The sequence below is a fragment of the Vibrio sp. Hep-1b-8 genome, from assembly GCF_006124995.1.
Classification (GTDB): Bacteria; Pseudomonadota; Gammaproteobacteria; order Enterobacterales; family Vibrionaceae; genus Vibrio.
The window spans coordinates 57,672-115,342 of sequence record NZ_QEWN01000108.1; the positions used below are offsets into that span (position 1 = coordinate 57,672).

The following is a 57,671-nucleotide window of genomic DNA, read 5'->3' on the forward strand; positions in this document are numbered from 1 at the left end:
TCTAGAAGAGATAGAAAAAGCACTTCACTCTTAGTTGGCGCGCCTTACGTAGTTTAAGTCCCTCATACAAAGGGGCTTTTTTGTTGAAAAAATTTGACTAAACCGCCACACTGTCACTTTATTTGTAACGCAAAAATATTTATGCACCCAGTATCAATTCGTTCTGCAGGCGAAAACGATCTCGAACAGCTTAATGAACTGATGTACCAGCTTCATGATGAGCACCATCGTCAATGCCCTAACTACTTCAAAACAGCAGAAGATATAGAGCAAGAAAAAAGCATTGCTCGCTATCTAGACGATCCTGAATGTCTTGTTTTTGTGGCATGTCAGGCTAACGCCATCATAGGCTTTATCACGGGGCATTTTTGCGAACTCATTTCTACAGTTAGTAAGCCGATCCAAATGGGGAGCATCGATGAGCTATTTATCTGCCCTGAATATCGTGGACAAGGTGTGGCGAATCAACTTTGCCAAAAAATAGAACAACGCTTTGTCGAGTACGGTGTACAGGAAGTTTTTGTTGAAGTGTGGCAATTTAATGCTTCAGCGGTCGAATTCTATCAGCAGTTCGGTTTTGAACATCATATTCATTGGTTACGTAAGTCAGTCGGGAAACACAAGCCAGCATCATGAGTTTTTATTCTAATATAGTTAGTACCTTTATATGTCTGATCTCAGCCTTCTTTTCTCTTTCCTCTGTGGCTGAGTCAGACTCATCAAATTTAAAGGGGGCGGTGTGCGTTATTCGCTCAGGCGAGAAAGTGGTGATGGTCAATGAAATTATTACCAGCAAGCTTTCACTGCCAGCAGGCACCATCGCCAGTGGTGAAGATCCAAAGCTGGCGGCTCAACGTGAAGCGTGGGAAGAGACTGGGCTGGTGGTTTCTGTAGGCAATGAATTAGGTCGGAGTGATAACGCTGCGTTTTATGATTGTGTTGCTGACTCAGATATTGTCGCTTTCCAATACAACAATCTGCTCGATGGTAACGAGTTACCCATTTGGTTTGCTCCACATTATGGTATTGAGATATCGTCTGCAATGTTAGTCGATCCGCAACTGGTGCCTAAGGAAGACTATCGTTTTCCAGAGCAACTTCAGTGGTTGATTGATGCTTTGCCCAATGCCACCGATCAGAGCGTACTTTACGTGGGCAATCTCGTCGAGGCGGCGCCATTTTTCAATCAGTTAGAACTCGGTTGGATGGTGCAACTGCAACACTCTTTGCTCAAGATGCCTGAGTATATTTATACGGTTTTAGACCTAATGTTGCTCGCCGGTAATTATCTTGCCAATCCGCTAATTCTATTGGGGTTATTTCCTCTACTTTATTGGCGATTTGGTAAGGAGTTTTGTTATCGAGCGTTCTTTGCCGTTACCGTAACATCACTACTTAGCCTTGTTGCTCAACAGGGGTTTGCACTTCCGCGGCCGCATGTGTATCTGCCTGCTGTAGAGTTGGCATCAAGTTATGGATTTGGCTTACCGAGTTTACCAATAGCCGTTTGGCTTTGTGTGGGTGTGTTGGTTCTTGATGCACTGAAAAAACTGTATCTTAATCGTTGGTCAATCATGCTTCTGATTGCCGTGAGTTGGCTCGCTATTGCCAAGTTTTACAGTGGTGCTGCTTTCATGATTGACAGTATTAGTGGCGCGTTATTAGGTGCTTTATGTGCATGGCATATCATTAGACTACAAAACCGAACCGAAGTGGATGCGATGGTATTACTCTCATCGAAGCTGGTTTGGGGTATGCTGGTTTTTGCCGCGACACTGCTCACCATCTTTTGGCCAATACCTGTATTTACTTATTGGTTAGCAATAATAGTGACGGTGTTCGGTTTGGTTTCAACCCAGCGTACAGAGCAGAAAAAGGCGAATGGCAAGGATACGGTGATTGCTATGTTTGCTATGGTCATAACCTATTTGCTGGTCAGTTATGCTGCGACCTCTGTGTCCTCAAGCGGCCTCTATTCGCTGATTGTCGAAACACTTAGATACCCGTTATTGCTGATTGTGTTCGCAATACTTATCAGAGCAAAAGCAAAGGCAGCGTAACGCTGCCTTTGTGCATTAGGGCTTATTTGTTCAAAATGAATTGCTCAATAGCTTTTGCAACTCCGTCGTCATTGTTGCTCGACGTAATATAGTTGGCGATGGCTTTGGTCTGTTCCATCGCGTTTTCCATCGCAACCCCAAGCCCAGCATATTCGAGCATGTGGTGATCATTTTCAGCATCACCCATGCAAATCACCTCGTCAGCCTTAATGCCTAGATAATCTGCAATGGCTTTGACACCAACGCCTTTATTACTGTCGAGACTCAGAAACTCTAGGAAAAAAGGCGCACTTTGAACAATGGTAAATTCCTCTCGCACCGATGGTGGGATCTGATCAACCAGTTTGGTCAGGGTTTCTGGCTCGGCAACAATCATGGCCTTGATGATAGCGTGGTTGTCATCAAGTTGTTCAAAGTCCATTTCGGTTACTGGAATTTGGTTAATAGTGGATTCAATTTGAGTGAATTCATTGTGCTTTGGGGTGATAAGCCCTAGCTCTGCACTAAAGGCATGACAGTAAGCACCTAGTTGTAGCGCCAGTGCTGCAACTTGTTTCGCGCGCTTACCATCAATGATGGCAGTGTGAATCAGTTTGTTGGTGCCCAGTTCTTTCACCATTGAGCCATTGAAGTAAACAACGAACTCATTGTCACCTTCAATGTTGAGCTCCGTTAGCTTCGCTTGCATGCCGTCCAGAGGACGACCAGAGGCAAGAACTACCTTTACGCCACGTTGACGTGCTTCGGCAATCGCGCGTTTTGTTCTCTCGCTAATGGTCTTTTCGCTGGTGAGCAAAGTGCCATCCATATCAAGAGCAATCAATTTATACATAACTTACCTTAAAATAGAGCGTAGACGACGCAAAAGAGCCCAGCATAATGGCTGAGATTCGAATGATCAATTTATGAATTAGTTGACCTTCAACTTGGAGTCCTTTAAGGTCTCGTTCCTGCAAACTTTTGATGATGATTTAGGCTGAGTTTAAGTTGTATAAGATTAACGAAATGTTTCAAACCATTCAGGGAGAAGGGGTCTTTACGGGCGTACCTTCGGTATTTGTCAGATTGCAAGAGTGTCCAGTGGGTTGTGCTTGGTGTGATACTAAGCAAACTTGGGATGCGACGCCGCAAGACGAATGCTCGCTTGAAGAAATCCTAACCAAGAAAGAGGACTCTCCGACTTGGTGTAGTGTATCAGCACAAGACATTGTTAATGAGTACAACAAGCAAGGCTACACCGCTCGACATATTGTGATTACTGGCGGTGAACCTTGTATTTACGATCTTCGTCCTCTAACGGCTGCGTTTGAAGCCATGGGTTGCCAATGTCAGATAGAAACCAGCGGAACTTATGACGTTGTAGCTAGCGAAAATACATGGGTGACAGTGTCACCAAAAGTGGCTATGAAAGGCAAGCTGCCAGTGTTAGACAGTGCATTATTGCGAGCGAATGAGATTAAGCACCCAGTAGCAACTGAGAAAGACATCGACCAACTGGATGCTTTGCTAGAACGCGCTCAAGTGCCAAAGTCGACCACCATTGCGCTTCAGCCAATAAGTCAAAAACCCCGTGCAACCGAGCTGTGTATTGATGTCTGTATCGCTAGAAATTGGCGTCTGTCGATCCAAACTCACAAATACCTCAGCATTGCTTAAAGGAAACAATCATGAACAAAGCCGTTGTAGTATTCAGTGGTGGTCAAGACTCTACCACATGTCTTGTCCAAGCGCTTAAACAGTTTGATGAAGTTCACGCGATTACTTTTGATTATGGTCAGCGTCATAAGTTAGAAATCGAAGTGGCACAAAACTTAGCAAAAGAGTTGGGTGTTAAGGCACATAAGGTGATGGATGTCAGTCTATTGAATGAACTGGCAATCAGTTCCCTCACTCGTGATGACATTGCGGTTTCTCATGAACTGCAAGAGAATGGCCTACCAAATTCGTTTGTACCTGGTCGCAATATCCTGTTTTTAACCCTAGCGGGTATCTATGCTTATCAGATTGGTGCGAAAACAGTGATCACTGGTGTATGTGAAACGGATTTTTCTGGCTACCCAGATTGCCGTAATGATTTCGTTAAAGCGATGAACAACGCGTTAGCTCAGGGTATGGACTACCAACTAGAGATTGCGACCCCATTGATGTGGCTGAATAAGGCCGAGACTTGGGCATTGGCGGATCAATATGACGCTCTGCAACTTGTACGTGAGAAAACCCTGACTTGCTACAACGGGATTATTGGTGACGGATGCGGTGATTGCCCATCATGCGAACTGAGAAAAGTCGGTCTAAATGACTATTTGGACAACCGCGAAGCGGTGATAGCAGCCTTAGTGGCCAAGCAATAAGAACAAAAAAGCGTCCCGAGGGACGCTTTTGGTCATTAGTCTAGGTACATCTTCGCGAGATCTGATGGCTCCATCTCTTTACCTTCAAGTTGAGCATTCCAGTTAGTACCAACTAGAACACCATCTTCAGCAAGAGTCAGCAACCAATCTTCAACGAAAATATCCAGTGGGATTTCTAGCACTTCGAAGTCTGCCCACTCTTCAACATTGTGCGCTTGTGCATCTTCTTTATTTGACCAGAATGGCATTACTTCACTGTTTTCAAATTCAGTAGAGTCACAAGACAGCCAGCCTTCTTCATTTCGCATGCCCCAAACTAGCTTAGATTGCTTAGTTTCTGAAACGAATAGCTCAAGGTTTGCTTGAATATCAGAAGTTAATTTGCTCATTGGTTTTATCTCATACGTTTAATTGCTGCTAGGGTAACACTCATCACCCAAAAGCAAAATAAAAAAGGGAGCCGAAGCTCCCTTAATCAAAAACAAATGGTTATTTCTCAATCTTAGTGAAGATTGACCACTCTTCTTTAACATTACCTTTGTGGCCGACAACCGTTGCCACTACCTTGCGGTTTTTCGCATGACTGATTTCGTCTGTGCCTAATGCTTCAAGATCTGTGTCACCGAAACCTATAATGCGGACACGGTCTGAAGCAACACCGTTTTCAAGCAATGCCTTTTCTACTGATTGTGCTCGACGCTCAGATAGAGCCATGTTGTATTCCGCTTTACCTACTTTACTTGCATAGCCACGAAGTTCGATCGACGTTGACGGGTAAGATTCAAGGAAGGCAGACATCTCACGAATCTGAGGTAAGAAAGCGGGTTGAATCTGATCCGAATCGTTAGCAAACAGAATATGCAGGTTTAGCTGTTCTTCTGTTTTGATGTAAGTACCACATCCGTCGTTATCGATATCGGCTTTAGCCGGAGTTTGAGGACATAAATCGCGCGCATTAATCACACCATCCTTATCTTCGTCCAGCAAGTCTGCTAGCTGATTCGGAGTTGGAGTTGCGCGATACTCGTACGTGTCTTCGGCTTTGAGTGGTGCTGCAAAAATGGTTGCAGTGACAAGCGCTGAAAGTACTGTTTTTTTCATCTTAGTATTCTACCTTCTTATTCCACTCTTCAGGTGTATCCACACGTAGTGCCGCCATCAAGTTGCCCGTTGCATTCATAACACGGTACTTAGCGTACTGCTCGTCATACTTAGCATCTAGGTAACCTTTGCGAGCCTCGAACAACTCGTTCTCAGTGTTGAGCAAGTCAAGTAGGGTACGTTTGCCGAGCTTGTACTGCTTTTGGTACGCAATAACGGTGTCAGATGCCGAGTCTACGTGGTCAGCAAGAAACTCTTTTTGCTGAACGGTTAGATCAAGAGCACTCCATGATAGACGCAAACCTTCTTCAACAGTGCGGAATGTACGATCTCGGAAATCTTTCGCTTTATTCAACTGATATGCTGCGCTCTCTGAACGGTCTGCATCAGAGCCACCGTTGTATAGGTTATAGCGCATACGTAGCATTGCAGAGAATTCGTCGCTGCCACCTTCAATGCCGCCGGCATCATCGCGCCAAGTTTGGTTGGCTTCGATTGACAGTGTTGGGTAGTTAACGCCTTTAGTTTGGTCGTATTGGAATCGAGCGGAATCGACGTCAGCTTGAGCTATCTTGATCACTGGATGTGAGTCAAATGCGGTGTCTAAAGCTTCATCCACTGTGAAAGGGATTGCGGTTTGATCGGCACGAGGGAAGATTAACCCTTGTGGAGCTTGACCAACGATACGCTTGAATTGAGTGTGGACATCAAACAGGTTGTTTTGCGCAGCGAGCAAGTTGCCGTGCGCTTTAGCTAAACGTGCTTCTACTTGTGATAAATCCGCTGTTGAACCTATTCCTGAATCAACACGTTTGCTGATGTCACGATAAATCTCTTTGTGTACAGCCAGATTACTTTCAGAAAGAGCTAACACTTCATATGCTTTTGTCGCGTCCAAGTAAATCTTAGTCACTTGAAGAGCGATATCTTGGGCATCGGAAAGAAGTTGGAATCGAACAGACTCGGCGTCTGCAGCAGTTCTATCCATGTCGTTAAGAGTAGCAGAACCATCCCATAACAACTGTGTCAGCGTCAAAGTCGCTTCTTTACGGGTCAATTCATTTTCGGTTCCTGATGCCAAGTCAACCGCTTCATAACCAATACCTGCATCTAAATCCAATTTAGGCATGTAAGCGCCAGTTGATGCTTCTGAGTCATAAAACTTACTCATAAACTCATTGTATGATGCTTTAATTTCAGGATTCGTAGTAATGGTGTAGGCAACTGCTTGCTCTAATGTTTGACTATGTGCTGGAAAGCTAAGTGCAACCGCGCAACTTAGTACTTTCAACTTATTCCAATTCACTCTGACTCTCCTCGAAGTGCTCGTAATTGAGGATAATACTCAACTTTTTTGTCTCGTTTGTGAGATTTATCCATCGATAGCGCCAATAAAATAACACTCTTAGTAGCAGAAAACTAATGAAAAACGCATTTATTGTGTTGCTAAGTTGTTAATTGTCGACAAGGATTAAAAAATTGAGTGCATATTGGTTAAAGAGGCACCATTTAGACTTTATGATGCTAAAAATGTGATCTTAATTCACGGTCTCAATGTTGAGAAATGCAACTTGTGTCGTGTTTGTTGAGGCTTTTATACAAAAAATGTGTTTAGCCGAATAGTTAAAGATGTTAATTTATAACCTGCGTGAATTTTTAACATTGCCAAATTTTTGTCGGCAATGACATAAGCAAGAATTTAGTCAAGGATAAAGGGCTTAAAATATGGGTTTTGGTACTTACGTAGCAGTAGGCAATTTAGCAGCAAACCAAATCATCGTTATTGATGCAAACGGTAATGTTCGAGTTTTGGTAGAGGGAGAGCTTCCAAAACCGGGTGAGGTGATTGTTCAGGGCAATCCTGAGTTTGCTGAAGATCAACAACTACAAGTCAACCTAGTTGGCGACAACGGCGAGAACCAAGATATCTCAGCAGAAATTGCAGATATCTTTGCTGCGTTAGAAGAAGGCCAAGACCCGACTGAGTTAGGTGAAGACTTTGCAACGGCCGCTGGTGGTCAAAGTGGTTCGAGCCTAACTGCTTCCACAACTGTTGCGCGTGATGCTGCCGAGACGATTGCTTCGACTAATTTCGATACTTCAGGTTTTGAATCATTAGGTCTTTCTCAGACACAAAGCCTTGCACTCCTAGAGCAATTCCGTCTATTCAATCCTATTTTCGTTGATCTAAACAATGACCCACTAGGTGATAGTCTGGCTGTTATTACAGACGAAGATACACCTATCAGCGGAACGCTGACTGCTACAGACCAAAATGCCCAAGATATCCTAACTTTCTCCCAATCTTCTGCGCCTGCAAACGGTACGGCTATCGTAAACCCAGACGGCACTTGGACCTATACGCCGAATGAGAATTATAACGGCCCTGATAGCTTCACTGTCATTGTCAATGACGGCAATGGTGGTACAGATACGCTGGTAGTCAATATTGATGTTACTCCTGTGAATGATGCTCCAGTAGCAGAGCCTGAAAATCGCTCGTTATTAGAAGATCAGGTCATCACAGGCAGTATGACTGCGACCGATGTGGACCTCCCAGATGGAGAATCTTTGGTATTTACCACTACTTCAGAAGTCGAAGGTTTGACCCTGAATCCAGATGGTAGTTACACCTTTGATGCATCATCTTATGACCGTTTGGCGGAAGGTGAAGAACTAAAAATAGAAGTGCCAGTTACTGTCACTGATGATTTAGGTGCGACTGATACAACGACACTGACGATTATCGTCACTGGTAAAAACGATATTCCAGAATTAAAAGTCTCTTATAAAGACCAAGGCTCAGTTGAAGAAGATCAAGAACCAAGCATATTGAGCACGTCGGGTACATTTACAGTGTCTGACGTAGATTTGTTGGATACCCATACGTTCAAGTTAGCAGATTCAGGCGCTGTGTCTTCCAACTCAGCAGATTACGCAGCTGATATGAGCAATGCTGAGCTTCTTGCATTGAATGACGCGATTGCTAATGGGTTAACCTTCAATGACTCTGATAAGAGTTGGGACTTCAATCTTGATAATTCCTTGGTTCAGTTCCTTGCAGAAGGTGAGAAACTCACAATCACGTATAAAGTGCAGGCGGTCGACAGCTCTGACGGCAGGTCAGAAGCGCAGGACGTGACGATAACAGTTACAGGTACTAACGATTTACCTAAACTGAGCGTGTCGTATGATGCGAACGGAGCGGTGAAAGAAGATCAGGACTCCTCAGTATTAACAACATCAGGCACGTTTACGGTCGCGGATGTGGATGCGTCGGATACGCATACCTTCAAACTAGCAGATTCAGACGCCGTGTCTTCCAACTCAGCAGATTACGCAGCTGACCTGAGTGGTGCAGAGCTTCTTGCATTGAATGACGCGATTGCTAATGGGTTAACCTTCAATGACTCTGATAAGAGTTGGGATTTCAGCCTGGACAACGCATTAGTTCAGTTCCTGGCGAAAGATGAAACAATCACTATCACTTACAAAGTGCAAGTGGTTGACAGTGCGAACGGAGAGTCCACAACAGAAGACATCTACATTACTGTAACTGGTACAAATGATACTCCAATCGCTCGCAACGACAGCAATGCAATAGGGGAAAATACAACACTCAATGTCACGGAACTCAATGGACTGCTGAAAAATGACAGTGACATTGATGGTGATAAGCTTGAAGTAATTGGTATTCGTACAGGTGCCGAAAACGCCACAAATAGCGAATCTGGAATTGTGGGGTCTGAGCTAGCTGGTAGTTTTGGTACTTTAACCGTCAATGCTGATGGTAGTTACAAGTATGTGGCTGACAATGCAGAAAGTCTAAAGGTTGGTGAAACAGTTTCCGAGACCTTTACCTATACGATTAGCGACGGTCAGGGCGGCACAGATACAGCGACTCTAACGATTACTGTAACCGGAACCAATGACGGCCCTAAAGCAAACGATGACAAGTACGGGGTAGAAACTACAACACTACTCTTCTCTGAATCATTCGAGCATATGGCGAACACTGGAAAATGGACAGTAGTTAGCGGAGATCAACTGGATGATTGGAACGGAACCAACGGTTTAGAAATCCAACGTGATGGGCTAATCGCCAAAGCTACTGATGGTGATTACATCGCAGAGCTTGATGCGCACCAAAACACGGCCATTACCACTTCTATAAACACTGCCGGACAAGACAGTGTTCGTGTTGAATTTGACTACAACCCTCGTCGAGACGGTGATTCATCATCAGATATGAAGTTCACCTTTGGTGCTGAAACTATTACTGTCCATGCTGACGGAACAGTTTCAGGCTCTGACATTTCTAATGTTCAAATTGTTGGCCCTGATTCAGACGGTTGGTATAAAGTTACTGCTGAATTTGATGTTCAAGGTGATAGTACTGATTTGACTTTTGCGGGTGCGGGTAAGTCAGATAGTTATGGCGCGCTGTTAGACAATATCACTGTTACAGGCGTGAATAAGCCGAACCTTACGACACCAGAAGATACGACAATCGAAATTACCTTTGCTGAACTGCTAGCGAACGACACTGATGTCGATGGCGACGTTCTGTCTATTGTTGAAGGATCAATTGTATCTCCTACTCATGGCCAGCTAGAAGTTGATTATGAGAATGAAGTGATCAAGTTCAAACCAGACGCTAATTACAACGGTGATGCGACATTTAAATACCAAATTACAGATCGTAACGGTGGTTATGACGACGCCACGGTTACTCTGAATGTCACGCCAGTTAATGACGCGCCAGAGTTCACGAATGAAAAATACCCTAACGGTGGTTACGAATTCAGTTATGACGAAGGCATCGACGGAACTACAGTCATTGGTACCGTAACAGCAGAAGATATCGATAATACTCAAGATGAACTTTCATTTAGTTTTAAGTCAGGTAATGCACAAGGTTGGTTCGAGATTGATGATCAGGGCCGTATTACGCTAACAGATGCGGGTGTAGATTCACTTGCTAACGATTTTGATGTTACGGCAAATATTCATAACTTAGTTGTTACTGTCAGCGATGGCACCGATAGCGTTGATACGACAGTCAAGTTGACGGAAAACAACTTGAATGATGAAGACACTAAGTTTGATTCGGATAAAGTTAGCTTCAACTACCAAGAAAACTTCAAGCCTGATGTAACCATCGGTACTGTGACCGCTACAGATAAAGATGGCGATAACATCAGTTACTCAATTGCTCTGGGTGACAACGTATATATCGATGGTAAGCCTTTGTATCAGGTAGACGCTAACACTGGTGAGATCAGTCTAACTGCAGACGGAGCGGCTGCCTTTACTAATGACTATGAGGTCACTGGTAACTCTCACGTAATCAAAGTGACGGCTACAGGTACCGACGGTAAGGGGCAACCTACTGTTGGAACTGTACATGTTACTCTCAATGAAACTGACGACGAGACAGACAATAAGCCTCTAGCTAAAGACTTTATTATTTCACTGGATGCACAAGGTAATTCGAATGTCCTGTTTGATTCTAGTGATGCTTCTTCCGATCAAATCAGCGATAAAGAAGACGATAGAGATGGCGAGCCGCTTAGTGTTGTCATCACTGAACGTCCTGATTCTGGTAAGCTTTACTACGTCGAAGGCGATAACAAGACTGAAGTTGTCGTCGGCCAAAAGTATGCTAACCCGAACAATATCGTCTACGAAGATGATCAGGAATCAACGGGCTTCTTCTTAGGTTTAAATGACACATCTAATCTTGAGAAAGGCAAAGAGAGCACAACGGATTTCCATAACTGGGGTGAAAGAGTTAGTGCTACAGAACACGTGCTAGAGTTTGCTGATGGTGACAAAGTCACTATTACTTCTGAGACTCGCGATGGAGCACCGGGTAAGGCGTTAGTTCAAGATAATGCTGACCAAGGTCATATGGGATTTGGGATTTCTGTAGGTAGAGATCAAGGTATCGATACAGATGAAGTCATTCGTATTGATTTTGCGTCTCGCCCAGCAGCCTCAGTAACGCTTGGTTTAAGCGGCTTAGGCGGTTGGTTTGCACCAAATGCCGCTGACAACGTTATCTCTAGAGCAGAGATAACGGTGACTTTTGACTATGGTGACCGTACAGAACAAGAAGCTTTCTTCTATGATGACACTCACAACAATCAGACGGTAACTATCGTTGCTCCAGAAGGTGCCGAGATTGTTTCGGTTGAAGCAAGTACCAAAGGGCCGGGCAACTGGGAGTTAACTTCTCTTGAAGCTAAAGCGTCAGACTCGTTTGATTATAAAGCGGTAGATAGCGACGGTAATGAGAGTGACGTTAAGACTGTTACCATCGCCGAAGGCAACACTGCGCCATTCGCTAACGATGACCCTGATGGTTACAGCATCAATCTGGGTTCTTTGAATAATGATGACTGGTCAGGTTATGAATCGGTTGTTTCAGCGCACTACCAAGGCTCTGATAAAGCAGTAAATATCTCAATGGACGGCGACCTCAAAATGGGGGTTGATTCCGATGCGAATGGTGGCCCAGGCGCACAAATCCAGTATAACCGTGAGACCGGTGTTTCTGAACAGCTAGTATTCGATCTAGCAAAACCTTCGACAGAGTTCTCTTTCACAGTCTCGAACCTGATTAAAAATGAAGGCGGTCGAGGCAACCATGAGCAAGGCAAATGGGTGGCTTACTTTGGTGATACGGCAGTAGCGAGTGGGATGTTTACTGCTAACGAGGCTGGCAATACAGGCAGCTACTCCTTCGATACTAATGGCGAATTTGCTTTTGATCGCGTGGTGTTTGAAGCCGTCGACTTTGTCGAAGTCCCAGCGAGAGGGACAGATTCATCTGACTACTTCGTCACGGGCTTTAGTGCCTCAAGCGATGGTGGTGTCCATGTCATAGAGCAAGACCCTGACGGTACTACTGAGTTTAGAATTCCGGTTTCTGAACTGCTAAGTAACGATGGTGATGTAGACGGTGATGAAATTCGCATCACTTATGTGTTTGGCGAACAAAATGGTGATGCATACATTGATGGTGATGAAGTCGTATTTAACTTAGATCGTGATCACGTAGGTCCAGCTGAGTTTAAATACCAGATTACTGACGATAAAGGCGGTTTTGCCGAAGCAACGGTTAAGGTAATTGTTAACCCTGTTGAACCGAATGATGTCACTGTGAAGTCGATTGAAGGTACGGATGCACAAGAAGGCGATAACTTAGTTTACAAAGTGATTCTAAGCGAAGGTCCTCTGAGCGCCCAGTCTTTCAAACTGACATACGGTGGCGCCAATGATTCTGCTGATAAACAAGCGGATGTTGACTTAACTAAAGTGGTATTCACTAACGGTGTTAAGTTCGAGAACGGACAAATTACTGTACCTGTTGGCGTGAGCAGCTTCTCTATCTTGGTTCCAGCACTTAAAGATGGTACCTACGAGAATCCAGAAACCTTTAGCGTTACGCTAGGTGAAGGTTCAGATGCAGTGAGTGATTCTGCAACGATTAGTAACATTGATGAACTAGAGCTGACTGTCCAGTCCACTAGTGATGTAGCTGAAGGATCTAAAGCGGTATTCTCGGTAAGTCTGTCTAATCCATCTTCAGAAAATATCGATGTATCGCTCGCCATTTCGCTTGATGGTGATGCTACATCTGCAGAACAAGCTGACTTTAAAGATATCAGCGAATTGTTTACTGCCTACTATCTAGAACCTCAGCTGCCTGGTGAACCACTACGTGTTGAACTTGAAATAGTCATCAAGGATGGAAAACCTACTGTTACTATCCCTAACGGTGAGACTGAGATCTTCGTTGAAGTAGCAACAAAAGACGACTCTGTATTTGAAGGCGCGGAAGACTTTACTCTGGTTGTCACTGATGAGTCTGGTTATGTATCGAATGATTCTGCTTCAGATGAAGCGACTATCCTAGATGATGGTACAGACCCAGATGGTCCTCAAGGTCCACAAGTTGGTAATGATGATCGCCCAGTCGTAGAGCGTATCTCAGACATCGAAATCGAAGAAGGTAAATCTGGAACGTTTGTTGTTGAGCTTTCAAATAGCAGTGAATTGAAAACCACCATTGAAATGTCTCTAAATGATGGCTCCGCAGTAAGTGTTGACGGTCAACCAACCGAGGGTGATTTTAATGCATCGAGTGTCATCGTTACCTTTGGTGAGGGTGCCAATAAGCAGAGCGAAACGGTTGAGGTCATCAATGGTAAGTTTGTCGTCAGCGTTCCTGAGGGGCATGAGTCGTTCACTGTTCAAGTAGCGACTAACCAAGATGCACATTCAGACAACAATGAAAAGTTCTCTATTTCAGGCAATGCGACTCATCAGCAAGACGCAGTAACTGGTGTAGCGACCATCGTTGATAATGAAGCGCCAATGGTCGACCTTAATGGTGTACTATATGACATTGAGTATGTGAGTGAAGGTGCTGGATACAGCAATGTCTTTGGTTACTATATCTATGACGAGGAGAGTGATACCCAACAACTTCATGTACTGATTTCTAACAACAACGACCAAAGTCTAAAGCCGGGCACATTGTTAGACTCACCTTTGTCTTCAATCGATAACCTAGAGCTCTTCCTAATTCCAAATGGCTTTAGCAAGATCGCTAGTGAAGACCTCAATAAATTGGAACTAAACGATCAAGGTCAATTGGTTGTAGATGGCGAAGTTAAATCTCGAATCCCTGTTTACAAATCGACCGACGAAGATCATCAGATTTCCACTACAGTAGATGCTGATGGCAATTTGGTTTTGAGTTTTGATGACCAAAAAGGCCAAGGCAACGATGACAATGACTTTAACGACATTGTTATTAAGGTCAGTAAAGTTGATACAGATGGTATCAATTTTGACTCATCGTACGTTGAGGGCGGAGAAGCCGCTATTGCAGATATAGATGCTGATGTCTTTGACGATAAGGACGTTATCCAGTCTATGAATGTTACGCTAACCAATGCCAAAGACGGAGATAACTTAACTTGGGCAGAGAATAGTGGTTTCAATGTCGTAAAAACAGTTACTGGCACTTCAATCGCGCTTGTAATCACCCATCCATCAGGTAGTGTTTCTGCCAATGAGTTCGAAGCGTTTTTGAAGTCTATTCGATTTGTAAATAGTAGCGACACGCCTGATGAAGAAACGCGCTTAGTTGACGTCACTGTATCTGATGGTGTTAATCAATCTGAAACGGCTACAGCATCAATCTCTGTAACTGATACTGATGAATTATCGTTCAACAATGTGGCAGGTTTAGAAGATCGCTTCATTGACCTAAACATTAGTGTGGCAGATGCAGCAACATCTGTAAGCACCATAGAACTGTCTGGTATTCCACAAGGCGCAACTGTAGTTGTTGATGGTGTTGAATCTACAGTCGGTAACAGTGGCCTTATTGTCGTTGGTATTGATGATATTGATTCAGTTAAAGTGAAAGCTCCAGAGCATAGTGACGTCAACTTTGAGATTACGGTGACTGCTAAAGATGGTAACAATGTCGTAGAAACTGGTAGCATTTATGTTGATGTTCATCCTGATGCTGATAAACCTATTTTGAAGATTGGTGACTTTGAAAAAGTTGCAGCAATCGACTTTGAAGATGTGGTGCTAAATAATTCTGGCCACCCGAGTTGGGATAGTGGTATCGCTATTAATGACGTTGCTGGCGCAGGCACGATTGGTGAGTGGAAAACCTCCAACGCTGGCCAGCATGTTGAAGTCGGGACAGAAGGAACATACCTATCGGGTTCTTCTACTAACCAAGTCATGGAAATTGAAGGCGAAGTGGGCGACAAAGTCCTCTATACCGACATGGATCTTGTGGCTGGTCGCTTCTATAACTTCCAATTCGATATTGCTGCGAGAAACGATGTTGATCCTTCGGACTCAGACATGGAGGTATCACTCTACAAACTCGATGACTTCGGCAATCCGATTGCGGATAGTAAGGTAACATTGTATGACTTTATCGCTGAGCGAGTTGGTGATGGTTGGCAAAAAGGAACGTTTACATTACCAGTTGAAGACTCTGGTAAATACCGCCTAGTACTAGAAGCCGATGAGGCTGATTCGACTGGAGCGATAATTGACAATATTCAATTTACTGCGGTTGATAACTATGGCTATGAAGATTCATTTATCAAGCTGAGCGAGATTAGTGCTTCACTAGTTGATGTGGAAGATCGTTCTGAGACATTAACGATTGAGTTGCAAGGTCTTCCTGTTGGTGCTGTATTGATTGATGGTACTGGTCCGAATGCGAACAAGTACATTGTCACTGAAACAAATAAAAACGATAAGATTGATGTTACTGATTGGAACTTGGCGCAACTTCAGGTCAAGGTATTAGACCCTAGTACGTTTGACATTAAGGTTATCGCAACTGCTACAGAGTCGGATACTAACAAAGATGATGATGTTCACGTAGATCACGGTGATCTTGGAGGTAAGCTGACCAACGCGTCTGAAGCAACAATTAATGTTACCGTTCTTGAACGACCTCAAGGGCCTGTTGACACTAATGAGCGCCCAATAGCAAATGACTTTACGGTAACTTCGGACACTAATGTCGCAAATGTTAACTTTGCGCCACATGCAACAGATAGCGAAGATGATGCTAGCACTTCTGACAATAAGCACACTTCAGTTCGTATTGAAGAGTTGCCAGAGCATGGCAAACTTTATGAAGTCAATGATAAAGGTGAGATTGTTGGCGATGCACTAACGGTCGGTAAGGTAGTTTTGGATAGCGCGAAAATTATCTATGTAGCAGACGCAAACAACATAGTTTCAACCGATTTAGCGCTAAGTTCATTAACTCCTACCGAACAAACTGCGTTGGCACATACAGGAAACGGTGTAAGTGAACTAGATCGAAATGGAATTACAATTTCGGGTGGCACGTTCGATGAAGTAAATAAGGTATTTGAAACTGATTCTAATGCCACTATCAAGTACGATGACACTAATGGTCAAGAGGGTTTATTCGTAAGTAGTAAGCATGACTCCGGTAAAGGTTTGGAAACTGGGCGTGGAGAGTATGTTTCAATTTCTTCCAATGAAGGTGATATTTCTTCTGCTACGTTGTCATTCGCTAGTTTACAGGGGCAGTTCAATGGAAATAATCCGCATGCAACACTAGTTGCTTATTTGTTCCATAATGGGCAGTTTGTCGCTGAAGTTGGCCCATTGAAGATCTTAGAGAGCTCCAAGCATGCAGGGTATGCAACGATTAAACCTGATGAGGGTATCTTCGATGAAATTCGTTTAGTAGTTAATAATTCGACACCAAGTAAGGGAGCAGGATTTAACCTAGCTGATGTAGAACTGGACGTTACTGGTGTGGAAGATATCAATGATGAGTTCAAATACTCAGCCATAGATTCAGATGACCAGAGTAGTATCAGTGAACCATTGGTAAATGGAAGCATTGGTACAGTTCAAGTGAGTGCATCTAAAATAATTGGCTCAGATAGTGGTGGTATTGATAATGTTAATGCATCCGGTTCAGTACTGACCTGGCCATCTTCTGCAGCAGTTATAGCTGAAGGAGAGAGCCATACATCTCACCATTATGATAATGTCAATGGCATAGCAATAGATGTAGGCATCGGTGGCGATGTAGTTCAACTCGGTTCTGGCAGTGATACCATTTATCTTGGTGATAGTGCTTCACAAGTGTACCCTAAGGATGATGCATTTGATAACGTTCTCTCCACGTTTGCTCGTGAAAATATAGGAAGTTTAAATGATGCAAATGGTTCTGAAGATAGCGGGTTACTTGTAACTAAAGAAAGTAAAGAAGGGCTTGATATCGCACAAGGTGGTGGTGGTAACGATCACATTTATGGAGAAGGTGGCTCAGATATTATTTTCGGCGGCACGGGGCATGATTACCTAGACGGTGGCATTGGTAATGATGCTGTACGTGGCGGTTCAGGCGACGACATTATCATTGGTGGCGAAGGTAACGATTTCCTTACTGGTGACAGTGGTGAAGACATCTTCCAGTTCATTGATCAAGGTGCAGGTATTCGAGATGGTGAAGTCGACAGAATTACCGACTTTACCAAAGGCGTGGATAAGATAGATATCTCTGATCTGCTTCATACCGATGAGAATGATACGATTGACTCTTTGTTTGCTAACAAAGAAGTTGGTTTAGCTGTCAATGGTAGTGACCTTACTCTAACTTTGTCAGAGAGAGGTGACGATGTTGGTGAACGTAGCCAGAAAGTCGTAATTGAAGGTGGTGCTAACGAATATCGCGACTATATTTCAGGCAGTTCTATTACCGACACTAGCGCAATCCTAAACGACTTACTGAAGGTATACGACACAACTAACCACTAAATCCAAAAGGGCCGCAAGGCCCTTTTTTAATCCTCGTTACTTAGGCTGTCTATCTTTCAGCACCAGTAAAAAGAAAGGGTTGACACCAAATGTCAACCCTTCAGAATTTTCTCGCAACTCGCAACTCGCAACTCGCAACTCGCAACTCGCAACTCGCAACTCGCAACTCGCAACTCGCAACTCGCAACTCGCAACTCGCAACTCGCAACTCGCAACTCGCAACTACAACACCTTACAAGCAAACCCCTTGAGGTAGAAACCTTCAGGATAAGCGCTGTCAGTTGGGTGGTCAGCCGCTTGTTCAAAGCGTTCGACAAACTTGACTTGGCGACCCGAATCGACAGCAGCGTCGGCAATCACTTTCTGGAATAGCTCACCACTCATTAAGCCTGAGCAAGAGTAGGTCAGTAGTGTGCCACCAGGTTTAAGGATCTGCATAGCCAGCATATTGATATCTTTATAGCCGTTAGCACCTGAAGTTAGATTGTTTTTGCTGGACACAAACTTAGGCGGGTCCATGATTACAACATCAAATTTGGTGCCTTGATCGCGATATTCGCGCAACAACTTAAATACGTCGGCATTGAGGAATACCGCGCGTTTTTTAGAGATATCAAACTCGTTGAGTTCAGCGTTGTACTTAGCAGTATCTAGCGCAGGCTGAGAGACATCCGCGTTGATCACACGTTTGGCACCGCCTTTAAGAGCGTACAAGCCAAAGCCACCGGTGTACGAGAAACAGTTAAGCACTTCTTTGTCTTTAACGTATTTCATCGCTTGCTGGCGACTGTCGCGTTGATCGAGGTAGAAGCCGGTTTTGTGGCCTTCGATAATATCCACGCTGATCTTTACACCGTTTTCTTCAATGACTACTGAGCGTGGTGGCTGTTCACCGTGCAATACACCCGTTGTCTCCTCAAGACCTTCTTTCTTACGTACTGCCACGTCTGAGCGCTCGTAGATGTTGCAATCAGGGAACACTTTTAATAGCGCATCAACAAGGGTTTGCTTGTGGTACTCTGCACCAGCGCTCAGCAGTTGGCATACCAAGTAGTTCTGAAACTTATCGATTGTGATACCTGGTAGGCCATCAGATTCAGCCGCAATCAAACGGTATCCGGTTAAACCGTCACGCTCGATGATGTCTTCACGCAGCAGTTGCGCGTCTTGAATGCGTTTAACAAAGAAATCGGTGTTGATGTCTTGTTTGTCAAAACTCCAGACTCGTGCACGAATCTGAGAGTTTGGTGAGTAGGCCGCTTTCGCCAGCCACTTTCCATCGTGAGTGAAGACATCAACCGTTTCACCTAATGTCGGTTCACCCTCAACACGGTGGATACCACGAGAGAATACCCATGGGTGTTTACGGCGGAGTGATTTATCACGGCCTTTGACTAGATAGATAGCTGGAGTCATTGGTTTACTCAATTGTTTGTTTTTCAAGGTGGGGTATTTTCAAGGAACTACTAGGGAAAAGCAAATAAAAGAGCCGCTTAAAAGCGGCTCTTGAGGTTAGGCTTTAAGGTCTGTTAGCAGTGACTCCATCTGGTCACTCTGACTTCAGAGCTGGGTGATGTTAGCATTGGTAATAGTTAAAGCGATCTGAAGAGCTGAATGGTGCGAAATATCCAACACGGTATGATTGCGAATATATCGACCACAGATTCGTATTGGAATGAATTGATTAATTACTTAAAGTCTAACGGTGGGAGGCGTAAATCATGCAGGAGTGCAGTGCGAAGTTTATCGTTTCAGGAATAGTGCAAGGTGTAGGGTTTCGTTACCACACTTCGTATCAGGGGAAAAAGTTAGGCCTCGTTGGCTACGCTAAGAACCTCAACAATGGTGACGTAGAAGTCGTGGTTTGTGGGGCGCAAGAGAAAATTGATGAGATGGCTGACTGGCTGACTCAAGGGCCTAAAACATCAAGTGTTGACCATGTTCAAAGACAGAGCGTTTCCTACAAGCCATACAAAGGATTTCAGATCCTGTAGCGTGGCAACAGGATCACAATCGCATCTTTTTATAAGCACTTGGCAGGCTTAGGCAGACCCGCTAATTTGGTAGCCTGTTTAGCTGGCCCTTGTTTAAATAGCTTAAACAGATATTTGCTGTTGCCTTTCTCCGGGCCGTGGGCTTTTTCCATCGCCTTAACCAGCATTCGAACGGCTGGAGATGTGTTGAATTCTTCATAAAAATCACGCACGAAATGAACCACTTCAAGATGGGCTTCAGTTAGCTTAATGCCTTCTTGTTGAGCCAATATCTCTATCATGCCTTCTTCCCACTGAGTATGGTCTAGTAGGTAGCCTTGAGCGTCAGTTTCGATTTGTTTGTCGTTATACTCAAACATCTTAACGATCCTAAATAGTTTGATATTCAATAGGGTAGCGCAGCATACCGCGATTGGACAATATGGCAAGAAAGAAAAAGCCCGAAAGATAAACTTTCGGGCTTTTTGGTGTTTGATTAAACGTTAATCTTAATCGTCATTCATGATGCCAAGGATGCTTAGCAGGCTGATGAAGATGTTGTAGATTGAAACGTAAAGCGTAATCGTCGCTGAAATGTAATTTGTCTCACCGCCACGGATGATGCCTTGAGTCGTCATCAGGATCGCCATGGTAGAGAACACGATGAACAGGCTGCTTAGTGCCAGATGTAGAATCGTTGACTGGATAAAGAAGCTCGCAATCATACCTACAACCAGTACGACAAACAATGACATCATCAAACCGCCCATCATAGACAGGTCACGGCGTGTCGTTAGAGCATAAGCAGATGCAGCCATGAAGGACAGAGCAGTACCGCCAAGTGCCGTTAGGATCACATCGCCCATTCCTGCGCCAATGTATGCGTTAAGGATTGGACCAAGCGTGTAGCCTAGGAAACCAGTAAACAGGAAGGTAAATACCAAACCCATGCTATTATTACGGTTCTTTTCGGTTAGGAATAGCAGACCGTAGAAGCCAACAAGTGTGATGATGATGCCCGGACGAGGAAGATTCATCGCCATAGAAACACCAGCAACCACTGCAGACCAAAGCAGAGTCATAGAGAGTAGAGCGTAAGTATTACGCAATACTTTGTTTGTTTGCAGAGCACTTTCTTGCGTTGAAGTGCGGGTAAACATAGGACTGTTCATAATCTTCCTCGTAAGGTTTTATGTTTATATCTACATTTATGAGGTTTAATGACCAAAAGATCAAGCCCCAAGTCAGTTAGTAGTAGATAAAATAATAATAGAAATAAAAACTTATGTATTTTGAAAGATGTAACACAATATAACAACTGCAAAGGGCGACCGAAGTCGCCCCTGTGTTATGCCATCTTTAGAAATTAGTGGTGCAGGATCTGAGCAAGGAAATTTTGCGTTCGATCTGACTGTGGGTTTTCGAAGAACTCAATTGGGTTGTTCTCTTCAATAATCTCACCCGCATCCATAAAGATAACACGGTCAGCCACTTCTTTAGCAAAGCCCATTTCGTGTGTTACACACAACATGGTCATGCCTTCTCCGGCTAACTCAACCATAACGTCAAGTACTTCACGAACCATCTCTGGGTCAAGTGCCGACGTTGGTTCATCAAACAGCATCACTTGCGGGCTCATACAAAGTGAGCGAGCAATGGCAACACGCTGCTGCTGACCACCAGATAGTTGGCCTGGATATTTATCGGCTTGATCTGGAATCTTAACGCGTTCTAGATATTTCATCGCAATCGCTTCAGCTTCCTCCTTAGGCATTTTTTTCACCCAAATTGGAGCCAGCGTACAGTTTTCTAAAACAGTTAGGTGAGGGAACAGGTTGAAGTGTTGGAAACACATACCAACTTCGCGACGAACGGCCTCAATGTTTTTCAGATCTTCAGTCAGCTCATTGCCAGAAACGATAATCTGTCCCTTTTGGTGTTCTTCCAAACGGTTAATACAGCGAATCATGGTGGATTTGCCAGAACCAGAAGGGCCACAAATAACGATTTTTTCGCCTTTCTTAACGTTTAGGTTGATGTTTTTCAGTACGTGGAATTCGCCGTACCACTTGTTCATATCCTTTATTTGGATCATGTAATCTTGTTGTTGCGTCATAATACGTCCTTGAGCTCTAATTATCGTTTGTGACCGGTATGAAGTTTGTTTTCTAGCCAGATCGAATATCTCGACATGCCGAAACAAAATACCCAGAACACTAACGCGACAAATACATAACTTTCCGTTGCAAAGCCTAACCACTCAGGGTCAGTGTTTGCAGCTTGTCCGATACCCAGTACGTCAAACATACCGATGATAAGCACCAGACTAGTGTCTTTGAACAATCCGATAAAGGTGTTCACGATAGATGGGATAGTAATCTTCAGTGCTTGTGGAAGAATAATCAGCCCCATTTTTTTCCAATAACTTAGACCTAACGCGTCTGCGGCTTCGTATTGTCCTTTTGGAATAGCTTGAAGACCACCACGAACCACTTCCGCCATGTAGGCAGCACTAAACATCACCACACCAATCAATGCGCGGATAAGTTTGTCTGTTTCTGAACCTTCAGAAAGGAACAGGGGCAGCATAACTGAAGCCATAAACAGAACCGTGATAAGAGGTACACCACGCCATACTTCAATGTAGACAGTACACATACTGCGAATGATCGGCATTTCTGAACGGCGCCCTAGTGCCAGAGCAACGCCGATAGGTAGCGAAACGACAATACCGACAAGTGCGATAATCAGTGTAACCAACAAGCCACCCCATTTGTGCGTCTCGACAACTTCCAGACCAAATACACCGCCATAAAGTAAAGCAGCAATGATAAATGGGTAGACGTTTACTAAGAATAACCAAATCCATAGACGCTTAGGTGTTTTCTCGTAAGCCAGCAATACCGTAAAGATAGCCAGTGTCACGTAGAAAAACTGAGGTCGCCAAAGCTCGTCGGAAGGGTAGAAACCATACATAAATTGGTCCCAGCGAACGCTGATAAATACCCAGCACGCACCCTCACGACTACATGCGTCACGAGTTGTGCCAACCCAGTCTGCATTGAGAATAGCCCAGTTAAACACGTCCCATAGTACCATCGCGGATAAAACGGCGAGGATAATTGTTACGACTGAGTTTATTGGACCATTAAATAGGTTTTTTCTTAGCCAACCTACCAGACCAACCGTATTTGCAGGCGGCGGAAGGCTAGGCTGAAATTGATGTACTTTCATTCTATCTCTCCACCAAAGCCACTTTCTTATTGTACAAGTTCATCAGAGCCGATGTGACTAGGCTGAGTGTTAAGTAAACACCCATCGTCATCGCAATGATTTCAATCGCCTGACCAGTTTGGTTCAGCGTTGTACCAGCAAATACTGAAACCAAGTCGGGGTAACCAATCGCCATCGCAAGCGATGAGTTTTTGGTTAAGTTCAAGTATTGGCTAGTCAGCGGTGGAATAATGATACGCAGTGCTTGAGGGATAACCACCAGCTTTAGCGTACGAGAACGTGGTAGCCCTAGTGACATAGCGGCTTCTGTCTGACCATGGCTAACGGCATTGATACCTGAACGTACAATCTCAGCAATGAACGACGCCGTGTAAACACTCAACGCAAGCAGTAATGCTGCGAGTTCTGGGATGATGCTAATACCACCTTTAAAGTTAAAGCCTTTTAGAACAGGGTATTCGGCAGAGATAGGTGAACCTGCTAAGAAGTAAACGATGACAGGTAGAACAACACAGAGCCCCAGCATGATACGTCCCATAGGCGTTTGCTGACCGGTCAGTTTTTGCTTGTTTTTCGCCCATACACCGATCAAAAGCGTCGCGATAATGCCAATAATCACACTTGCTACAACAAAGGAAGAACCTTCGCCAAAGACTGGGGCAGGGAAGTAGAGGCCACGAACGTTGAGGAAAATGGCTTCACCCAGACTTAAACTTTGGCGAGCTGACGGAAGTGCTTGCAGAACTGCGAAGTACCAGAAGAAAATCTGAAGAAGTAAAGGAATGTTACGGAATGTCTCAATATAAACAGCAGCAAAACGGCTAACTAACCAGTTAGACGAAAGGCGTGCGATACCCATTAGAAAGCCAATCACCGTCGCGAGGATGATACCAAAAAACGAGACTAGCGCCGTGTTGAGTAGCCCGACCATAAAGGTGCGGCCGTAAGAGAAGGTTTCATCGTACTCAATCAGCGTTAAGCCAATCCCAAAGCCGGCTTCTTGAGTTAGAAAGTCAAAACCCGTGGCAATACCACGTGCTTCTAAGTTGGTTAGTGCATTATTGACAATTGTGTAAAAGAAAAAAACGAGTGCTGAAATCGCTATGATCTGGAAAACAACAGCTCTAAAGGTGGGATTGTATAAAAGGTTAGCGTTTGAATTCGGTCCGTTATCCGATTTCGTCGCAAAATTAGTAGGTTTCATACAGCTATAACCTCAAATCCATTTTTATAAAAAGGGCGGCCAAAACCGCCCATTTTCTATTGTAACTATGTAAAAATTAACGGATTGGAGGAGCGTACATGAAGCCACCCGCATTCCACAGTGCGTTTACGCCACGTGAAATTTGTAGTGGTGAACCTTCACCGACTGTGCGCTCGAAGCTCTCGCCGTAGTTACCCACTTGTTTCACAACTTGGTAACCCCAATCGTCACGGATGCCTAGGCCTTTACCTTTAGGACCGTCTACACCAAGAATACGCTTGATGTTTGGATCTTGAGACTTAAGCATTTCGTCTGCATTTTTAGAAGTGATGCCGTATTCTTCAGCGTTCACCATTGCAGCTAGAGTCCACTTAGCGATGTTAAACCATTGATCGTCACCTTGACGAACCACTGGGCCTAGAGGCTCTTTAGAAATGATTTCTGGAAGAACTTGAGCAGATGCAGGATCTTGAAGATTCAAGCGAAGTGCGTAAAGACCTGATTGGTCAGTGGTTAGTACGTCACAACGGCCAGCGTCGAAACCTTTCGAAGTTTGAGCGGCTGTATCAAATACAACTGGCTTGTAAGACATACCACTGTTACGGAAGTAGTCCGCTAGGTTAAGTTCAGTTGTCGTACCAGACTGAACACATACAGAAGCACCATCTAGCTCTTTAGCGCTTGTTAGACCAAGGTCTTTCTTAACCATGAAGCCTTGACCATCGTAGTAGTTAACACCAACGAAGTTTAGACCTAGAGCTGTATCACGGTGAAGCGTCCAAGTTGTGTTACGAGAAAGAACATCGATCTCACCAGATTGAAGTGCAGTGAAACGCTCTTTCGCTGTTAGAGGAACGTATTTAACTTTTGATTTATCGCCAAGTACTGCCGCAGCAAGCGCCTGACAGTATTCAACGTCAATGCCTTCCCATTCACCTTTAGAGTTAGGGTTAGAGAAACCTGGCAAGCCAGTACTTACACCACAAGTTAGGAAACCTTGTTTAGTTACTTTATCTAGCGTGCTATCCGCAGCAGCAGCGCTTGTAGACATCAGTGCAGTAGATGCCGCTACAACTGAAGCAAGAAGTGTTAGTTTATGTGCCATTTGTATCCTTCCTGTATGATCCATGTTAAATCAGGTTCAACCTGATACAACGATTAAATGGTGTTGTGTTTCTTAATTATTAGGTTGTGTATGCCCATATTTGGGCCTTAAACAAATCAACCAGTTATAAGCGTAGGAAAGGATTCGCAATTTCTCAAATGTATAATTTAAAAAGATTTTTGAATGAAATCACAAATCCTGACAGACTTTAGAATGACGAAATGTTGCTTAAATGTAAATAGTGCAAGAGGTCACAAATTTGGTGCGACAGGATGGTGTAATAAATTTATCAATACATATAGGGTTCAAATTGGTATCACTGTTATCAATTAGTTAAAAAAGCTAAAAATAGTTCGAAATTTGGTCATTTATTAGGTGTAATCTGAATTGGGAATGAATCTATTGCTCTATTTTTGGTAGTATCAAGGCTGAAGATGTTTTTAGTAACTCAAGGAATGAAATGCAGTATTTTCCACTGTTTATAGACTTAACTCATAAACCCGTTCTGGTCGTTGGTGGGGGTGAGGTCGCAAGCCGCAAAGTAGATAGCCTAGTTAGGGCGGGAGCGAATGTTACGATCGTCTCACCCAATGTGGAGTCTTACCTCGCCAACTTGATCGAAAAAGGGGACTGCCAATGGATCCAAGGGTTCTATTCTGCCGAGTTACTCGAAAGTTGCTATGTTCAAGTTTGGGCGACAACCGACAATCCAGATTTGAATCACCAAGTCCATCATGACGCTAAGCGGAAAGGGATATTGGTGAATGTCGTGGATGACCTACCATACTGCGACTTTATTACGCCTTCGATGATTAACCGTGGCCGGATACAACTCGCGATATCGAGTGGTGGCTCTTCACCCGTTTTGATTAGGAATGTGAGAGAAAAGCTAGAGGCTGTGTTACCGCAAAACCTAGCGATACAAGCTGACTTCGCGGCCTCTAAGCGTAATGACATTAAAAGTCGTTTTGCTAGCGTTGAGCAACGACGTAAATTTTGGGAAGCTTATTTTTCGCGCTCAGATGTTGAAAGAGCGACCAACAATGGCGATCTAGAGAGAGCCTATCAAGCGCTGCTGCAAGAGGGGGTCGACCAGAGTGGTTCGGTAACTTGGATCGAGTATGGTGAAGATGTCGAGCTTCTTACCTTGAAAGCATTGAGATTGATGCAGCAGGCCGAGATAGTGTTGCATGACCCGAACTGTCCTTTTGCGTTTATTGACCTCGTTCGCCGTGATGCGGAAAGAGTTGAATGCAAGAGTGAGGCGGATTTTAGCAATGAACTGCAGAAAGCTCGAAGTCACGATCAAAGAGTGGTGGTGTTAATGCCACCTAAATCGAAAAGAGTTACCTTCTTACAGGGCAAGGATTTGCTAATAGAGCTGGGAACGGTGAAATAGAAAAGGGCCACTAAGATGTGGCCCTTTTACTTATCAAACAGGCGAATAAAAGATATTAGTCGCGGAAGTTCTCATACTGGAATGGTTGACCTAGATCTGATTCACGGATCAGTGCAATAGCAGCTTGCAGATCATCACGCTTCTTACCAGTTACACGAACCTTGTCGCCTTGAATCGATGCTTGAACTTTCATCTTGTTGTCTTTAATCAGTTTAACGATTTTTTTCGCCATTGGCGTTTCGATGCCTTGCTTAAATACAACGATTTGATGCCAGTTTCTTCCTGATGCTTCTTCTGGTTTGGCTTCCATTGCATTAACATCAACGCCGCGCTTAGTTAAGTTACCGCGTAACATATCGCGTAGTTGCTTAAGCTGAAATTCACCCTCTGCGCTTAGCTTCACCGATTCGTCTTTTTGCATCTCGAATGACGCTTCAACGCCACGAAAATCAAAACGAGTTGTTAGCTCGCGTGACGCATTGTCTACTGCGTTACGTAGTTCAACAGTATCGATTTCAGAAACAATATCAAATGATGGCATGTTGGAGTCCTTATTATTACGAGCGAGCTTTTACGGCATTTGCCAGCATGTCAAGCATAGTGGCTGTATCATCCCAGCCTAAGCAAGGGTCTGTGATCGACTGACCGTAAGTAAGATTACTTAGGTCTTCCATGGATTGATTACCTTCGTTAATGAAGCTTTCAGCCATGATGCCTGCTACTTGATTTTTACCTGACTTGATTTGTTCACAGATGTCTTCAGCGACTTCAAGTTGTTTTCTGTGCTGCTTTTGGCAGTTAGCGTGGCTAAAATCAACCACAAGGCGTTCAGGTAGGCCAAACTCGCCCAGTTGTTTACATGCTGCATCGACGGATGCTGCATCAAAGTTAGGGCCTTTTTCACCGCCACGAAGGATAACGTGACCAAATGGGTTACCGCTAGTGCGATATACGGTCATACGGCCGTTTTTGTCTGGTGAATAAAAATAGTGAGACGCTAGAGATGCACGAATTGCATCGATAGCGATCTTGATGTTCCCGTTGGTACCATTTTTAAAACCAACTGGGCAAGAGAGTGCGGACGCCATTTCACGATGGATTTGTGATTCGGTCGTACGTGCACCAATCGCACCCCATGTAATGAGATCTGCAATGTACTGGCCAGTGATCATATCTAAAAACTCGGTAGCAGTTGCTAAACCAAGCTTATTGATATCGAGCAATAGCTTACGGGCTTTGTTCAAACCTGTTTCTAGCGCATAAGAGCCATCAAGATTTGGGTCAGTAATTAACCCCTTCCAACCTACGACAGTGCGAGGCTTTTCAAAATAGGTGCGCATAACGATGAACAGTTCATCTTTATACTGATCTTGCACAGCGGCTAAACGCTCTGCGTAGTCAAGGGCGGCATCGGTATCGTGCACGGAACATGGGCCGACAATTACCAATAGGCGCTGGTCTTCCCCTGTAAGGATATTTTCAATTTGGCGACGTGACTGTGCGATACGCTCAGCGACCTCATCGGTAATTGGATGGGCGCTTCCTAATTCTGCCGGAGTTGGCATTGGACCCAATGGTTGGGTTCTTAATTCATCGGTTTTTAATGGCATACGACAGCCTGTTCTTTTTATTACGAAGCGGTAAAGATAACGGAAACCAAGATAGGAATAAACCACTTATCGCGATTCTTATTAGCATTAAACTGCAAAGTGCAAATCTATGCACTTTTATTTTCAGCCCTAAACCACCTACTTCAGTAGGTGGTTATCATTCAGTGAGGCTTTGCCTGTAGTTCTACCCATGTTAAATGCTCCCTTGATTTTTAGCGAAGTCAAAGAGGACAAATAACATGAGTAGATACAATCAAGCTTCCCACGTATTTTGGAGATGTCAATATCACATAGTGTGGACGCCAAAATACAGATTTAGGATCTTGAAGAACAATGTAGGCAAAGAAGTTTATCGGTGTATAAATGTTTACTGTAATCAACTTGGATGGGAAGTTGTTGAGCTGAACGTCCAAGTTGACCACGTGCACTTAGTCGTAAAGGTTCCACCCAAGCTATCAATATCCAAGTTGATGGGCGTATTGAAAGGCAAAATAGCCTTAAAGCTCTTCAGTAAGTTTCCATATTTGAGGAAAAATAAGCTTTGGGGTAATCACTTTTGGCAAAGGGGCTATTTTGTCGATAGTGTAGGAATTAATGAAGAAATCATTCGACGTTATGTAAGACATCAGGAGAAGAAAGAGCGCGTGGAACAGCAACAATTAGCGCTGGACTAAACAAAGGCCCCCTTTTAGGGGGCTCACACAAAGCCACCTTCTTTAGAAGGTGGTAATTTACTTACTAAAAATGCTAGCAACCCCTTGTATTATCGACATACGATAGGTATGTTGAGGAATAGAAATACAACGAAAACCTTTGCCTGGAGCAGTAATGAGTTTAACCCGTTCTAGCAGTATGCATCCTGCGCTAAACCTCGGCGATTCACTTCCTCAGCTTGATCAAGCAACCAGTGGTTCGCACCTTTTTGTATCATTGTCAGAAATGATTTTAGAACATGTCTTCTACCATCCCGATCATGCCGCGATTTTGCCATCTCTTGAAGAGAGTGAAGTGGCATCAATTAATGCCATCTTGGGCGAGCAGACGCTAGAGTTGCACTTCGTATCGACACTCACTGAACAGATTTTAGCGGCAGTGAAGCCACAACATCAGTCGGTACGCATCGATCTAGGTGGTGCCGACAGCTACAGTTTCCGAACACTGTTGGGGGGACAGCTTGAGCCAACTGAAGTTAACCCAGCGCTTGGTTTGCGCGGTGTCTCTCGTTTTGCCCATGAGAAATTTGTCCAGTTGTTTACGCTAGAGTGTCAGGTGATTAAGGCATTGCAGCAGCAAGGTTGCGATGTTGAAATTGTCGTACCTTTTGTCAGAGGATTGTCTGATGCCGCCAAAGTAATCGACTTACTCGCAGAACAAGGTTTACCAAGGGGACTCAATGGTTTGAAAGTTCTCTATACCGTTGATGTACCATCGGGCGCGTTGTTATCAGAGCGATTACTTCATTACTTTGATGGCTTGGTGATCAATGTGGAAAACTTAGCTCAATTCACCTTAGGGGTTGATCGCCTTAGTGAGGAGTTGGAGTATCTGTTTGATCCGGAAAGCGAAGCTGTCATGATGCTGATTGAGCAGGCCGTCGACGCGGCGACGAACAGCAATAAGCCGATTGTTCTAGTCAGTAATGGGTTAGTTCAATATGCTCGTTTACAAGAGTACATCGTTGAGCATCCACAGATAGACGTTTTGGTGACGTTGTAACTCAAACTGGTTGTTAAGTCACTGTTTATAACGCCTAATGTTAATGAAATGTTGACATTGGGCGTTGTTCGTTATGAACTAAGATGAATTTCACTGGTCGGACTAGTTCAATGTTGTCAGCTCTCTCAAAAGCAAATCTCTATCTCAATCTGTTCGGATTTTTTAAAGTGCCGTTTATTTGGCTGGCTCGGCCAAAGATATTGGAACTGAATGCCGAGCGTGTTGAAGTCAAAATTCCCCTAAAAAGAAGAACCAAAAATCACCTCAACAGTATGTATTTTGGTGCATTGGCTGTCGGGGCTGATGTCGCAGGAGGTTTTATGGCGATGAGTAAAGCTGAGCAGTGCGGCAAAAGGGTATCACTAGCCTTTAAAGCAGTAGAAGGGCAGTTTCTCAAACGTCCCGAAGCAGATGTTCATTTCGTTTGTGAAGATGGCAAGTTGATCGATGACATGCTAGAGAGGACTTTCGCTACTGGTGAGCGCGTCAATCAAGCAGTGAAAATTACCGCCATTTGCCCAAGTCTGCACGGCGATGAACCTATGGCGGAATTTTTACTTACTCTGTCATTGAAGAGAATGGATGGCTAACGTCATCCACTTCAATTTGTTCAATTGCGACGATCTTGCTTCGGTTGAGAATGATCTTCCAACGATAGTAGCGTGGCTGGCCGTCGTGATTATCTTCTTTGGCAATCAGATTGATAAGATGACGTTTTTCAACCGACTCGCGACTTACCTGCCCGTTATTGTTCATGTAAACCTTATTTGAGCCTTTGTCCATCAAGCGAGTTAATTCACGCATGCTAACCAACAAAGACTCACGCGTTTCTTCATAACCACTCATAAACTTCGATGTCGACATTTCAGTTTTAGAGCTGTAGTGAAGCACTTGTTCTTCACGCTGGACAACGCGTTTCTTGCGGATTGACTGAATTCGGTCAGGCAACTTATCGAGAACCTTATAGTCTAGCCATTCGAGTTTCTGTCCCACCGCTTTCATGGTTGTTGGGTCTAAGTAAAGTTTACGCCATTTTGGGCGGCCTTTGCGAAGCCATCGCCACATCACATCACGCAGGTCATCTTTAAAAATTTCCCTTAATGCGTAAACAAATGACATTAAGACAATGAAAGAGGCGGTGATCTCTCCCCAGTAGTCACGAGCAAGAATGGCTGTGATGGTAACAAACACCATGACAAAGCCAGTTGCACTGCCTTTAACGACTCGCTTCATATTGTTACCCAGCGACTGCGTGCGCTCCTTCAATACCACCGGATGTTCTATCAGGCGGCGCAATAGGCGCATTTTATTACTGAGTCGTATGACGTCATCACGAACACTTTTGGAGTTATAATTGTTGAGCTTTCGGTGCGCTGCTTCTTTTTCTACAATGGCGAGCAAACTCTCTTTAAGGCTCTTATACTCGCTATCACGAGGCATATGTGCGACAAGCGACATCAAACGCTGTCCTGTGTACCAAGAAAGATAGTTGTCTATATTGGCGTAGTAACGCTTTAAGCTCTCTTCGTAAGGAATACTACGGCGCAGTTTCTTGAGAATATCGAGAGAGAGGTTGATGACTTCGTCGACCTCGTCAGTAGTGACAGACTCGGTATTGTGTTTATTGAGTTCGTTGACCGCTTTGTCTAGCGCGATAACATACTGATAGGCGAACAAACTCAAACTGACACGGTATTGAGTTGAAGAGAGCCTACCTCGTTTAGCTAAGCGGCTGTGCACGAGAGGAAGGAGGGTTTTGTCACTGTAGTAAGCGCGTTTTTGAGATATCGACTCATAGTAGAATTCACTCTCTTTAAGGATGTCCGGCGAAAGCCCAAGCTCACCAGGTACGAAAAAATAGAGATCTAAATCCGATTTTTTTGTCGCTGCCATCGCATGAGAAATCTTGAGAGTGATGCCGTCCTGCTTATCAACAGTGATCAATTAACGCTCCTAAAAAAGGTATAAATATCTGGCGCAAGCATAACAGAGATTCGCTATAATCACCGCAAATTTAACAAGAGACAGTTGAAATGATTAAAGTTGGTCAGACGAACCACTTAGAAGTAGTAAAAATAGCCGATTTTGGCGTATTTCTCGATGCCGGAGATTACGGTACGACCTTGCTTCCAAAACGTTTTGTACCTGAAGGTGTGGAAATTGGTAGCGTTATAGATGCATTTTTATACTTTGATTCTGACAGTCAGTTAGTCGCAACAACTGAGACTCCTGTTGCTCAAGTCGGCGAATGGGGGTTGATGAAGATCGAAGGTGTCAACACTACCGGTGCTTTCGCTGATTGGGGTATCAAAGGTAAAGACCTACTGATACCTTTTAGTGAGCAACGTTCACGTTTTGCGGCGGGGCAAACCGTACTTGTTTATGTCTACAGCGATAAAGCTTCTGGACGAATTGTTGGAACAACGAAGTTTAATAAACTGCTGGATAAAACACCAGCAAATTACACTCGCAACCAACAGGTTGATTTAATCATCGCAGAGCGTAGCGAACTTGGTTACAAAGCCATTGTGGAAGGCCAGCACTGGGGAATGATTTTTAAATCAGATGTGTTTGGTAAGTTATTTATTGGTAAGCGACTTAAAGGTTACATCAAGAATATTCGCGAAGATGGCAAAATCGACCTGTCCCTGCAGAAAATCGGGGTTGGCAAGATGGATGAACTGAGCCAGAAGGTGATGGACTTATTGGAGAAGAAGGGTGGATTCTTACCTCTCAATGACAAGTCATCGCCAGAAGCTATCTTTGCCGCTTTCCGTACTAGTAAAGGCACGTTCAAGAAGACGATCGGCGGTCTGTACAAACAGGGTAAAATTGTGATTGAGAAAGAGGGCATTCGCCTGAGTTAACACAATTGGTTTGACTGTTAAGCCGAAAAAAAGGCCCAGAGCTGATCCTGCTTTGGGCCTAGGGGAACGGCTCCTACAGAGCCTGCGCTAACTGTCTGATATATTGTATATATCGATAACCTAATTGTAGTTTATGATCGGCAATGCGCTAGGATTTTGTAGAATTTCATACTATTTAATGACCGCTTAAAACAAGCTTTTGTCTCTGACCAACTCTCTTGGTAGTCCATTCTTGATACGGTTACCCACCCACTTTCCTAATCCAATCACATCGTTAGCGAGTGTTACGATCACTTCACCTTGACCGGATAGGTCAGCAGGGCGAACATCACGTCCCATAAACCACTCACGAGCCTCATCAATAGAAAGTGCTAGGGCTGTTCTCTCTTTACCAGTAGCTAATGCCGTTGCAACTTGATGCTGCCAGCGGTAGCCCTTTTTGTGGGCTTCAGCAATTTTGATCCCCATTCGGGAGAATCTAAGCTCACCAAGCATAGGTTCAAGAGCATCAGGGAACAACCATACGTCGTTGTCTCTCAACCAGATAGAAGATGCTTGAGGTAAATTAATCTCCAGTTGAGTGTGGAGTTGTTTAGCAATGTCCGCTTGTACTTTAGCGCTCGCTTTCTCAAACGGAAATTTGCCCAAACGCTTTTTCACTTGAGGGGCGGAGACTGACGCAAGTTTGCGCATACGTGCAACAAAGAAGCCTTCACAATCATATACCTGAGGGAATATGTGTAGAAAACCGTCTTCGGTAAGAGCTTTATCGGCATCAGGGAAAAGGGAAGCGAGGCTATCGAACTCTACAGCATCACCAAAGGTCGCTTTAAGGTGATGACATACTTGTTGATTCTCTTCAATACTGAGCGTGCAGGTTGAGTAGACCATAACGCCGCCAGGTTTTAACGCATGAAAAGCGCTTTCAATCAGATCTTTTTGTGTGTCAGAAATCGAAAGGACCGACTCTTTACTCCAGTTCTTCATGGCGTCTGCGTCTTTACGTACCGTACCTTCACCTGAACAAGGTGCATCAATCAATACTGCATCAAAGTGCTCGGGCAACCAGCCACCAAACACACGACCATCAAAGTTGCTAAGAGCGGCGTTACGTACTCCACAGCGCTCTATGTTAGCGTGGAGTACTTTTACACGGCTTGCGGAAAACTCGTTGGCAACGAGCACACCTTGGTTGTTCATCTTTGACGCAATCTGAGTGGTTTTCGAGCCTGGTGCAGCCGCCATATCGAGCACACTGGTGAAGTCATCTTGGTCATCCAAGAATAAAGCGGATACGGGCATCATAGAGCTGGCTTCTTGGATATAAAAAAGCCCAGACATGTGTTCTGCCGAGTTACCTAGCGGGACTTCCGATTCGTCTGCGTCAATCCAGAATCCTTCCTCACACCAGGGTACAGGTTGAAGTTGCCATCCTTTGTGTTGTGCTCGTTGAACAAACTCATCGATTGAGATTTTGAGTGTGTTGACCCGAATACTCTTACGCAATGGGCGCTGACATGCGGCGATAAAATCCGCCATGTTCAGTCCTTGGGGTAGGATTGATTGCATTTCAGCGAGAAAGTCGTCTGGTAGGTATACGTTCTGGTGCAAGGTTCTGTCTCTACAAGCGTAAACGGTCGGTGATTATAGCTAATTTCAATAAAAAACGCAGCGAATTCGCTGCGTTTCCCATGGATTAAGGTTTTGGTATCGCTGTACGCCATGTGCGCCAGCTGTCTTCAGCTTTGGTATATAGGTAGAAGGACTGACCTTGACGAGCGATTGGCTCCAATTGTTTTTGTTCTGGCGTCGCAAAAGTTATTCCACCACGAACAATACTATCAATTGTGCCGGCTCTAACATTGGCACCGGTAATACCGATCGATACGTCGACGCCAGATGTGTTCCAGAAAACACTGTTTTGACGAACTAAATAGGCGTATTGAGGCTCAATAGCAATGGTCGATATGACGCGATCAGCAAATTCACCTAACTGAACATTGGTTACTTGACCGACTTCTATCTCACGATAGAGTACCGGTGTACCAACAGTGATAGAGCCGCGAGATTCACTTTGTAGGGTGAAGGTAATGCCGTTTATCGCCGGTTGTTGGTGGTTAAGTTCAAAGGCATATGTCGCTTTGCCGTTACCCGGTAACACGTTGATCGATTGTGCCAGGAGGTTTTGAATGTTCTTCACACCACTAAGACCCACTTGCGCTTTAGGTAACCAGAAGTACGACCCAGCAACCGCAATTGTATTGGTGTATTCAGGTAATATACGCGCCTTGACTTCTACTCTGTTGAGTTTGAAGTCTGGAATAACCAAGGTGACCTCACCAACTTTTACTCCGTTATAGTTGATTGAAGTGCCTTTTGTGATTGTGTTTTCGCCATTGAGTGTCAATGAGATCACTTGGCCATATTTCCTTGCAGTCTTGAAGTCTGAGTAGAGCAACCATTTGCCGTTTTGCTTATTTTCGACTCCAGGCAGAGAATCGAATGCAATGCCTCCCTGGATCAAAGAGGTGAGTGGGGCAGCCTTAACGTTGATGCCTGCAAGGCTTGCATCTATCTCAACGCCTGAGCGGTTCCAGAATACGGTTTGATCAGTGACAAGGTGCTTATATTGATTTTCTATACTCGCGCTGATGATGACACCACCGTCGACCAAATAGAAGTCAGCAACATTACCCACTTGCAGATTTCGATACAACAGAGGACTGCCTTTACTGATCGAAGGTAATTCGTTAGCAAAAAGGGTCAACTTGGTAGAACCTGAGATATTGTACTTAGCGAGTTCTGCAAGTGATTTGTTTTGATAGAGCGTGTATTGCGCCTGTGGCTGAGCTTTTCCTTCACTAACGAAACTAATAGAACCCGTTAGAAGCTGTTTTGCTGGTGGCACGGTAATATTCAAGCCTGATTCAGTCAATTCGGCACTGGCGCTACCTGTCACGAAGAAGCGGTTTTGAGACTTAATAAGGTGCGCATAGTCGCTATCGATTAGCGCATCTAGCTGCACTTTGTCGTTAACTAGGCTCACTTGCGTTACCGAACCTACGCTGATACCACGGTAGAGGATGTTGGCACCCTGATCGAGTCCAAACGAATTGTCTGACACTAATTGAAGTGAGACAGAGTGGGCTTGTTGGCGTTTGAAGTCGTCTTTTCTTACTGCGCTAAAATGTCGTGAACGCTCGCCGTCACCAGGAACCACGGTCAGGAAGTTACCTTTTACGATGTTAGCGATGTTTTCTACTCCCGATAGAGAGACTTTCGCTTCTTCAAGAATGAAGCGGCTACCCGTTGTCAGCATGTCACTAAAAGCAGGCTGGATTGCTGCAGAAGCAACGATGTTCTCTCTACCTTGACTCAACTCTAAATCTGTAATCTGTCCGATCTCGATACCACGGTACATGATTGGTGCGCCAGAAGCGTTGATCTTGTTGTCATCTGGTAAATCAATCTTTATTGCGATACCTCGACCAGCGGTTTTTAAATCTGGATAGAGTTTAAACTGAGAGTTATCTGCAACAGGCTCACCACCATCAGGTGAGTCGACAGCAATAGAGCCTCCAAGCAGAGCACTGAAACTTTCCAGTTTTACATCAACCCCTTCGAATCCTATGTTGGCACCAATACCACTGACGTTCCAGAAGCGGCTATCGTCGGTGATGATGTGGCGATACTCATCGCGTATCGAGGCTTGGATGATGACGTTTTTCGAATCACGGTCAAGCTGATAGCTATACACTTCACCAATCGGTATCTTTCGATAAACGATTTGTGAACCGACCGAGATACCGCCTAAGTCTCTCGATTTTAGTGAAATATTAAGCCCTTGGTTTGCCAGTAAATCGGAGGGAGCACGCTCTAGAGCGGTAAACTTGGTCTCAGGCTCGGAAGGGTTATTACCTGGAGAAATCGCGATATAGTTACCCGAAACAAGTGCATCAAGGCCAGAAATCCCAGACAGACTCGCTGTGGGTTTGACCAACCAGAAACGCGCTTCTTTGGTCAGCAATTTCGTGGCTTGTGGGTAGATGTCCGCATCGACGTAGATACTCTGTAAGTCTGGGGACAAATTGATGTCTTTCACCATGCCCACTTCTAAGCCTTGATAGCGGATGGTGGTTCTTCCTGCGATCAAGCCTTGTGCATCAGAGAAGTAGATCTGGACTCGTTGCCCGGCATCTTGCACGGCTTTGAACACCAGCCATCCTGCCAGTACCATAGTTAAGATTGGTAGCAGCCAAAGTGGTGATATTCCTTTATTACGCTTGATATGCGGGGAATATGAGTTTTGTGTGGGAGAAGGGTTACTCATTTAACGACTCTTTTCTATCAAATTCTTCTGGGTAATTGTCCCAAATTAGTCTCGGATCCATGCTTTCTGCGGCTAACATGGTGAGCACAACTACAATACCAAATGCGACCGCGCCATAGCCTGGTGTAAAGTCGAGAATTTGGCCTCTATCAACTAATGTCATCATGATCGAGATGACAAACAGATCCATCATCGACCAGCGACCAATCCATTTAATGACAAAATAGATGCGCATTCTGTGTTTGTGGTAAATCTTGCGTTTGAACTGTATCGCCATTAACAGGTAAGACAGCCCTAGGATCTTGGCAACGGGAACCACGATACTGGCAACAAAAATGATGATGGCGATGCCAGTCATTCCACTATTTACTAGCGAAGCAACGCCAGAAAAAATGGTATCTTCTAAGCGTTTGCCGTTAGTTAATAAAATTGAAATTGGAATGATGTTAGCAGGAAATATCGCAATACTGGCGGCGATGAGATAAGCCCATGTTTTTTGAATCGAGTACGGTTTGCGATGATGGATAGGGCTTTTACAACGCAAGCATTCCGTCCCTTCAGGTTGAGAAAGGTGACAGTGATGGCAGTGAAGCGTTTTTTCTGACAACGCGTATTGCTCTTCCGCATGAAACACTTCCCAGTATCGGCGCACGTTTACTCGTGTCACCAGTAGTACGGTAGAGACTTGCAGCAGCACTAGACCAATCAAGCCCGGTCCAACGTAGATATCCGAGTAATCTTGGAGTTTGAAACACGAAATGGCGATGCTAACAAGAAAGACATCAATCATTACCCACGCTTTGACATAGTCAATAATTGACAGCGAACTCTTGAGCAAACGAAACGAGCCTTTGCTCAGCGCGATATGCGCCGCGACAACCGAACTACACAACAAAAGGGGCGCTATCGAACTGCAAAAGAAAATAAGCAGTGACAGGAGTACAAAACCTTCTTGAAAAAGTGCCAATACGCCTGAGGGTAAAGTCGCAGGAATCATCACGCCGAAAAGACGAATGCTTATAAACTCGAAAAAGTGCGAAGGAACAAACAGTAAAAGGCAAGTTATTGCAATCGCTAAATTGCCTGACAGAGAAGGATTCCCCCCTCGGTATAGATGACTATTGCATCTAGGGCAGTAGGCGCTTTTGCCTCTCTCCACAGAGACAAGGTCAACGGGTAGTTCACAGCCGTGGCAAAGCCTAATATTGGTTGGCTTGGAGTCATGAGCATGCAAGAGCTGAGGGGCGTTCATCGCAGCCCCTCTATATTTTTGGCATGAGAAAAGGGCCTAAGCGTGACTTTGCACGTTGCCGTATAAGGTTTGATATAAGCCTTGCTGTTCAACCAATTCTCCATGAGTACCTGCTTGAGATACTTGACCGTCTTCAAGTACGTAGATCAAATCTGCCTGTTTAACCGCGGACAATCTATGCGCGACAATTAATGTTGTGCGACCACGTAGAAACTCGGTAAGCGCTTTATGCAATGCGGCTTCTGTTGCAGTATCGAGTGCCGACGTCGCTTCATCCAAAATGACAAACTTAGGATTACTCAATATCATTCTCGCAATCGCTAGGCGCTGACGTTGTCCACCTGACAGCCGAATACCATTGCGGCCTATTTGCGTATCAAGTCCATCACTGAGTTGACTGATGACATCTTGCATCTGCGCAACTTCAAGCGCACGCCATAAAGATAAGTCATCATATTCTGTGCCTAGTGTCAGATTATGCCTTAAAGTGTCATTAAAGAGTATAGGCTGTTGTAATACAACGGCAATTTGCTCTCTAATTATTTCAAAACTGATATCATTTGTCGCTTGACCATTGTAGCGGATATAGCCGGAGTTAGGCTGATACACACCGATAAGCAACTGGATCAATGTTGACTTGCCCCCGCCGCTGGAACCGACCAGCGCCACTTTTTTACCCGCTGGTATGGTGAGGCTCAATTTAGAGAGGACTTGTACTTCATCATTGTAAGAAAAACTCACCTTGTCGATTTCAACATCGACTTCTCGATCATCAGTAAATGGATTCACCTTACTTTGAGGGCGATGTTCTTCTTCTAAATCTAATAGGGCATTGATCCGTTTCAGTGCGGCTTTGGCACTATACCAAGAAAACTGAATGCCAAGCAGTTCTTGAACAGGAGAGAGCATGAACCAAAGGTAGCCAAATACTGCGAAGATTTGACCTATGGTCAGGTCACTAAACAAGACCATTAACATTGCAACTGCACGGAATAACTCAAATCCTAATAAAAATAGAAGGAAAGAGACTCGACCAGCGGCTTCCGATTGCCATGCATACTTATCTGCATCTTGGCGAATGTGGTCTGCATGGGTTTTTAGTTCGTTAAGAAATTCCCGTTCTCGATTTGCCGCTCTTAGTTGATAGATGCCATCTAAGGTCTCGACTAATCGATTCTGAAAACGTTCAAACGATTGATTTTCGCGCTTTTTAAGATGCTTTACTTTACTGCCTAGCTTACGCGAAAAATAGATTACAACCGGATTAACCAAAAGAATAAACAGACCTAAACGCCAGTCTAGCCAGAGAAGAACCCCTGCAGTACCTATGACAGTCAACAGGCTGATAAGAAATTTACTGAGAGTCGAACCAATAAACTGATCGATGGTTTCTATGTCAGTAATCAAGTGAGCATTGATACCTCCAGAGCCACGAGTCTCATACTGCCGAATGCTGATACGGCCGAGTTTATCGATCATTTTGCTACGCATTTGATACGTAATGGTTTTAGATACCAAAGTAAACTGACGGCTCTGTACGATGGAAAGTGCTTGGCTAGCCGTACGCATAAGTACAACTAAGAGCAGGGTCAAAAAGATATAGCCAGTTGCTGTCTGCATCGAATCAGGTAACAGTTGGTTCATCACTTTAAGGCCCGTACCGGGTTGGTTGAGCAACACTTCGTCGACCATAAGTGGCATCAACAATGGAATGGGCACACTGATTAAGGTGGCGATGAAAGCAATGACATTGGCAAATATCAGCTTATTGCGGTGTTGTTTTACTTGTGTTATCAACCAAGAACGGCTAATAGTGTTGGAATTGTTAGTCATTATAATGAGAATGCTTACTATTTGTAGTTTGCGAAATTGTACGCAGATTCATAGTGGAAGTCTCTAGTTTTCAAATGGATGTATAAATGAAAATAGAACATTATCAACGCTTAACCAAACAAGTCATCGCACTTATCGAATCTGAGACCGATTTGATCGCCAATTTGTCAAACATCAGTGCTTTACTCAACATGGAACTTGAAGAGTTAAACTGGGTTGGTTTTTATTTAATGAAAGATGACCAACTGGTGCTTGGCCCGTTTCAAGGCAAACCTGCATGTGTGCGCATTCCGGTAGGGCGTGGAGTCTGTGGAACCGCGGTCGCGACCAATACGGTTCAGCGTGTTCATGATGTGCATGAGTTTGAAGGACATATCGCCTGTGATGCAGCGAGCAACTCAGAGATCGTGATTCCATTTTCGATTGATGGTGAAATGTTTGGTGTGTTGGATATTGATAGTCCGAAAGTGGGGCGATTCAATGAAATCGATGAGCAGGGGCTAACTTTTTTGATGCAGGAAGTCGAAAAGCTGCTTAATTCACACGCTATCAAGGCATAAATTATCTATTGAGTGTGGTTTTTCGCTTGCAGGTCACTATAATACCTCAAATATTTAATCTTAATGCTCGCGGATGAACCGCAATAACCAGGAACCCACATGGAAAACACTGAAAAGTTAAAAAACAGCAAAGAAGTTATCGCATATATTGCTGAATGTTTCCCTAAGTGCTTTACTTTAGAAGGTGAAGCTAAACCACTTAAAATTGGTATCTTTCAAGATCTTGCGGATCGTCTAAGCGATGATCCTAAAGTAAGCAAAACTCAACTTCGTGCAGCGTTAAGACAATACACTTCATCATGGCGTTACCTTCACGGTGTTAAGCCTGGTGCAGTACGTGTAGATTTAGATGGCAACCCAGCAGGCGAGCTTGACGAAGAGCACGTAGAACACGCAAAAACAGCACTAGCTGAAAGCAAAGCTAAAGTGCAAGCTCGTCGTAAAGAGCAAGCGACTAAAACTCGCGAAGAAAGTAAAGAGAAAGCTAAGCCTGCGGCGAAGAAGCCTCAAGGCCGTCGCCCGCAACAAAATAAAGTACAAAAAGCCGCTAAGCCTGTAGAAACGCGTGCTCTGAATGCTGACGAAGTGAAAGTTGGTAATCAAGTAAACGTCAATATGGGTAAAGGAAACATGGCTGCGACTATCGTTGAAATCAATAAGGAAGATGTGCGTGTTCAACTGACTAACGGCCTACAAATGGTTGTAAAAGCGGAGCACTTGCGCGCATAAAGGAGATACTCCTACGCATGAAATGCCGTTCAAAATTGTCGCTGATTGCTGCTAGCTTATTGCTAGCAGCTTCTACTGCTCATGCTTTAGAAGCAAATATCAGTTTAGAGGACCTACCAGTCCTGACTCCAGAAGCTCAGCATGAGACAGCCAGCAAACGTGTCACATCTCGCTTTACACGTTCTCATTACAAACACTTCTCGCTAAACGATCAATTTTCTCAAGCTATTTTCGAACGTTATATCGAAATGCTTGATTACAATCGTAATATCTTTACGCAAGCGGATATCGACTCTTTCAAAAAATGGACATCAGGAATCGATGACCAATTGAAAGCGGGAGATAACCAGATTGCATTTGATGTCTACAATCTGTCAATCAAGCGTCGTTATGAACGTTTTAAGTATGCTTTGTCTATCCTCGATCAGGAGATGAGTTTCGATAATGATGAAACCATTGAGCTTGATCGCAGTGAAGCCGCATGGCCAGCCGATACCGCAGAGCTTGATGAACTTTGGCGTAAGCGAGTCAAGTATGATGCGTTGAACTTAAAGTTAACGGGCAAAGATTGGGATGAGATTAAAGACACGTTAGGCAAGCGTTATAACAACGCGCTCAAGCGTTTAGGTCAAACTCATAACGAAGATGCGTTCCAGCTCTACATGAACGCATTTGCTCGTCAGATTGATCCTCATACTAGCTATCTTTCACCTCGCAGTGCAGACCAATTTCAAACTGATATGAATTTGTCGCTTGAAGGTATTGGTGCGGTACTGCAAATGGAAGACGATTACACTGTTATCCGTTCGTTGGTGGCTGGTGGCCCAGCGTCGAATAGTAAGCTTCTAGCGGAAGGTGATCGAATCATTGGTGTTGGTCAAGATGGTGAAGATATCGTTGATGTCATCGGTTGGCGTCTTGATGATGTTGTTCAGCTAATCAAAGGACCGAAAGGCACCAAGGTTAATCTGCAAATCTTGCCTGAAGGCAAGGAAGCGAAAGCGGATGTTGTTACCATCGTTCGAGACAAAATCCGTCTAGAAGACCGAGCGGTAAAATCTGAAGTGATTGAGAAGGATGGCAAAAAAATTGGTGTCCTAGAAGTACCAAGTTTTTATGTCGGACTTGCAAAAGACACCGATAAACTTATCGAAGAGCTCAAGGGCAAGGGTGTTGATGGCATCATTGTTGATCTTCGTAACAACGGTGGCGGTGCACTCACTGAAGCAACAGCACTTTCCGGTTTGTTTATCATTAGCGGCCCTGTTGTCCAAGTGAGAGACAGTTATGGTCGAGTCAACGTCAATAGTGATACCGACGGTAAGATCAGTTATGACGGTCCATTAACGGTATTGATTAATCGCTATAGTGCTTCCGCTTCAGAGATTTTTGCTGCGGCAATGCAAGACTATGGGCGTGCCATTATTTTGGGTGAAAACTCTTTCGGTAAGGGAACGGTTCAGCAACATCGTTCGCTAAACCATATCTACGATCTTTTCGACAAAGAGTTGGGTTACGTTCAGTATACCATCCAAAAGTTCTATCGTATTGATGGTGGTAGTACACAAAACAAGGGTGTCGCCCCAGATATTGCGTTCCCTACAGCGATAGATCCAAGCGAAACGGGTGAGTCGGTAGAAGACAATGCACTGCCTTGGGATCGTATTGACAAAGCTAAATACGAAATGTTACAGCGTAATGAGGCATTGATTGGTAAGCTTGCCGCTAACCACCAAACTCGTATTGCTAAGGACCTAGAGTTTCGTTTTGTGGCCGAAGATATTGAAAAATACAAGGCAGAGAAAGACGATAACTCTTTGTCGCTCAACGAGAAAACACGTAAAGCGGAAACCGATGCAGCAGACGCGCGCCGTTTAACTCGAATTAATGAGAGACAAAAAGCAGCAGGTCAAGAGCCGTATAAGACACTGGATGATATCCCTAAAGATTATGAATCGCCGGATGCCTACCTTAGCGAATCGGTAGCGATAATGGTTGATATGATTAAATCTTAATTGAAATCAATCAATTAAAAAGCGAGTCATTTGGGCTCGCTTTTTTTATACAATAAAATATTGTGATAAAGATCAATTTTTTTAGCTAAATATACCTGACGTGCCTAAGCTTAAAGAAAAGAGTGAGGAGCACGTGATGAGATTGTTAGCTCTAATATCATTAATTTTTAGCCTTTCGGTGCTCGCTGATGGAGTGAAAGACAACAGCGATTTAACTCAGTTCGACCAACCGTTTCTGCTAGGAGACTGGTACCTCGTTAATCCTAACCCTGAACAGTCGCAGGAAAACTTTTTAGCGATCAAGCTGTCGCTGGATTCAAACTATAGTTTTAAGATTGATATTCAGAAAAGGGACTATTCAGTCGACCACTGGGAAGGGTTGTACACAGCCAATGAAGATACTTTGGTTCTTGGATTGAATACTTCAGAGCCTCAAATGTATGAGTATTCAGCCAATCACAATTTACTCAGTTTAAATGGCGTTACTTTCACTAAAGCGTTGTCCAACGCATTGGCTGGTATGTGGTCGAGTGCACATTTGGGTGGCGATGATATTCTTGCCAGCGACGTACAAAAGTTGGATCTGATTTTACAGCCAGATTTTGTCTTTATGTTCCGGGTGAGTAATGATGATGGCGATGAGGCGATACACAAAGGTGTTTACTATACAGAGGGCGAGCACTTGGTGCTTCTCTATGAAAATGGTGAACATGAAACACGATACACGCTGAACCGAGATTCGCTGACTTTGGAAATGGAAGAAGGCGCGCTGTATGCCGTATTAAATCGAATCCGTTGATAAAGCGTGGTAGAGAAATGTGCCCCTTGCTGACTAAATAGACAAACAGTTTGATTTTTATGTCAACAATAGAGAAAAAACGAGGTATTTCGACATCGAACCTCGTTTTTTTATATCCAGAGTTGTAAGCTAATACGCAAATTGTAACGGGAAAATTCCCGAACTTTATTATTACTGCGCTAGACTTTTACAGCGCAATGTTCAGATGCATTCAGTCAGAAGGATTTCGACATGGCTCAGACTCCTCAAGCCAAGTACCGCAAAGATTATCAATCACCATCACACACCATCACTGATATTGATTTGACCTTTGATCTCTACGATAACGAGACGACAGTAACCGCGGTTTCTCAAGTTAAGCAACTTAAAGATGCAACAACACTTCGCCTAGACGGAGAAGAACTCAAGTTACAAAGTATCGCCGTCAATGGTGAAGCTTGGTCAGACTACAGAGAAATTGAAGGTGGATTAGAAATTCATCAGCTTCCATCTGAGTTCACTCTGACGATTGTGACCTTAATTGATCCTGAAGCTAATACCGCTCTAGAAGGTCTGTATAAATCGGGTGGGGCTTTCTGTACTCAGTGTGAGGCGGAAGGTTTCCGTCGAATCACTTACTACATGGATCGTCCAGATGTTCTAGCTAAATACACCACGAAAGTGATTGCAGATAAAGCGCACAACCCATTCTTACTCAGCAATGGTAACCGTATTGCGCAAGGAGAGTTAGAAGGCGGACGTCATTGGGTGCAGTGGCAAGATCCTCATCCAAAACCAGCTTACCTGTTCGCTTTGGTCGCTGGTGATTTCGATGTACTACGTGACAAATACGTAACTCAATCTGGTCGTAATGTTGAACTCGAAATTTTTGTTGATAAGGGCAACCTAGATCGTGCTCCGCATGCGATGACGTCATTGATCAACTCGATGAAGTGGGACGAAGAGCGTTTCGGCCTTGAATATGACTTGGATATCTACATGATTGTAGCGGTCGATTTCTTTAACATGGGAGCGATGGAGAACAAGGGTTTAAATATCTTCAACTCTAAGTTCGTATTAGCGAATGAGAAAACAGCGACTGACACTGATTATTTAGGCATTGAAGCGGTCATTGGTCATGAATATTTCCATAACTGGACTGGGAACCGTGTAACTTGTCGCGACTGGTTCCAACTGAGCCTTAAAGAAGGTTTGACAGTATTCCGTGATCAAGAATTTTCTTCAGATCTTGGCTCTCGTGCTGTGAATCGTATCAACAATGTAAGAATCATTCGTGGTCCTCAGTTTGCTGAGGATGCCAGCCCGATGTCTCATCCGATCCGCCCAGATCAAGTGATTGAAATGAACAACTTCTACACTTTGACGGTTTACGAAAAAGGCAGTGAAGTGATTCGTATGATGCATACCTTGCTTGGTGAAGAGGGTTTCCAAAAGGGCATGAAGCTGTACTTTGAACGCCACGACGGTACGGCCGCGACTTGTGAAGATTTTGTCTCAGCGATGGAAGATGCAAGCGGTGTTGACCTTAAGCAATTCCGTTTATGGTATAGCCAGTCTGGAACACCAACATTATGCGTAGCGAGCGAGTACGATGCACAAGCAAAAACCTACACATTGACGGTTGAGCAATCGACGGAGCCAACTCAGGATCAAGCAGAAAAGCAGGCCCTGCATATTCCTTTTGATGTCGAGCTCTATGCGGTAAATGGAGAGGTGATTGAGTTACGCTGTAACGGATCTGTTGTTGGTAATGTTCTTGATGTGACTGAAGCGAAGCAGACATTTGTGTTTGAAGACGTTGCTGAAAACCCTGTTCCTTCATTGCTACGCGAATTCTCTGCGCCAGTAAAACTGGAATATGATTACAGTGATGAAGAGCTGATTTTCTTGATGGTTCATGCGCGCAACGAGTTTGCTCGTTGGGATGCAGGACAAATGCTTCTTGCCAAGTACATTCGTACGAATGTCGAAAATGTTCAAGCTGGTGGCGAGGTTAAACTTGCTGAGGCGGTCATTGACGCTTTCCGCGGTGTACTTCTGTCTAGTGACCTTGAACCAGCATTCATTGCAGAGATGCTATCTCTACCAAGTTTCAATGAAGTGTTAGGTTGGTACAAGCAGGTGGATGTCGATGCGATTGCTAAGGTGCTGAAAGCATTGAAAGTAATTCTCGCTACTGAATTGAATGATGAGCTGAGTGCGATTTATCATAGCTCTAAGCAAGCCGAGTACTCTATCGAACATGCGGCAATCGGCCAACGCTCTCTTCGAAACACAGCTTTAGGCTTTTTGGCTTACGCCGAGCAGGGTAACGAACTTGCCAAGACGCAATACGCTGAGGCTAATAACATGACTGACACCATTGCAGCAATGAGTGCCGCGAATAGTGCACAGTTAGAATGTCGTGAAGCATTAATGCAAGACTACAGCGATAAGTGGAAACATGATGGTCTTGTGATGGATAAGTGGTTTACTTTACAAGGTACCAATCCAGCGCAAGATGCACTTGAGGCGATCAAGAAGACGATGGAACACGAAGCGTTTAGTCTTAAAAACCCTAACCGTATTCGTAGCCTAATTGGTTCTTTCCTCAATATGAACCCAGTACGCTTCCATGCAAAATCTGGTGAAGGTTATCAGTTTGCGGGGGAGATCTTACGCGAGCTAAATAGTAGTAACCCGCAGGTAGCTTCTCGTCTAATCGATCCGCTGTTGAAGTTCCGTAAGTACGATACTGCTCGCCAAGAGCTTATCAAAATGGAACTAGAGGCATTAAAATCAATGGATAATCTGGCTAAAGACCTGTTTGAAAAAGTGACCAAAGCGTTGGAATCTTAATCAATATGGCGAAAACAGTAGCACTTTTTAGTGCTACTGTTTATTTATACAGTTATCTATCACTGTCAGATAAAACGTGACTTTTTTGACCGATTTCATGAAGCATTACTATTTTACTCTCAACATCAGTTATCATACTTTTCTCGCACACTACAGTGGGGCAGCAAGCAATGTTTTAGTGGTGACTGACAATGGCTTACGCCTACAATTGCCTGCATCGCGTTTCAGGCCTTTTCTTAGTCAAATTGGCCTAAAAGGGCGCTTTAGATTAACAACTGACCAAAATAATAAGTTTTTAGAGTTAGAACTTCTGTGAGCAACTGATTTTATAGAAGTTTAAATAGAACATCAGTCACATTATCAAACATTTCACCTCCTACCACTCCCAAAAGAATTAACTATTTATCAATAAAGCTTTTACAATAAAGCGGCATTACCCGTGTTAAGCACTATGCTTACAACATCCCCAAAATACATACAATTCTAATTGTGGAGTGTGATTATGACCGCGCGTGAAACATTGATGCCGGTTCTGCTTGAAAAAGTTTACAAACTTATTCAAGACAAACTCGAGCTTGCTCATCAACCCCTAGTCACCCAACTTGCTCAACATTTATTTAGCAACATTTCTCAGGACGATTTGGTCGACCGTAACGAATCTGACTTGTATGGCGCAGTAGTGTCACTTTGGCACCATATCAATGAGAAAAAAGCTGACGAGATTTCTGTTCGAGTTTTTAATCCAACCGTAAGTCGCCAAGGCTGGCAATCAACGCATACAATCGTTGAGATTGTGGTACCTGATAGTCCATTTTTGGTCGACTCAGTAAAAATGGCACTAAGCCGCTTGGATCTTTCATCACACTTAATGCTTCATGGTCCGACTCAAATCGCTCGTTCTAAGACAGGGGCGATTACCGGTATTAACCAAGGTGAGGGCGGACTTCAATCTCTCTTCCATATTGAAGTTGACCGTCTGAGTGACAAAGAAGCGATGGCGGCACTTAAAGAAGAGCTGTTGAGCATTCTTAACGACACCGGCTTGGTTGTTCAAGACTGGTTACTGATGGTCGAAAAATTAGAAGAAGTGACCACAAAAGTTGAGGCGCAGCAGGGTAAGATTGAGATTCAGCGTGATCGTTATGATGAATCTATCCAGTTCCTACGCTGGTTAGGCAGTCATAACTTTACCTTCATGGGTTACAAAGAATACGATCTTGTTACTGTCGATGGTGATACAGAGCTTAGACCTACTGCGGATAAAGGACTTGGTTTGTTTGCAAGCCGTGACCGTGTTCGTACTGTCAAACTTTCGGACTTCCCTGATTCTGCACGACTAGAAGCGAAGAAACCTTTCCTATTGATCGTCACTAAAGGTAACCAACCTTCACGCATCCATCGCCCTGCCTATACTGACTACATTGGCATCAAGAAGTTTGATGAAAACGGCAAGGTGATTGGTGAGCATCGCTTCACAGGTCTATACACGTCAGCGGTGTACAACCAAAGTGTTGCGAGTATCCCTCTGATCCGTGAAAAGGTAGGCCGTATTCTTGAAGCGAGTGGCTATCGCGAAGGATCATACTCTTACAAAGCACTTCACAATATTCTAGAAAACTACCCAAGAGATGAGTTACTTCAAGCAAAAGAAGAAGAGTTGCTAGAAGTCGGTATGGGTGTTGTTCAGATGCAAGATCGCGATCTGCTGCGTCTGTTCGTTCGCAAAGACCCGTTTGGTCGTTTCTTCAGTTGTATGGTGTATGTGACAAAAGATCGTTACAACACAGAACTTCGCCGTCAAACACAGCGCATATTGAAACAGTATTTTGGCTGTGAACAAGAAGTCGAATTTACTACCTACTTCTCAGAGAGCCCTCTCGCTCGTACACATTACATTGTTCGTGTTGATAACAACAACATGGGCGTAGACGTCAAAACGATTGAGCAAAATTTAATGGAAGCATCTTCAACTTGGGATGATCGTTTATCAGAAGCGATCGTAGCGAACTTTGGTGAGAGTAAAGGCCTGCCTTTAGCGAAAGAATACCTTCGTGCTTTCCCTCGTTCGTACAAAGAAGATGTTATGCCTGGCTCGGCAGTTGCGGATATTGAACGTCTAGAAAAACTCAGTGATGATAACAAACTTGGAATGCTTTTTTATCGTCCGCAAGAGTTGGCGGCGGATTCGAAGTCTGTCCGTCTAAAGCTATACCACCGTGATGAGCCAATCCACCTTTCTGATGTGATGCCAATGTTAGAAAACCTTGGCTTAAGAGTGATTGGTGAGTCGCCTTATGAAGTTCGCAAAACGAACGGTCAAGTATTCTGGATCCTCGACTTCTCAATGCTTCATAAGAGCGAAAAGAGTGTTGATCTTCGTGAAGCTCGAGATCGCTTCCAACAAGCTTTTGCTGCTATCTGGGCAGGCGAACTAGAGAGTGATGGCTTTAACCGCTTAGTGCTTGGCGCTTCATTGACAGGTCGCGAAATTTCGATCTTGCGTGCTTATGCTCGCTACATGCGTCAAGTGGGCTTCCCATTTAGTCAACAATACATCGAGGATACTCTTAGCCATTATCCTGATTTGGCGAAAGGTCTAGTTGATCTATTTACTAAACGTTTTGAACCAAAATTCAAAGGTAGCCAGAAAGGGCAAAGTGAACTGATTGCTCATATCACAGAGCAACTTGATCATGTCGAGAGCTTGGACGACGATCGGATCATCCGTCGTTACATGGAAATGATCACGGCAACACTACGCACTAACTACTATCAAGTCGACGATAACAAGCAGTTTAAGCCTTGGCTTTCGTTGAAGATGAAACCAACCGAGATTCCAGAGATTCCTCAACCGGTACCTGCGTTTGAAATCTTTGTTTATGCACCTGATATCGAGGGTGTTCACTTGCGTGGCGGTAAAGTAGCACGTGGTGGGTTACGTTGGTCTGATCGTCAAGAAGATTTCCGTACTGAAATCTTGGGATTGGTTAAAGCTCAGCAAGTTAAGAACACGGTCATTGTTCCTGTCGGCGCTAAAGGTGGTTTCGTTTGTAAACGTCAGCACACGCTTAACGGACGTGATGAGATTTTTGCTGAAGGTCAACGTTGTTACAAACGTTTCATCTGTGCATTACTAGACGTTTCCGACAACATCATTGAAGGTGAAGTTGTTCATCCTAAGAATGTTGTTCGTCATGATGAGGACGATCCATACTTGGTTGTTGCCGCTGATAAAGGTACAGCGACTTTCTCAGATTTGGCTAACTCTGTGTCAGAAGAGTACAACTTCTGGCTTGGTGATGCATTTGCTTCCGGTGGTTCAAATGGCTACGACCACAAAGCCATGGGTATTACTGCTAAAGGTGGTTGGGAATCGGTCAAACGTCATTTCCGTGAAATGGGCATAAACTGTCAGACCACTGACTTTACCGCTATTGGTGTTGGTGATATGGCAGGGGATGTGTTTGGTAACGGTATGTTGCTATCTAAACATATCCGTCTCCAAGCGGCATTTAACCACATGCACATCTTTATTGATCCTAATCCAGACTCAGCAACAAGCTGGGAAGAGCGTAATCGTCTGTTTAATCTACCTCGCTCTAGCTGGGAAGATTACAACGCGGATCTTATTTCTAAGGGTGGTGGTATTTTCTTGCGTAGCGCAAAATCAATTGCACTGACGCCTGAAATCCAGAAAATGCTGCGTACCAAGAAAACGTCAGTCGCACCAAGTGAATTGATCAAAATGATTCTATCTATGGAAGTGGATCTTCTATGGAATGGTGGTATCGGTACTTACGTTAAAGCATCGACCGAAACGCATACGGATGTTGGCGACCGTGCTAACGATGTATTGCGTATCGATGGCCGCGATCTGAAAGCTAAGATTGTGGGTGAAGGTGGTAACTTGGGTATGACTCAGTTGGGACGTATTGAATACGCTCTAACTGGTGGTCGTGTCAATACGGACTTCGTCGACAATGTTGGCGGTGTAGACTGTTCGGATAACGAAGTTAACATCAAGATCTTCCTAAATGGTTTGGTTGCCAATGGTGATCTTACTGTTAAACAGCGCAACGAGATCCTTGAGTCGATGGAAGATGAAGTGGGTCAGATTGTTCTGGAAGATGCTTACTGTCAGTCAGAATCGATTTCGGTGACTGAACAGCAAGGCACTTCTTTAGTCAAAGAGCAAATTCGCTTTATTCATACAATGGAAAAAGCAGGGTACCTTGACCGTGCACTTGAGTACATCCCTGATGATGAGACGCTAATCGAACGCGAAAAACAAGGTATGGCTCTAACTCGTCCAGAGCTAGCTGTGTTAGTTGCGTATGGTAAAATGGTGCTTAAAGAAGAACTGGTGCACGAAGACATCGCCAATGATGAATTCCATGCGCAGCAGTTAACTCATTATTTCCCAATCGAGTTACGCCGTAACTATTCAGCGCAAATGGTTAACCATCCTCTACGCTCTGAAATTATTGCTACTGCGTTAGCAAATCAGATGGTGAATGAGATGGGGTGCAACTTTGTCACTCGTCTTCAAGAAGAAACCGGAGCACATGTCGTTGATATTGCTAACGCTTATGTTGCATCACGTGAAATCTTCGGTCTTGGCCAAGTTCTCGAACATATCCGTAAGCTAGACAACGACGCATTAACGGTTGCTCAGTATGACATGATGTTCTACGTACGCCGTACTCTACGTCGTCTATCTCGCTGGATCTTGCGTAACCGCAGCGGACGTCAGAGCGTTAAATCTCTGATAGAGCTTTACCAATCTGATGTAGAAACCATCAAGCAACACTTGGATGATATGCTTGTTCCTTCCGAAGTGAAAGAGCACAACCAAATGGCTCAAGACTGGATCGAGCAGGGTATTGAAGCAGAACTTGCGAATTATGTTGCTCGTCTCTCTAGTTTGTACTCAGTACTGGATATTTCCACAGTGGCGCGTGAAAAAGGCAAAACTGTCGAACAAAGTGCAAAACTGTACTACAACCTAGGCGATCGTTTGTCACTGCACTGGTTCTTGAAACAGATTAATGGCCAAGCAGTAGACAACCACTGGCAAGCACTGGCACGTGCCGCTTTCCGTGAAGATCTAGATTGGCAACAACGTCAGCTAACAGGTCAAGTTCTCAGCTGTGCTTGTGCACCGGAAGATTTCGATGTGATGAAAGCGCTTGATGAGTGGATCGTGACAAATGAAGTATCGCTACATCGTTGGGAAAATATCCTCAATGAATTTAAAGTAGGTTCAGTGCATGAATTTGCAAAATTCTCGGTAGCGCTACGTGAACTGATGTTGCTTAACTTGAATTGTTCAGCAAATGAGTAAACGATTGCTATAATTCGTTGAATTAATCGGTAAAACATTTAATAATACAGCCCCGTTTACACGGGGCTTTTTTCTTTCGGAGGCACAATGCTTTACCGTCTAGCCAGAACTGGCTTTTTCCAACTTGATGCCGAAAAGGCACATGATCTTGCAATTCAAAACTTCAAACGTTTTACTGGCACACCATTCGATCTTCTTTATCGCCAGCAGTTACCACACCGTCCCGTCGAATGCATGGGTTTAACATTTCGTAATCCAGTCGGCTTGGCAGCAGGTTTAGATAAAAACGGCGAATGCATTGAAGCATTTGATGCGATGGGATTTGGCTTTGTTGAAGTAGGGACCGTCACACCGCGACCTCAGTCTGGAAATGACAAGCCACGTTTGTTCCGTCTGGTTGAAGCGGAAGGCATTATCAACCGTATGGGGTTCAACAACCTAGGCGTTGACAACTTAGTTGAGAACGTGAAGAAAGCTAAGTTCGACTGTGTGCTTGGCATCAATATCGGCAAAAACAAAGATACTCCGATTGAAAAAGGTGCTGAAGACTACCTAATTTGTATGGAAAAAGTCTATGAGTATGCCGGCTATATCGCGGTAAACATTTCATCACCAAACACGCCGGGATTGCGCTCGTTGCAATATGGTGAAGCTCTGGATGAATTATTATCAGAGCTAAAAGTTAAACAGGCAGAGTTAGCCGAAAAACACGGCAAATATGTCCCGCTGGCACTGAAGATCGCGCCGGATCTTTGCGATGACGAGATCAAACAGATCTGTCAATCACTGCTCAATAACAAGATTGACGCAGTCATTGCTACCAACACTACATTAGATCGCTCTATTGTAGAGGGTATGAAGCATGCTAATGAAGCAGGGGGGCTAAGTGGTCGTCCTGTGCAACTGCGTAGTACTGAAGTGGTTCGCCGCTTACATGAAGAATTACAAGATCAGATCCCAGTAATTGGTGTTGGTGGTATTGATTCGTATGTTGCAGCAAAAGAAAAAATGATGGCTGGCGCTCAGCTGGTTCAGGTTTACTCTGGTTTCATTTATCACGGCCCAAGCCTAGTACGCGATATTGTAAAAAATCTCTAAAGTTTAAAGGCTTAGTGACATTGTCACTAAATCAATACGCCGAACAAACAGCATTAATTGAGAGGGAATGAGTTTTCATTTCCTCTTTTTTTTCATCTCTGAACTAATAAAATCCAGATATTACTTGGAAAGGTAATTAAGCGTTTACCTAATTTCACACAACAATACAGAGATGGAACGATGCTTAAACCCAATGACAAATGGACTTGGTACTATGATGACGCAGAACAGCATCTGATGTTGGATCTGGGTGATGATATGGTATTCAAGACCAACCTTCCACGTAAGCTGATTGTCGATTGCGCAATTGGCGTCAATGAATTCTCAGTTGATGATGCGTCTGCATTTCAAACTTACAAAGAGCAAATCACACTATTAGGTTTAAGTGAACCTAGACAAGCAGAGTTAGCTTTGTACTGTGTCGCAGCAAAGCGCTTTCATAAACCTGTACAACCTAAGAGCTGGTTTTTCGATAATCTGTCCGACGGACAGATGACCCCAGAAGAGGGTGACTTAATTCGTCTAAGCAACGCCTACAGCGACGGATATTTTATCGTTCTTGAAGTGGGAGAGTGTGCCAGTTTATGTGCGTACGTATGTTTGGAAGAGTTCGCTTTAAATGGCGCTAAAAGCCTTCAATTTGGACAAGCGATTAAAGTTATGCATGACCGTCTCGTGGTCTGCAACCATCATTTCCATGCTCAGCCAATCGCTTTGGTTAGCTGACATAAATTAGTTATCGTTCCTTTGTTTCATTTCCCGCCAGCTCAACGCTGGCATTTTTTTGCCTAAAATTTGGCTGGGTTGATACGACCTGGCAGTCAATTAAATGTGATTCTTGTACAAATTTTAACCGAACGAAGCGATTGATTTTTACTCACTAGAACACCTCTAGCGCATACAAGTGCACGTAAATTCCTCATTTAGCTGAAAATTGTAACTTAATTTCATTAAAAAGTGGGCTTGGTGTAGACCAATTTTCATGAGAATAAGTATTCACTTCGGTCAGAGGGCTTGATTTTTCGTTGGATGAGTTTTCGAAAAGTTTGCCTAGTGAAATTTGGCTACAAACGATGAAGAGGCGAGTAAATGAACGTTTAAAGAGATAATTGATGGGAAATTCTGGAATGAACTAACGATAAAGTGATGATGTCAGGTATAATGCGGGGTCATTTTCTACAGAATAAAAACATCACTATGCATCAATATCTTGCGGTTACGTCCAATGGTTTAGAAAACCTATTGGTTGATGAGCTAACTAAGCTAGGGATCAACGACGCTAAGCCAGTACAAGCTGGTGTTCGCTTCAAGGCGAGCAACGAGCAGATTTACCGTTGCTGCCTATGGAGTCGTTTGGCATCCCGTTTTGTGCGTGTACTCTCAGAGTTCACCTGTAACGATGATATGGATCTCTATCTTGCCTCTTCTTCAGTGAACTGGGTTAATCAATTCCACAGTTCTAAGACGTTCGTCGTTGATTTCAATGGTACTAACCGCGAAATCCGCAATAGCCAGTACGGTGCAATGAAGGTCAAAGATGCCATAGTGGATTGTTATGAGAAGAAGAATCTACCTCGTCCTTCGATCAGTAAAGATCAACCCGATCTTCGTGTCCATGTGCGCCTGCACAAGGACAAAGCCATCCTTGGCCTAGATATGGTAGGTGGTGGTTTGCACCAACGTGGCTATCGTACAGAATCGGGTCGCGCGCCTCTACGCGAAACGTTGGCCGCTGCAATCATCCTCAGAAGTGGTTGGAGTGCGGATAAACCATTACTAGACCCAATGTGTGGTTCAGGTACATTACTTATCGAGGCAGCGATGATGGCTGCTAACATGGCTCCAGGTGTGAACCGTGCTAAGTGGGGCTTTGAGTCTTTAGATGATTTTGAACCAGAGCTTTGGGCAGAGATTAAATCTGAAGCTTCAGTGCAGGCTCGTCGTGGTGTCAAAAAAATTGACACTAAGTTTTTCGGCTTTGATAACGATGCTCGTGTACTAAAAACAGCTCAAGATAACGCACGTCGAGCTGGCGTTGATTCATTGATTGAGTTCAAACAGGGTGACGCCGCAGAGATTATGCGACCAGAAGGATTCGAAGCAGGGGTTATTGTTTGTAACCCACCATACGGTGAACGTTTAGGCACTCATCCTGGTTTAATCGCTCTATACACCGCATTTGGCGCACAGCTAAAATCGCAATTTGGTGGATGTCAGGCATCAATTTTCTCTAGTTCAGATGAATTGCTGAGCTGTTTGCGTATGAGAGCAGACAAGCAGTTCAAATTGAACAATGGTGCGTTACCGTGTCACCAGAAGAACTATTCTATTAGTGAGCGAGCTGCTCAAGACTCAAGTGACAATGTCACAGAATCATTGGTTGCACCGGATTTTTCAAACAGACTGAAAAAGAACATCGCTAAGATTGGTAAGTGGGCGCGTAAAGAGAAACTAGATTGCTACCGCGTTTACGATGCGGATTTGCCTGACTATAACGTTGCAATTGACGTTTACCTAGACCAGTTGGTTATTCAAGAGTACGCCGCACCTAAGGACATTCCCGAAGAGAAGGCCAAGCGCCGCTTGACGGACATTATCCGTGCAACGATTCAAGTGACGGGTACACCGGCGAATAAGGTGGTACTTAAAGTACGAGAAAAACAGAAAGGTCGTGCTCAATACCAGAAGCTGTCTCAACAGTCAGAGACACTTGTGGTCAATGAGTATGGTGTAAAGCTTTCCGTTAATCTCCACGATTACTTGGATACGGGTTTATTCCTCGATCATAAGATTACCCGACGTAAACTGGGTGAAATGGCTCAGGGTAAGGATTTCCTTAATCTTTTTGCTTACACAGGCTCTGGCACCGTTCATGCGGCGTGTGGTGGCGCAAATTCCACAACGACGGTTGATATGTCGAATACCTATCTTGAGTGGGCGAAAGAGAACATGAAGCTCAACGGGCAGGTTGGTCGTCAACACCGATTTGAGCAAGCAGACTGCTTACAGTGGTTAGAGAAATCGACTGCTCAGTTTGATCTTATCTTTATCGATCCACCGACGTTTTCTAACTCTAAACGTATGGAACAGAGTTTTGATGTCCAGCGCGATCACATTCAGCTAATGAAAAACTTAAAACGTCTGCTTCGCTCTGGCGGTACGATAGTGTTCTCGAATAACAAACGTCACTTTAAAATGGATTTAGAGTCGCTTGCAGACCTAGGACTCCAAGCGAACAACATTTCTCACCAAACGTTACCTATGGATTTTTCGCGCAACAAGCATATCCACAACTGCTGGGTGATAACACACAAGGAATAACGTTGACGTGATTACGTTATACAGTACAGAAGGGTGCCATCTTTGTGAGATGGCATTTTCCCTAACTCAACAACTCCACATTTCAGATCAAGTCGAGATTATCGATATAGCTTTCGATGATGAGCTGTTTTCTCGTTACGGCGTCACTATTCCGGTGCTCAGTTGCCAAGGTAATGAGTTGAATTGGCCGTTTGATTTGGAACAATTAAAAGTTTGGTTACGCAATAATGGCATTACTTACGATTAATAACGGATTGCTGGCATACGGTGATCATCCTTTACTAGACCATGCTGACTTCGCTCTACAAACCAATGAAAGAGTCTGTTTGGTTGGCCGAAATGGTGCGGGCAAATCTACCTTAATGAAAGTTCTGGCGGGTGAGGTGCTATTAGATGATGGCAAGCTGACAGTTACTCAAGATGTTGTCGTCTCTCGCTTAGAACAAGATCCGCCGCGCAATGAAGAAGGGACAGTCTTCGATTACGTTGCTGGTGGGTTAGCAGAAATCGGTCAACAACTAAAGATCTACCAAGATCAGTTAGATCTGATTGCTCATGATGCCTGTGAA

General features: G+C 44.1%; 42 protein-coding genes (2 of these 42 cut by a window edge). 24 read left to right on the forward strand and 18 right to left on the reverse strand.

Annotated elements, in window-relative coordinates:
- The 3 genes from DA100_RS11890 to DA100_RS11900 all read left to right on the forward strand — a co-directional run.
- Positions 1–34 carry the 3' end of a propionyl-CoA synthetase gene (locus DA100_RS11890; protein WP_171052213.1) on the forward strand. 1,844 nt of this gene lie to the left of the window's left edge, so 34 of the gene's 1,878 nt are visible here — the last part of the coding sequence; the start codon falls outside the window, past its left edge; it ends in the stop codon at positions 32–34.
- Between the two features lie 107 nt (positions 35–141).
- Entirely contained in the window at positions 142–636 is a 495-nt protein-coding gene (locus DA100_RS11895; protein ID WP_138972331.1) for a GNAT family N-acetyltransferase, read from the forward strand.
- 101 nt (positions 637–737) lie between these two features.
- Positions 738–2,060: an NUDIX domain-containing protein gene (locus tag DA100_RS11900; protein WP_240800914.1), complete on the forward strand. Its 1,323-nt coding sequence runs from the start codon at positions 738–740 to the stop codon at positions 2,058–2,060.
- Between the two features lie 22 nt (positions 2,061–2,082).
- On the opposite strand, the gene DA100_RS11905 is transcribed toward DA100_RS11900, so the two are convergent.
- The gene (locus tag DA100_RS11905) at positions 2,083–2,892 is read right to left on the reverse strand and encodes a Cof-type HAD-IIB family hydrolase (protein ID WP_138972333.1); all 810 of its coding nucleotides are present in this window, start codon (positions 2,890–2,892) and stop codon (positions 2,083–2,085) included.
- 155 nt (positions 2,893–3,047) lie between these two features.
- Between DA100_RS11905 and queE the strand changes: the two genes are divergently transcribed.
- Positions 3,048–3,716: a 7-carboxy-7-deazaguanine synthase QueE gene (queE, locus tag DA100_RS11910; protein ID WP_240800915.1), complete on the forward strand. Its 669-nt coding sequence runs from the start codon at positions 3,048–3,050 to the stop codon at positions 3,714–3,716.
- Between the two features lie 11 nt (positions 3,717–3,727).
- A complete protein-coding gene (queC, locus tag DA100_RS11915) occupies positions 3,728–4,411 on the forward strand; it encodes a 7-cyano-7-deazaguanine synthase QueC (protein WP_138972335.1) in 684 nt (227 codons plus the stop codon).
- Positions 4,412–4,446: 35 nt separating this feature from the next.
- On the opposite strand, the gene DA100_RS11920 is transcribed toward queC, so the two are convergent.
- The 3 genes from DA100_RS11920 to DA100_RS11930 form a co-directional block, all read right to left on the reverse strand.
- Complete coding sequence (locus DA100_RS11920; protein WP_138972336.1) at positions 4,447–4,800, reverse strand: DUF2750 domain-containing protein; 354 nt, start codon at positions 4,798–4,800, stop codon at positions 4,447–4,449.
- A gap of 100 nt (positions 4,801–4,900) precedes the next feature.
- A complete protein-coding gene (locus DA100_RS11925) occupies positions 4,901–5,512 on the reverse strand; it encodes an OmpA family protein (protein WP_138972337.1) in 612 nt (203 codons plus the stop codon).
- Between the two features lies 1 nt (position 5,513).
- A complete protein-coding gene (locus DA100_RS11930; RefSeq protein ID WP_138972338.1) occupies positions 5,514–6,818 on the reverse strand; it encodes a TolC family outer membrane protein in 1,305 nt (434 codons plus the stop codon).
- A 419-nt stretch (positions 6,819–7,237) separates the two neighbouring features.
- On the opposite strand from DA100_RS11930, the gene DA100_RS11935 reads away from it, so the two are divergent.
- On the forward strand, positions 7,238–17,875 hold the full coding sequence (locus DA100_RS11935; RefSeq protein WP_138972339.1) for a tandem-95 repeat protein: 10,638 nt from the start codon (positions 7,238–7,240) through the stop codon (positions 17,873–17,875).
- Between the two features lie 222 nt (positions 17,876–18,097).
- Here DA100_RS11935 and DA100_RS11940 read toward each other — a convergent pair whose 3' ends face one another.
- A complete protein-coding gene (locus DA100_RS11940) occupies positions 18,098–19,291 on the reverse strand; it encodes a class I SAM-dependent methyltransferase (protein WP_138972340.1) in 1,194 nt (397 codons plus the stop codon).
- 305 nt (positions 19,292–19,596) lie between these two features.
- Between DA100_RS11940 and yccX the strand changes: the two genes are divergently transcribed.
- Positions 19,597–19,869, forward strand: coding sequence for an acylphosphatase (gene yccX / locus DA100_RS11945; RefSeq protein WP_138972341.1), 273 nt, complete (start codon positions 19,597–19,599; stop codon positions 19,867–19,869).
- A 29-nt stretch (positions 19,870–19,898) separates the two neighbouring features.
- On the opposite strand, the gene DA100_RS11950 is transcribed toward yccX, so the two are convergent.
- From DA100_RS11950 to DA100_RS11975, 6 genes are all read right to left on the reverse strand, one after another.
- Positions 19,899–20,228, reverse strand: a complete 330-nt coding sequence (locus DA100_RS11950) for a TusE/DsrC/DsvC family sulfur relay protein (RefSeq protein WP_138972342.1) — start codon at positions 20,226–20,228, stop codon at positions 19,899–19,901.
- A gap of 129 nt (positions 20,229–20,357) precedes the next feature.
- Positions 20,358–21,020: a Bax inhibitor-1/YccA family protein gene (locus DA100_RS11955; protein ID WP_138972343.1), complete on the reverse strand. Its 663-nt coding sequence runs from the start codon at positions 21,018–21,020 to the stop codon at positions 20,358–20,360.
- A gap of 194 nt (positions 21,021–21,214) precedes the next feature.
- Positions 21,215–21,964, reverse strand: coding sequence for an amino acid ABC transporter ATP-binding protein (locus DA100_RS11960; RefSeq protein ID WP_138972344.1), 750 nt, complete (start codon positions 21,962–21,964; stop codon positions 21,215–21,217).
- A 20-nt stretch (positions 21,965–21,984) separates the two neighbouring features.
- Positions 21,985–23,082 carry an amino acid ABC transporter permease gene (locus tag DA100_RS11965; RefSeq protein WP_138972345.1) on the reverse strand — a complete coding sequence of 366 codons (1,098 nt, stop codon included), beginning with the start codon at positions 23,080–23,082 and terminating at the stop codon, positions 21,985–21,987.
- A gap of 1 nt (position 23,083) precedes the next feature.
- Entirely contained in the window at positions 23,084–24,286 is a 1,203-nt protein-coding gene (locus DA100_RS11970) for an amino acid ABC transporter permease (protein WP_138972346.1), read from the reverse strand.
- Between the two features lie 76 nt (positions 24,287–24,362).
- Positions 24,363–25,391, reverse strand: a complete 1,029-nt coding sequence (locus DA100_RS11975) for an amino acid ABC transporter substrate-binding protein (RefSeq protein ID WP_138972347.1) — start codon at positions 25,389–25,391, stop codon at positions 24,363–24,365.
- Between the two features lie 460 nt (positions 25,392–25,851).
- Here DA100_RS11975 and DA100_RS11980 point away from each other — a divergent pair, with 460 nt between their 5' ends.
- Positions 25,852–26,790 carry an NAD(P)-dependent oxidoreductase gene (locus DA100_RS11980; protein ID WP_138972348.1) on the forward strand — a complete coding sequence of 313 codons (939 nt, stop codon included), beginning with the start codon at positions 25,852–25,854 and terminating at the stop codon, positions 26,788–26,790.
- Between the two features lie 55 nt (positions 26,791–26,845).
- Here the strand turns inward: DA100_RS11980 and DA100_RS11985 are convergent, their stop codons facing one another.
- Together DA100_RS11985 and DA100_RS11990 are read right to left on the reverse strand one after the other, a co-directional pair.
- Entirely contained in the window at positions 26,846–27,331 is a 486-nt protein-coding gene (locus tag DA100_RS11985; protein WP_138972349.1) for a YajQ family cyclic di-GMP-binding protein, read from the reverse strand.
- A 16-nt stretch (positions 27,332–27,347) separates the two neighbouring features.
- Positions 27,348–28,400, reverse strand: coding sequence for a 3-deoxy-7-phosphoheptulonate synthase (locus DA100_RS11990; RefSeq protein WP_138972350.1), 1,053 nt, complete (start codon positions 28,398–28,400; stop codon positions 27,348–27,350).
- A gap of 239 nt (positions 28,401–28,639) precedes the next feature.
- Here DA100_RS11990 and tnpA point away from each other — a divergent pair, with 239 nt between their 5' ends.
- From tnpA to DA100_RS12005, 3 genes are all read left to right on the forward strand, one after another.
- The gene (gene tnpA / locus DA100_RS11995; RefSeq protein ID WP_138970335.1) at positions 28,640–29,074 is read left to right on the forward strand and encodes an IS200/IS605 family transposase; all 435 of its coding nucleotides are present in this window, start codon (positions 28,640–28,642) and stop codon (positions 29,072–29,074) included.
- A 154-nt stretch (positions 29,075–29,228) separates the two neighbouring features.
- A complete protein-coding gene (locus DA100_RS12000; RefSeq protein WP_138972351.1) occupies positions 29,229–30,116 on the forward strand; it encodes a putative PEP-binding protein in 888 nt (295 codons plus the stop codon).
- 110 nt (positions 30,117–30,226) lie between these two features.
- Positions 30,227–30,706: a DUF4442 domain-containing protein gene (locus tag DA100_RS12005; protein ID WP_138972352.1), complete on the forward strand. Its 480-nt coding sequence runs from the start codon at positions 30,227–30,229 to the stop codon at positions 30,704–30,706.
- On the opposite strand, the gene DA100_RS12010 is transcribed toward DA100_RS12005, so the two are convergent.
- Entirely contained in the window at positions 30,675–32,060 is a 1,386-nt protein-coding gene (locus DA100_RS12010; RefSeq protein ID WP_138972353.1) for a hypothetical protein, read from the reverse strand. The genes DA100_RS12005 and DA100_RS12010 overlap by 32 nt on opposite strands.
- Before the next feature lie 89 nt (positions 32,061–32,149).
- Between DA100_RS12010 and DA100_RS12015 the strand changes: the two genes are divergently transcribed.
- The gene (locus DA100_RS12015; RefSeq protein ID WP_138972354.1) at positions 32,150–32,983 is read left to right on the forward strand and encodes a S1-like domain-containing RNA-binding protein; all 834 of its coding nucleotides are present in this window, start codon (positions 32,150–32,152) and stop codon (positions 32,981–32,983) included.
- A gap of 186 nt (positions 32,984–33,169) precedes the next feature.
- Here DA100_RS12015 and rsmF read toward each other — a convergent pair whose 3' ends face one another.
- The 4 genes from rsmF to DA100_RS12035 all read right to left on the reverse strand — a co-directional run bounded on the left by rsmF (position 33,170) and on the right by DA100_RS12035 (position 40,398).
- A complete protein-coding gene (gene rsmF / locus DA100_RS12020; protein ID WP_138972355.1) occupies positions 33,170–34,594 on the reverse strand; it encodes a 16S rRNA (cytosine(1407)-C(5))-methyltransferase RsmF in 1,425 nt (474 codons plus the stop codon).
- A gap of 85 nt (positions 34,595–34,679) precedes the next feature.
- Positions 34,680–37,313, reverse strand: coding sequence for an MlaD family protein (locus DA100_RS12025; RefSeq protein WP_138972356.1), 2,634 nt, complete (start codon positions 37,311–37,313; stop codon positions 34,680–34,682).
- Positions 37,306–38,565, reverse strand: coding sequence for a paraquat-inducible protein A (locus DA100_RS12030; RefSeq protein WP_138972357.1), 1,260 nt, complete (start codon positions 38,563–38,565; stop codon positions 37,306–37,308). Before DA100_RS12030 ends, DA100_RS12025 begins: the two co-directional genes overlap by 8 nt.
- 36 nt (positions 38,566–38,601) lie before the next feature.
- A complete protein-coding gene (locus DA100_RS12035) occupies positions 38,602–40,398 on the reverse strand; it encodes an ABC transporter ATP-binding protein (protein WP_138972358.1) in 1,797 nt (598 codons plus the stop codon).
- An 86-nt stretch (positions 40,399–40,484) separates the two neighbouring features.
- Between DA100_RS12035 and DA100_RS12040 the strand changes: the two genes are divergently transcribed.
- From DA100_RS12040 to DA100_RS12095, 12 genes are all read left to right on the forward strand, one after another.
- Complete coding sequence (locus tag DA100_RS12040; RefSeq protein WP_138972359.1) at positions 40,485–40,958, forward strand: GAF domain-containing protein; 474 nt, start codon at positions 40,485–40,487, stop codon at positions 40,956–40,958.
- A gap of 99 nt (positions 40,959–41,057) precedes the next feature.
- The gene (proQ, locus tag DA100_RS12045; RefSeq protein WP_138972360.1) at positions 41,058–41,687 is read left to right on the forward strand and encodes an RNA chaperone ProQ; all 630 of its coding nucleotides are present in this window, start codon (positions 41,058–41,060) and stop codon (positions 41,685–41,687) included.
- A 17-nt stretch (positions 41,688–41,704) separates the two neighbouring features.
- Positions 41,705–43,702 carry a carboxy terminal-processing peptidase gene (gene prc, locus DA100_RS12050; RefSeq protein WP_138972361.1) on the forward strand — a complete coding sequence of 666 codons (1,998 nt, stop codon included), beginning with the start codon at positions 41,705–41,707 and terminating at the stop codon, positions 43,700–43,702.
- Between the two features lie 136 nt (positions 43,703–43,838).
- A complete protein-coding gene (locus DA100_RS12055; RefSeq protein ID WP_138972362.1) occupies positions 43,839–44,501 on the forward strand; it encodes a hypothetical protein in 663 nt (220 codons plus the stop codon).
- Between the two features lie 231 nt (positions 44,502–44,732).
- Positions 44,733–47,339 (forward strand): aminopeptidase N, encoded by a 2,607-nt coding sequence (pepN, locus tag DA100_RS12060; RefSeq protein WP_138972363.1) that lies wholly within the window; start codon positions 44,733–44,735, stop codon positions 47,337–47,339.
- A gap of 97 nt (positions 47,340–47,436) precedes the next feature.
- Entirely contained in the window at positions 47,437–47,655 is a 219-nt protein-coding gene (locus DA100_RS12065) for a DUF2835 domain-containing protein (RefSeq protein WP_138972364.1), read from the forward strand.
- A 186-nt stretch (positions 47,656–47,841) separates the two neighbouring features.
- Positions 47,842–52,683, forward strand: coding sequence for an NAD-glutamate dehydrogenase (locus DA100_RS12070; protein WP_138972365.1), 4,842 nt, complete (start codon positions 47,842–47,844; stop codon positions 52,681–52,683).
- An 87-nt stretch (positions 52,684–52,770) separates the two neighbouring features.
- Positions 52,771–53,781, forward strand: a complete 1,011-nt coding sequence (gene pyrD / locus DA100_RS12075; RefSeq protein ID WP_138972366.1) for a quinone-dependent dihydroorotate dehydrogenase — start codon at positions 52,771–52,773, stop codon at positions 53,779–53,781.
- 180 nt (positions 53,782–53,961) lie between these two features.
- Complete coding sequence (locus DA100_RS12080; RefSeq protein ID WP_138972367.1) at positions 53,962–54,507, forward strand: cell division protein ZapC; 546 nt, start codon at positions 53,962–53,964, stop codon at positions 54,505–54,507.
- A 471-nt stretch (positions 54,508–54,978) separates the two neighbouring features.
- Positions 54,979–57,102: a bifunctional 23S rRNA (guanine(2069)-N(7))-methyltransferase RlmK/23S rRNA (guanine(2445)-N(2))-methyltransferase RlmL gene (rlmKL, locus tag DA100_RS12085; protein ID WP_138972382.1), complete on the forward strand. Its 2,124-nt coding sequence runs from the start codon at positions 54,979–54,981 to the stop codon at positions 57,100–57,102.
- 7 nt (positions 57,103–57,109) lie between these two features.
- A complete protein-coding gene (locus DA100_RS12090) occupies positions 57,110–57,349 on the forward strand; it encodes a glutaredoxin family protein (protein ID WP_138972368.1) in 240 nt (79 codons plus the stop codon).
- Positions 57,330–57,671, forward strand: the start of a protein-coding gene (locus tag DA100_RS12095) for an ABC transporter ATP-binding protein (protein WP_138972369.1). 1,575 nt of this gene lie beyond the right edge of the window; the window shows 342 of its 1,917 coding nt (coding positions 1–342); its start codon is at positions 57,330–57,332; the stop codon falls past the right edge of the window. The genes DA100_RS12090 and DA100_RS12095 overlap by 20 nt, the downstream gene beginning before the upstream one ends.

Coding starts and splice junctions, on each gene's coding strand:
- DA100_RS11895 (WP_138972331.1), top strand. CDS start 142: ATGCACCCAGTATCAATTCGTTCTGCAGGCGAAAACGATCTCGAACAG.
- DA100_RS11905 (WP_138972333.1), bottom strand. CDS start 2,892: ATGTATAAATTGATTGCTCTTGATATGGATGGCACTTTGCTCACCAGC.
- queC (WP_138972335.1), top strand. CDS start 3,728: ATGAACAAAGCCGTTGTAGTATTCAGTGGTGGTCAAGACTCTACCACA.
- DA100_RS11920 (WP_138972336.1), bottom strand. CDS start 4,800: ATGAGCAAATTAACTTCTGATATTCAAGCAAACCTTGAGCTATTCGTT.
- DA100_RS11925 (WP_138972337.1), bottom strand. CDS start 5,512: ATGAAAAAAACAGTACTTTCAGCGCTTGTCACTGCAACCATTTTTGCA.
- DA100_RS11935 (WP_138972339.1), top strand. CDS start 7,238: ATGGGTTTTGGTACTTACGTAGCAGTAGGCAATTTAGCAGCAAACCAA.
- DA100_RS11940 (WP_138972340.1), bottom strand. CDS start 19,291: ATGACTCCAGCTATCTATCTAGTCAAAGGCCGTGATAAATCACTCCGC.
- yccX (WP_138972341.1), top strand. CDS start 19,597: ATGCAGGAGTGCAGTGCGAAGTTTATCGTTTCAGGAATAGTGCAAGGT.
- DA100_RS11950 (WP_138972342.1), bottom strand. CDS start 20,228: ATGTTTGAGTATAACGACAAACAAATCGAAACTGACGCTCAAGGCTAC.
- DA100_RS11955 (WP_138972343.1), bottom strand. CDS start 21,020: ATGAACAGTCCTATGTTTACCCGCACTTCAACGCAAGAAAGTGCTCTG.
- DA100_RS11960 (WP_138972344.1), bottom strand. CDS start 21,964: ATGACGCAACAACAAGATTACATGATCCAAATAAAGGATATGAACAAG.
- DA100_RS11965 (WP_138972345.1), bottom strand. CDS start 23,082: ATGAAAGTACATCAATTTCAGCCTAGCCTTCCGCCGCCTGCAAATACG.
- DA100_RS11970 (WP_138972346.1), bottom strand. CDS start 24,286: ATGAAACCTACTAATTTTGCGACGAAATCGGATAACGGACCGAATTCA.
- DA100_RS11975 (WP_138972347.1), bottom strand. CDS start 25,391: ATGGCACATAAACTAACACTTCTTGCTTCAGTTGTAGCGGCATCTACT.
- DA100_RS11980 (WP_138972348.1), top strand. CDS start 25,852: ATGCAGTATTTTCCACTGTTTATAGACTTAACTCATAAACCCGTTCTG.
- DA100_RS11985 (WP_138972349.1), bottom strand. CDS start 27,331: ATGCCATCATTTGATATTGTTTCTGAAATCGATACTGTTGAACTACGT.
- DA100_RS11990 (WP_138972350.1), bottom strand. CDS start 28,400: ATGCCATTAAAAACCGATGAATTAAGAACCCAACCATTGGGTCCAATG.
- tnpA (WP_138970335.1), top strand. CDS start 28,640: ATGAGTAGATACAATCAAGCTTCCCACGTATTTTGGAGATGTCAATAT.
- DA100_RS12000 (WP_138972351.1), top strand. CDS start 29,229: ATGAGTTTAACCCGTTCTAGCAGTATGCATCCTGCGCTAAACCTCGGC.
- DA100_RS12005 (WP_138972352.1), top strand. CDS start 30,227: ATGTTGTCAGCTCTCTCAAAAGCAAATCTCTATCTCAATCTGTTCGGA.
- DA100_RS12015 (WP_138972354.1), top strand. CDS start 32,150: ATGATTAAAGTTGGTCAGACGAACCACTTAGAAGTAGTAAAAATAGCC.
- DA100_RS12025 (WP_138972356.1), bottom strand. CDS start 37,313: ATGAGTAACCCTTCTCCCACACAAAACTCATATTCCCCGCATATCAAG.
- DA100_RS12030 (WP_138972357.1), bottom strand. CDS start 38,565: ATGAACGCCCCTCAGCTCTTGCATGCTCATGACTCCAAGCCAACCAAT.
- DA100_RS12035 (WP_138972358.1), bottom strand. CDS start 40,398: ATGACTAACAATTCCAACACTATTAGCCGTTCTTGGTTGATAACACAA.
- DA100_RS12040 (WP_138972359.1), top strand. CDS start 40,485: ATGAAAATAGAACATTATCAACGCTTAACCAAACAAGTCATCGCACTT.
- proQ (WP_138972360.1), top strand. CDS start 41,058: ATGGAAAACACTGAAAAGTTAAAAAACAGCAAAGAAGTTATCGCATAT.
- prc (WP_138972361.1), top strand. CDS start 41,705: ATGAAATGCCGTTCAAAATTGTCGCTGATTGCTGCTAGCTTATTGCTA.
- DA100_RS12055 (WP_138972362.1), top strand. CDS start 43,839: ATGAGATTGTTAGCTCTAATATCATTAATTTTTAGCCTTTCGGTGCTC.
- pepN (WP_138972363.1), top strand. CDS start 44,733: ATGGCTCAGACTCCTCAAGCCAAGTACCGCAAAGATTATCAATCACCA.
- DA100_RS12065 (WP_138972364.1), top strand. CDS start 47,437: ATGAAGCATTACTATTTTACTCTCAACATCAGTTATCATACTTTTCTC.
- DA100_RS12070 (WP_138972365.1), top strand. CDS start 47,842: ATGACCGCGCGTGAAACATTGATGCCGGTTCTGCTTGAAAAAGTTTAC.
- pyrD (WP_138972366.1), top strand. CDS start 52,771: ATGCTTTACCGTCTAGCCAGAACTGGCTTTTTCCAACTTGATGCCGAA.
- DA100_RS12080 (WP_138972367.1), top strand. CDS start 53,962: ATGCTTAAACCCAATGACAAATGGACTTGGTACTATGATGACGCAGAA.
- rlmKL (WP_138972382.1), top strand. CDS start 54,979: ATGCATCAATATCTTGCGGTTACGTCCAATGGTTTAGAAAACCTATTG.